The 56,783-nt window shown below is 39.0% G+C and carries 69 protein-coding genes, 1 rRNA gene and 2 other annotated features (1 of these 72 running past the window's edge); of the genes, 7 read left to right on the forward strand and 63 right to left on the reverse strand.

The genetic code is table 11. The features are described 5' to 3' along the window. Positions 1-63: ribosomal RNA gene (locus RCJ93_RS13520) — 16S ribosomal RNA — on the reverse strand; the annotation flags it as partial. Positions 64-421: 358 nt separating this feature from the next. Here RCJ93_RS13520 and RCJ93_RS13525 point away from each other — a divergent pair. Then, on the forward strand, positions 422-1,054 hold the full coding sequence (locus RCJ93_RS13525) for a hypothetical protein (RefSeq protein WP_066790831.1): 633 nt from the start codon (positions 422-424) through the stop codon (positions 1,052-1,054). Positions 1,055-1,095: 41 nt separating this feature from the next. On the opposite strand, the gene RCJ93_RS13530 is transcribed toward RCJ93_RS13525, so the two are convergent. Further along, complete coding sequence (locus RCJ93_RS13530; protein WP_147197369.1) at positions 1,096-1,818, reverse strand: KinB-signaling pathway activation protein; 723 nt, start codon at positions 1,816-1,818, stop codon at positions 1,096-1,098. Positions 1,819-1,966: 148 nt separating this feature from the next. On the opposite strand from RCJ93_RS13530, the gene gerD reads away from it, so the two are divergent. Beyond that, positions 1,967-2,584 carry a spore germination lipoprotein GerD gene (gene gerD, locus RCJ93_RS13535; RefSeq protein ID WP_066790833.1) on the forward strand — a complete coding sequence of 206 codons (618 nt, stop codon included), beginning with the start codon at positions 1,967-1,969 and terminating at the stop codon, positions 2,582-2,584. 48 nt (positions 2,585-2,632) lie between these two features. On the opposite strand, the gene RCJ93_RS13540 is transcribed toward gerD, so the two are convergent. From RCJ93_RS13540 to proS, 3 genes are all read right to left on the reverse strand, one after another. Further along, entirely contained in the window at positions 2,633-3,697 is a 1,065-nt protein-coding gene (locus RCJ93_RS13540) for an Mrp/NBP35 family ATP-binding protein (RefSeq protein WP_150285399.1), read from the reverse strand. A gap of 70 nt (positions 3,698-3,767) precedes the next feature. Continuing rightward, a complete protein-coding gene (locus tag RCJ93_RS13545) occupies positions 3,768-4,481 on the reverse strand; it encodes an N-acetylmuramoyl-L-alanine amidase (protein ID WP_150285398.1) in 714 nt (237 codons plus the stop codon). A 117-nt stretch (positions 4,482-4,598) separates the two neighbouring features. Continuing rightward, positions 4,599-6,035, reverse strand: coding sequence for a proline--tRNA ligase (gene proS, locus RCJ93_RS13550; RefSeq protein WP_446739297.1), 1,437 nt, complete (start codon positions 6,033-6,035; stop codon positions 4,599-4,601). Between the two features lie 45 nt (positions 6,036-6,080). Beyond that, positions 6,081-6,295: a binding site (T-box leader), on the reverse strand. A gap of 323 nt (positions 6,296-6,618) precedes the next feature. On the opposite strand from proS, the gene RCJ93_RS13555 reads away from it, so the two are divergent. Then, positions 6,619-7,806 (forward strand): YhgE/Pip domain-containing protein, encoded by a 1,188-nt coding sequence (locus RCJ93_RS13555; protein WP_446739298.1) that lies wholly within the window; start codon positions 6,619-6,621, stop codon positions 7,804-7,806. A 45-nt stretch (positions 7,807-7,851) separates the two neighbouring features. After that, a complete protein-coding gene (locus tag RCJ93_RS13560) occupies positions 7,852-8,391 on the forward strand; it encodes a PadR family transcriptional regulator (protein WP_251648250.1) in 540 nt (179 codons plus the stop codon). A gap of 201 nt (positions 8,392-8,592) precedes the next feature. Here the strand turns inward: RCJ93_RS13560 and RCJ93_RS13565 are convergent, their stop codons facing one another. The 3 genes from RCJ93_RS13565 to RCJ93_RS13575 all read right to left on the reverse strand — a co-directional run bounded on the left by RCJ93_RS13565 (position 8,593) and on the right by RCJ93_RS13575 (position 11,312). Continuing rightward, positions 8,593-8,982, reverse strand: coding sequence for a collagen-like protein (locus RCJ93_RS13565; RefSeq protein ID WP_150285394.1), 390 nt, complete (start codon positions 8,980-8,982; stop codon positions 8,593-8,595). 136 nt (positions 8,983-9,118) lie between these two features. Beyond that, positions 9,119-9,508, reverse strand: a complete 390-nt coding sequence (gene blaI / locus RCJ93_RS13570; protein ID WP_251648246.1) for a penicillinase repressor BlaI — start codon at positions 9,506-9,508, stop codon at positions 9,119-9,121. A gap of 28 nt (positions 9,509-9,536) precedes the next feature. Further along, on the reverse strand, positions 9,537-11,312 hold the full coding sequence (locus RCJ93_RS13575) for a BlaR1 family beta-lactam sensor/signal transducer (RefSeq protein ID WP_446739299.1): 1,776 nt from the start codon (positions 11,310-11,312) through the stop codon (positions 9,537-9,539). A 290-nt stretch (positions 11,313-11,602) separates the two neighbouring features. Between RCJ93_RS13575 and bla the strand changes: the two genes are divergently transcribed. Next, positions 11,603-12,529, forward strand: coding sequence for a class A beta-lactamase (gene bla / locus RCJ93_RS13580; protein WP_446739300.1), 927 nt, complete (start codon positions 11,603-11,605; stop codon positions 12,527-12,529). A 247-nt stretch (positions 12,530-12,776) separates the two neighbouring features. Here the strand turns inward: bla and RCJ93_RS13585 are convergent, their stop codons facing one another. After that, the gene (locus RCJ93_RS13585) at positions 12,777-13,838 is read right to left on the reverse strand and encodes a suppressor of fused domain protein (protein WP_446739301.1); all 1,062 of its coding nucleotides are present in this window, start codon (positions 13,836-13,838) and stop codon (positions 12,777-12,779) included. Positions 13,839-14,321: 483 nt separating this feature from the next. Between RCJ93_RS13585 and RCJ93_RS13590 the strand changes: the two genes are divergently transcribed. Together RCJ93_RS13590 and RCJ93_RS13595 are read left to right on the forward strand one after the other, a co-directional pair. After that, entirely contained in the window at positions 14,322-14,948 is a 627-nt protein-coding gene (locus RCJ93_RS13590) for a VanZ family protein (protein ID WP_446739302.1), read from the forward strand. Between the two features lie 159 nt (positions 14,949-15,107). Beyond that, positions 15,108-16,490 carry an SMI1/KNR4 family protein gene (locus RCJ93_RS13595; RefSeq protein ID WP_446739303.1) on the forward strand — a complete coding sequence of 461 codons (1,383 nt, stop codon included), beginning with the start codon at positions 15,108-15,110 and terminating at the stop codon, positions 16,488-16,490. A 297-nt stretch (positions 16,491-16,787) separates the two neighbouring features. On the opposite strand, the gene rpsI is transcribed toward RCJ93_RS13595, so the two are convergent. The 54 genes from rpsI to cysS all read right to left on the reverse strand — a co-directional run. After that, entirely contained in the window at positions 16,788-17,180 is a 393-nt protein-coding gene (gene rpsI / locus RCJ93_RS13600; RefSeq protein ID WP_066790857.1) for a 30S ribosomal protein S9, read from the reverse strand. A gap of 21 nt (positions 17,181-17,201) precedes the next feature. Then, positions 17,202-17,639, reverse strand: a complete 438-nt coding sequence (gene rplM, locus RCJ93_RS13605; protein ID WP_066790859.1) for a 50S ribosomal protein L13 — start codon at positions 17,637-17,639, stop codon at positions 17,202-17,204. Between the two features lie 184 nt (positions 17,640-17,823). After that, on the reverse strand, positions 17,824-18,567 hold the full coding sequence (gene truA / locus RCJ93_RS13610) for a tRNA pseudouridine(38-40) synthase TruA (RefSeq protein WP_446739304.1): 744 nt from the start codon (positions 18,565-18,567) through the stop codon (positions 17,824-17,826). 20 nt (positions 18,568-18,587) lie between these two features. After that, positions 18,588-19,391 carry an energy-coupling factor transporter transmembrane component T family protein gene (locus RCJ93_RS13615; protein WP_066790861.1) on the reverse strand — a complete coding sequence of 268 codons (804 nt, stop codon included), beginning with the start codon at positions 19,389-19,391 and terminating at the stop codon, positions 18,588-18,590. After that, positions 19,388-20,260, reverse strand: coding sequence for an energy-coupling factor ABC transporter ATP-binding protein (locus RCJ93_RS13620; protein WP_446739305.1), 873 nt, complete (start codon positions 20,258-20,260; stop codon positions 19,388-19,390). The genes RCJ93_RS13615 and RCJ93_RS13620 overlap by 4 nt, the downstream gene beginning before the upstream one ends. Beyond that, the gene (locus tag RCJ93_RS13625; protein WP_446739306.1) at positions 20,236-21,081 is read right to left on the reverse strand and encodes an energy-coupling factor ABC transporter ATP-binding protein; all 846 of its coding nucleotides are present in this window, start codon (positions 21,079-21,081) and stop codon (positions 20,236-20,238) included. The genes RCJ93_RS13620 and RCJ93_RS13625 overlap by 25 nt, the downstream gene beginning before the upstream one ends. A gap of 392 nt (positions 21,082-21,473) precedes the next feature. After that, on the reverse strand, positions 21,474-21,854 hold the full coding sequence (rplQ, locus tag RCJ93_RS13630; protein ID WP_066790864.1) for a 50S ribosomal protein L17: 381 nt from the start codon (positions 21,852-21,854) through the stop codon (positions 21,474-21,476). Between the two features lie 51 nt (positions 21,855-21,905). Further along, the gene (locus RCJ93_RS13635) at positions 21,906-22,850 is read right to left on the reverse strand and encodes a DNA-directed RNA polymerase subunit alpha (RefSeq protein WP_066790865.1); all 945 of its coding nucleotides are present in this window, start codon (positions 22,848-22,850) and stop codon (positions 21,906-21,908) included. A 133-nt stretch (positions 22,851-22,983) separates the two neighbouring features. Then, positions 22,984-23,373, reverse strand: coding sequence for a 30S ribosomal protein S11 (gene rpsK / locus RCJ93_RS13640; protein ID WP_066790867.1), 390 nt, complete (start codon positions 23,371-23,373; stop codon positions 22,984-22,986). 25 nt (positions 23,374-23,398) lie between these two features. Continuing rightward, positions 23,399-23,764 (reverse strand): 30S ribosomal protein S13, encoded by a 366-nt coding sequence (gene rpsM / locus RCJ93_RS13645; RefSeq protein ID WP_066790872.1) that lies wholly within the window; start codon positions 23,762-23,764, stop codon positions 23,399-23,401. Between the two features lie 24 nt (positions 23,765-23,788). Further along, a complete protein-coding gene (rpmJ, locus tag RCJ93_RS13650) occupies positions 23,789-23,902 on the reverse strand; it encodes a 50S ribosomal protein L36 (RefSeq protein ID WP_000868344.1) in 114 nt (37 codons plus the stop codon). Positions 23,903-23,939: 37 nt separating this feature from the next. Next, entirely contained in the window at positions 23,940-24,158 is a 219-nt protein-coding gene (gene infA, locus RCJ93_RS13655; protein WP_038179110.1) for a translation initiation factor IF-1, read from the reverse strand. A gap of 410 nt (positions 24,159-24,568) precedes the next feature. After that, the gene (locus RCJ93_RS13660; RefSeq protein WP_066790873.1) at positions 24,569-25,222 is read right to left on the reverse strand and encodes an adenylate kinase; all 654 of its coding nucleotides are present in this window, start codon (positions 25,220-25,222) and stop codon (positions 24,569-24,571) included. A gap of 64 nt (positions 25,223-25,286) precedes the next feature. Further along, complete coding sequence (secY, locus tag RCJ93_RS13665) at positions 25,287-26,573, reverse strand: preprotein translocase subunit SecY (protein ID WP_066790875.1); 1,287 nt, start codon at positions 26,571-26,573, stop codon at positions 25,287-25,289. Further along, the gene (gene rplO, locus RCJ93_RS13670; RefSeq protein WP_066790877.1) at positions 26,573-27,013 is read right to left on the reverse strand and encodes a 50S ribosomal protein L15; all 441 of its coding nucleotides are present in this window, start codon (positions 27,011-27,013) and stop codon (positions 26,573-26,575) included. Before rplO ends, secY begins: the two co-directional genes overlap by 1 nt. A gap of 32 nt (positions 27,014-27,045) precedes the next feature. Next, a complete protein-coding gene (gene rpmD / locus RCJ93_RS13675) occupies positions 27,046-27,228 on the reverse strand; it encodes a 50S ribosomal protein L30 (RefSeq protein ID WP_066790880.1) in 183 nt (60 codons plus the stop codon). 14 nt (positions 27,229-27,242) lie between these two features. Next, complete coding sequence (rpsE, locus tag RCJ93_RS13680) at positions 27,243-27,746, reverse strand: 30S ribosomal protein S5 (protein WP_066790882.1); 504 nt, start codon at positions 27,744-27,746, stop codon at positions 27,243-27,245. A gap of 21 nt (positions 27,747-27,767) precedes the next feature. Further along, positions 27,768-28,127 (reverse strand): 50S ribosomal protein L18, encoded by a 360-nt coding sequence (rplR, locus tag RCJ93_RS13685; RefSeq protein WP_150285385.1) that lies wholly within the window; start codon positions 28,125-28,127, stop codon positions 27,768-27,770. A 33-nt stretch (positions 28,128-28,160) separates the two neighbouring features. Then, positions 28,161-28,700 carry a 50S ribosomal protein L6 gene (gene rplF, locus RCJ93_RS13690; protein ID WP_066790886.1) on the reverse strand — a complete coding sequence of 180 codons (540 nt, stop codon included), beginning with the start codon at positions 28,698-28,700 and terminating at the stop codon, positions 28,161-28,163. A 32-nt stretch (positions 28,701-28,732) separates the two neighbouring features. After that, complete coding sequence (gene rpsH, locus RCJ93_RS13695) at positions 28,733-29,131, reverse strand: 30S ribosomal protein S8 (RefSeq protein ID WP_066790894.1); 399 nt, start codon at positions 29,129-29,131, stop codon at positions 28,733-28,735. A 30-nt stretch (positions 29,132-29,161) separates the two neighbouring features. Then, positions 29,162-29,347: a type Z 30S ribosomal protein S14 gene (locus RCJ93_RS13700; protein ID WP_066790898.1), complete on the reverse strand. Its 186-nt coding sequence runs from the start codon at positions 29,345-29,347 to the stop codon at positions 29,162-29,164. Positions 29,348-29,364: 17 nt separating this feature from the next. Beyond that, complete coding sequence (gene rplE, locus RCJ93_RS13705; RefSeq protein ID WP_066790900.1) at positions 29,365-29,904, reverse strand: 50S ribosomal protein L5; 540 nt, start codon at positions 29,902-29,904, stop codon at positions 29,365-29,367. 27 nt (positions 29,905-29,931) lie between these two features. After that, entirely contained in the window at positions 29,932-30,243 is a 312-nt protein-coding gene (gene rplX, locus RCJ93_RS13710; protein WP_066790902.1) for a 50S ribosomal protein L24, read from the reverse strand. A 35-nt stretch (positions 30,244-30,278) separates the two neighbouring features. Further along, on the reverse strand, positions 30,279-30,647 hold the full coding sequence (rplN, locus tag RCJ93_RS13715; protein ID WP_066790904.1) for a 50S ribosomal protein L14: 369 nt from the start codon (positions 30,645-30,647) through the stop codon (positions 30,279-30,281). A gap of 41 nt (positions 30,648-30,688) precedes the next feature. Then, the gene (gene rpsQ / locus RCJ93_RS13720; RefSeq protein WP_066790906.1) at positions 30,689-30,952 is read right to left on the reverse strand and encodes a 30S ribosomal protein S17; all 264 of its coding nucleotides are present in this window, start codon (positions 30,950-30,952) and stop codon (positions 30,689-30,691) included. Between the two features lie 20 nt (positions 30,953-30,972). Continuing rightward, positions 30,973-31,173, reverse strand: a complete 201-nt coding sequence (rpmC, locus tag RCJ93_RS13725; protein WP_066790908.1) for a 50S ribosomal protein L29 — start codon at positions 31,171-31,173, stop codon at positions 30,973-30,975. Beyond that, complete coding sequence (rplP, locus tag RCJ93_RS13730) at positions 31,163-31,597, reverse strand: 50S ribosomal protein L16 (RefSeq protein ID WP_066790910.1); 435 nt, start codon at positions 31,595-31,597, stop codon at positions 31,163-31,165. The genes rpmC and rplP overlap by 11 nt, the downstream gene beginning before the upstream one ends. 1 nt (position 31,598) lies before the next feature. Continuing rightward, on the reverse strand, positions 31,599-32,255 hold the full coding sequence (gene rpsC, locus RCJ93_RS13735) for a 30S ribosomal protein S3 (protein WP_066790916.1): 657 nt from the start codon (positions 32,253-32,255) through the stop codon (positions 31,599-31,601). A 3-nt stretch (positions 32,256-32,258) separates the two neighbouring features. Then, entirely contained in the window at positions 32,259-32,603 is a 345-nt protein-coding gene (rplV, locus tag RCJ93_RS13740; RefSeq protein WP_066790918.1) for a 50S ribosomal protein L22, read from the reverse strand. Positions 32,604-32,624: 21 nt separating this feature from the next. Beyond that, positions 32,625-32,906 (reverse strand): 30S ribosomal protein S19, encoded by a 282-nt coding sequence (gene rpsS, locus RCJ93_RS13745; protein WP_066790923.1) that lies wholly within the window; start codon positions 32,904-32,906, stop codon positions 32,625-32,627. A gap of 60 nt (positions 32,907-32,966) precedes the next feature. After that, the gene (gene rplB / locus RCJ93_RS13750; RefSeq protein WP_066790925.1) at positions 32,967-33,797 is read right to left on the reverse strand and encodes a 50S ribosomal protein L2; all 831 of its coding nucleotides are present in this window, start codon (positions 33,795-33,797) and stop codon (positions 32,967-32,969) included. Positions 33,798-33,837: 40 nt separating this feature from the next. Then, a complete protein-coding gene (gene rplW, locus RCJ93_RS13755; RefSeq protein WP_066790927.1) occupies positions 33,838-34,116 on the reverse strand; it encodes a 50S ribosomal protein L23 in 279 nt (92 codons plus the stop codon). Then, positions 34,116-34,739 carry a 50S ribosomal protein L4 gene (gene rplD, locus RCJ93_RS13760; protein ID WP_066790929.1) on the reverse strand — a complete coding sequence of 208 codons (624 nt, stop codon included), beginning with the start codon at positions 34,737-34,739 and terminating at the stop codon, positions 34,116-34,118. Before rplD ends, rplW begins: the two co-directional genes overlap by 1 nt. A 26-nt stretch (positions 34,740-34,765) precedes the next feature. Beyond that, entirely contained in the window at positions 34,766-35,395 is a 630-nt protein-coding gene (rplC, locus tag RCJ93_RS13765) for a 50S ribosomal protein L3 (protein ID WP_066790931.1), read from the reverse strand. Between the two features lie 45 nt (positions 35,396-35,440). Further along, on the reverse strand, positions 35,441-35,749 hold the full coding sequence (gene rpsJ, locus RCJ93_RS13770; protein WP_066790933.1) for a 30S ribosomal protein S10: 309 nt from the start codon (positions 35,747-35,749) through the stop codon (positions 35,441-35,443). Positions 35,750-36,113: 364 nt separating this feature from the next. Next, positions 36,114-37,301, reverse strand: coding sequence for an elongation factor Tu (gene tuf / locus RCJ93_RS13775; protein ID WP_066790935.1), 1,188 nt, complete (start codon positions 37,299-37,301; stop codon positions 36,114-36,116). A 145-nt stretch (positions 37,302-37,446) separates the two neighbouring features. Further along, a complete protein-coding gene (gene fusA / locus RCJ93_RS13780) occupies positions 37,447-39,528 on the reverse strand; it encodes an elongation factor G (protein ID WP_150285383.1) in 2,082 nt (693 codons plus the stop codon). 42 nt (positions 39,529-39,570) lie between these two features. Then, complete coding sequence (rpsG, locus tag RCJ93_RS13785) at positions 39,571-40,041, reverse strand: 30S ribosomal protein S7 (protein WP_066790941.1); 471 nt, start codon at positions 40,039-40,041, stop codon at positions 39,571-39,573. Between the two features lie 35 nt (positions 40,042-40,076). After that, positions 40,077-40,496, reverse strand: coding sequence for a 30S ribosomal protein S12 (gene rpsL / locus RCJ93_RS13790; protein WP_066790943.1), 420 nt, complete (start codon positions 40,494-40,496; stop codon positions 40,077-40,079). A 460-nt stretch (positions 40,497-40,956) separates the two neighbouring features. After that, positions 40,957-44,559, reverse strand: a complete 3,603-nt coding sequence (gene rpoC / locus RCJ93_RS13795; protein WP_446739307.1) for a DNA-directed RNA polymerase subunit beta' — start codon at positions 44,557-44,559, stop codon at positions 40,957-40,959. A gap of 126 nt (positions 44,560-44,685) precedes the next feature. After that, positions 44,686-48,240: a DNA-directed RNA polymerase subunit beta gene (gene rpoB, locus RCJ93_RS13800; RefSeq protein WP_066790946.1), complete on the reverse strand. Its 3,555-nt coding sequence runs from the start codon at positions 48,238-48,240 to the stop codon at positions 44,686-44,688. A gap of 237 nt (positions 48,241-48,477) precedes the next feature. Continuing rightward, positions 48,478-49,077, reverse strand: coding sequence for a class I SAM-dependent methyltransferase (locus tag RCJ93_RS13805; RefSeq protein ID WP_066790947.1), 600 nt, complete (start codon positions 49,075-49,077; stop codon positions 48,478-48,480). Positions 49,078-49,291: 214 nt separating this feature from the next. Next, positions 49,292-49,651: a 50S ribosomal protein L7/L12 gene (rplL, locus tag RCJ93_RS13810; protein ID WP_066790948.1), complete on the reverse strand. Its 360-nt coding sequence runs from the start codon at positions 49,649-49,651 to the stop codon at positions 49,292-49,294. 71 nt (positions 49,652-49,722) lie between these two features. Continuing rightward, a complete protein-coding gene (gene rplJ / locus RCJ93_RS13815) occupies positions 49,723-50,223 on the reverse strand; it encodes a 50S ribosomal protein L10 (RefSeq protein ID WP_066790951.1) in 501 nt (166 codons plus the stop codon). Positions 50,224-50,255: 32 nt separating this feature from the next. Continuing rightward, positions 50,256-50,399, reverse strand: a sequence feature (ribosomal protein L10 leader region). 49 nt (positions 50,400-50,448) lie between these two features. Next, positions 50,449-51,150, reverse strand: a complete 702-nt coding sequence (gene rplA / locus RCJ93_RS13820) for a 50S ribosomal protein L1 (RefSeq protein WP_066790953.1) — start codon at positions 51,148-51,150, stop codon at positions 50,449-50,451. 127 nt (positions 51,151-51,277) lie between these two features. Next, positions 51,278-51,703 (reverse strand): 50S ribosomal protein L11, encoded by a 426-nt coding sequence (gene rplK, locus RCJ93_RS13825; protein WP_066790954.1) that lies wholly within the window; start codon positions 51,701-51,703, stop codon positions 51,278-51,280. Between the two features lie 179 nt (positions 51,704-51,882). Then, positions 51,883-52,416: a transcription termination/antitermination protein NusG gene (nusG, locus tag RCJ93_RS13830; protein WP_066790956.1), complete on the reverse strand. Its 534-nt coding sequence runs from the start codon at positions 52,414-52,416 to the stop codon at positions 51,883-51,885. Between the two features lie 100 nt (positions 52,417-52,516). Further along, positions 52,517-52,702: a preprotein translocase subunit SecE gene (secE, locus tag RCJ93_RS13835; protein WP_066790958.1), complete on the reverse strand. Its 186-nt coding sequence runs from the start codon at positions 52,700-52,702 to the stop codon at positions 52,517-52,519. Positions 52,703-52,744: 42 nt separating this feature from the next. Next, a complete protein-coding gene (gene rpmG / locus RCJ93_RS13840; RefSeq protein ID WP_084246973.1) occupies positions 52,745-52,891 on the reverse strand; it encodes a 50S ribosomal protein L33 in 147 nt (48 codons plus the stop codon). 87 nt (positions 52,892-52,978) lie between these two features. Then, the gene (gene sigH / locus RCJ93_RS13845; protein ID WP_066790960.1) at positions 52,979-53,626 is read right to left on the reverse strand and encodes an RNA polymerase sporulation sigma factor SigH; all 648 of its coding nucleotides are present in this window, start codon (positions 53,624-53,626) and stop codon (positions 52,979-52,981) included. 58 nt (positions 53,627-53,684) lie between these two features. Next, positions 53,685-54,203 carry an NYN domain-containing protein gene (locus RCJ93_RS13850; RefSeq protein ID WP_066790963.1) on the reverse strand — a complete coding sequence of 173 codons (519 nt, stop codon included), beginning with the start codon at positions 54,201-54,203 and terminating at the stop codon, positions 53,685-53,687. A 9-nt stretch (positions 54,204-54,212) separates the two neighbouring features. Further along, positions 54,213-54,959: a 23S rRNA (guanosine(2251)-2'-O)-methyltransferase RlmB gene (gene rlmB / locus RCJ93_RS13855; RefSeq protein WP_066790964.1), complete on the reverse strand. Its 747-nt coding sequence runs from the start codon at positions 54,957-54,959 to the stop codon at positions 54,213-54,215. Next, positions 54,956-55,381: a Mini-ribonuclease 3 gene (locus tag RCJ93_RS13860; RefSeq protein ID WP_269465571.1), complete on the reverse strand. Its 426-nt coding sequence runs from the start codon at positions 55,379-55,381 to the stop codon at positions 54,956-54,958. Before RCJ93_RS13860 ends, rlmB begins: the two co-directional genes overlap by 4 nt. A gap of 5 nt (positions 55,382-55,386) precedes the next feature. Next, positions 55,387-56,783, reverse strand: partial view of a cysteine--tRNA ligase gene (gene cysS, locus RCJ93_RS13865; RefSeq protein ID WP_251648222.1) — the 3' portion only. It continues 4 nt past the right edge of the window; 1,397 of the gene's 1,401 nt are visible here — the last part of the coding sequence; the start codon falls outside the window, past its right edge — the gene reads right to left on this strand; it ends in the stop codon at positions 55,387-55,389.

Raw genomic sequence — 56,783 nt, forward strand, 5'->3', positions numbered from 1 at the left:
GACTTGCATGTATTAGGCACGCCGCCAGCGTTCGTCCTGAGCCAGGATCAAACTCTCCATAAAAGTGTTTGATTGCTCAAAATTTCACTAGCGCATCATCTTTACGATGATGACTTTAAAACTAACAGTTGTTAGTAGTTTAAATGATTAACATCTTGCTTGTTCAGTTTTCAAGGTTCATTTCGTTGTCGCCTTAACGACTTAACTATCTTACCATGGTTAAAATCATTAGTCAACAACTTTTTTAAAATAATTTAAGTCGTCTACTATCAGTCTTGCTCATTCTGACGAGTCAACGTTAACAACTATACTCTCTTACTATAAATGAGTCAACTATTTTTTTATAAAGTTTTAAAATACAAGCCTCTAACATATATATACTTTGGAGGTGAGCATACTGATTAAAAGAATACTGCTACTGATGATAGTAATGTTAGCTATTCTACTCGTCTTTATTCCGACTAAAAACAATTTACTTAGTGTATTTCGGTTAACAGATGAGCCAAACGTTATTTTAAAGGGAACATACGGAAAGGCATTAACAATTGATCTTTCATATGCCGATGAGGAATTTATCAAATGGCTAAACGAAACAAAATCTCCTTACCCATTATTAATGGTAGACCCAGCATTATTAGAACGTTCTAAAACTCTCGTAAAAGTCATTAAGTCTAAAAACATTCCTGTTGGTTTATTAGGCAAAAGCAGTGAAATATATGAGGAAAACCCTTCTCAACTGGAACAAGATATAGAATTGTTCAACACCATTATGAAACAACCTCCACTTTGGTTCAGAACGAAAGATTACATCTTCCTGCCAAACGTTTCAAATGCTTTATGGAAACAAAAGATCAATATGTTAGCAGCATCTAAAATGGGCACAAATTCAAAAGAAATAAAGGTTTCAAACGGAGACATTATTGCCATCCCTTATCATCAAGAAGAAAGAATCACCATAAAAAACTTAGAGCGACTAATTGAGAGTAACCAATTTGGACAAATTGAAGAAGTTATTTTTGGTTATTCCGCAACCACTAAAAAGTATCCTAAATAGAAAGAAGGCTATTTCACCATAACCAGGGAAATAGCCTTTCTTTACTTTTGTTTCGCTTTTTTTCGGTTTGTTTGTTGATTATTCGCTTGTTGTTTTGTAGCGTTGGCATTATGTTCTTTACGGCGCTCTTCCCTTTTCTTCAAATCAGCTGCTGATTGTGCATTATATTTAGGTAATTCCAGTAGTTGGAATGCATTAACAGCCAAAATTGGGAATAATAAAATCGTGATATATTGATTGCCTCCTTCAGTACGAACCCAAAGCGCAATCAGCCATTCGATAATACTTACAAAAACCATGAAAAATAAAGCGGAGATAAGGATATGCTTTTTATTCGTCATTTTGACTTTTTTGATAGCCGTCAAAAAAGCAGCTACTAATAATACCGCTAATAAACCTATGTATAGGAACCAATCATTTGCAGTATCGGCATATGGCCTAAAACGGAAATAAACCACATCTGCAATCGCTATAATCATCAACAATAGTTGTACCCAATTCCACAAAGTTAATGAGCGGAAAATATTTACCCCGATTTGATGCACCGTCAGATAGGCAAAATACCCCATTTGGCAAACCATGCTAATTGTAAATCCAAGAAATACAAACCACAATAAGCCACTGATTGCTTCTGTTAGTTCACCATTAGAAAAATGCGGTCCATAAAAATTTCCCCACCGAACGATTAAACTCATAACCCCAGTGACCAAGCCGCCTATAATCAACGCTCTTAAAGCAAACTTCAACCAATTACGTATCGTCACAACGAGTGTCCTCCATTTTTTTAGAAGTTCTTGTTTCATTCTAACATGAATATTTAAAAAATCTATTTCTTCTCGTTCCCCATACATATTACACGGGCTTTTGTGAACAATAAATGAAACGACTGATACACAAAAGTGAGGGAAGGTTATGTATAAAAAAGCCATTATCTTTACATTTCTTCTTGCTCTTTTAACAGGTTGTTCCGCTGCTGCTCCTCCTCAAAGCCAATCGTATGAAGATATAAAAAAATCCACTCTAGATGCATTGCAAACAGAGGAAGGAAAAAAGGTCATACGAAAACTTCTAGAAGATCCGGCCATGAAGGATATGCTTGTGCTCGAGCATGATGATGTCAATTCTGCTATAGAGGACACATTGCTTTCTAAAAAGGCCGAAGAATATTGGAAAACCCAATTTGAAGATCCTAAATTCCGCGAAACATTTGCGAAAAGCTTGAAAAAGGAACAAAAGGATCTACTGAAAGATTTAATGAAGGATGCCTCTTTCCAAAAAGACTTGGAACAATTTTTCTCTCAACCCGACATGCAAAAACAATTAGAAAAAATCATGAAATCAGCAAGCTCTAAAGAAGATTTAGAAAAAGTGATTGCTGAAGTCATAAAAAGCCCAATGCTACAAGAAAAGTGGGCAAAGCTAATTGAATCGTCAGGAGAAAAGTCTAAGTCTTCAGATGGCGGTGGCGGCAGTGATGGTGGCCAAGGTGGCGGTGGCGGCGGCTCCGGTAAAGGAGTTGGCGGTAAGTAAGCATGAAAAAGGGATGAAGCATTTAGCTTCATCCCTACTTTTTTTACCTTAATCTTCTTGCTCTAATTTATCACTTACACGCTGTGCAATTTCTAAATAAATTTGACCTGTTGAATGATTTTTGGCATAAACAGATGGCGCAAAATCAACTTCATTCCAATCTGGTTGTCCTAAAGGTATTTGGCCAAGTAAATCAGTTCGCAATTCATCGGCTAGCTTTGGACCGCCGCCTTTTCCAAATACATATTCTTTTTCACCTGATACATCAGATTGGAACCAAGACATATTTTCAATCACACCAAGGATTGTATGCTCTGTTTTGATAGCCATAGCACCAGCACGAGCTGCTACGAATGCTGCAGTTGGGTGTGGCGTTGTTACAACGATTTCATTTGATTCTGGCAACATTTGGTGAATATCAAGCGCAACATCCCCAGTGCCCGGAGGAAGGTCTAATAATAAGTAATCTAACTCTCCCCATTCAACATCACGGAAGAATTGATCCAATACTTTGCCAAGCATAGGTCCGCGCCATACAACTGGTGCATTATTTTCGACAAAGAAGCCCATTGAAATCATTTTTACTCCAAATCGTTCCACAGGGATTATACGATTCTCTTCTACAATTGGCATAGTTTGTACACCCATCATATCCGGTACACTAAAGCCATAGATATCTGCGTCAATTAAGCCTACTTTTTTCCCTAAACGTGATAAAGCAACCGCTAAATTGACAGCGACAGTAGATTTCCCCACTCCGCCTTTACCTGACGCAATGGAGATGAATTTCACTTTATTTAAAGGCGATAACAAATCCTGTGCTTCTGCACGAGTGGCAGTTCCACGGAATTGCTCGATATTTTCTTGAGGAAGTTCTTGGAATCTGATGCCGACTGTTTTAAATCCTGCTTCCTTTAATGTATTGACGATTTCCATTTGAAGAGAAAGCTGTTCAGGTGTATTTGTTTTCGCAATTGCAATTTTTACACTGACATGTTCTTTCTCTTCTTTAATTGAAACCTCTAAAACCCCACCAGTTTCCTTTAAGGATTTATGTAGAAAAGGATCTTTTAATGCTCCCACTAATTCCAGAACTTGTTGTTCATTAATCACTGTAGACACTCCTCTATTGCGTTTGCCTTTAGTATATCATAACGCTTACAAATAAGTATTATGGCATATCTTATTCAATAGAGGATTCAGAATAGCGTTCAATACCATCCACAATTGCTTCCGCCATTTTTCGTTGATAATCAGGAGAAGACAATAGCTCTGCTTCTTCAGGATTACTTAAAAAGCCGGTTTCAACTAATACAGCTGGCATTTTCACTTTTTTCAGCAAATATACTTGCTTAATAGCTAGCGCTTCACGCTCTGTATTTTTTAGGTTCTCCTTGATGGAGTCTTGGATAGAATTAGCTAACAATTCTCCTGCTGGATGCCCATTCGCATGGTAAAATACTTGAGCTCCACGCCACTTTGTTTCAGGAATAGCATTTGCATGTATGCTTAGGAATAAATCCGGTTTTTCCTTGTTTACTAATTTTTCTCTTAAAAATATGTCTTGCTTTTTGCGTTCTCTCAATGTGTTAAATTCAGCTTTAGGTGTATGCTCGGCGATCACATCATCATTCTTTGATCTTGTCATATATACCGTTGCGCCTTTTTTCTTTAAAAGCTTTTCCACTTCTTTCGTAATAGCCAACGTTACATTTTTTTCAATCAACTTATCTGTAGACGCCCCTCCATCAATCCCCCCATGTCCCGCATCCAATGCTATCTTGACGCCACCCAAGGTCTCGGAAATAAAGAATCCGCGATTAGATGCTTTGGTTTCATACACAACTATGAAAATACAAGCTACTAAAACAACACTCCATATCATCCAACGTTTCAATCACAGACACCACCTTTTTACCATACCATATGCGGAAGACTGTCCCGATATGTCGGTGCATAAGCAAAACAAAAACCCCTTCTCTGTTGTATGAGAAAGGGGCTTTGTTTATTTGGATTAATAAGCGCGGGCAAACCACACTGTATGTTTTGCTTCTTTTCCACAATTCAAGCATGTATGCTTTGTTGTTGGCGGATTGAATGGTATGTTTCGCGTAGTGAATTTTGTTTTTTCTTTTATCGTTTCTTCACACGCGTCATCTCCACACCAGCCAGCTAAAACCCAACCAGGAATGGTTTCTTGTTCTTTAGACTTCTCTAAATGGGTTGTTAACTCATCCAATGTTTCAATATGCGTGTGTGAATTCTCTGTTCGGAAAGCTTTTGCTTTTTCCAAAAGGCGTGTTTGCATCATTTCAAGTTCTTTTTCTACATGTTCAATGACTGCATCTAAAGATACCGAAACTTTTTCATCCTCATCGCGTGCTTTCATTAAAGCTTGCTGATTTTCTAAATCACGAGGACCAAGTTCAATACGGACAGGAACACCTTTCAGCTCCCATTCATTAAATTTATAGCCGGGCGATTGATCTGAATCATCCAGACGAACACGAATACCTTTCGCTTTCAATGCCGCGAAAATTTCATCGAGTTTCTCAACAATGGCAGGATTCTTTTTCCATGGACCGACCGGAATAAGCACCACTTGTGTAGGTGCTATCTTTGGTGGCAAGACAAGGCCTTTTTCGTCACCGTGAACCATAATAACAGAGCCAATCAAACGTGTAGATGTTCCCCAAGAAGTTGTATGCACGTAAGTATGCTTGTTTTCTTTATTCAAGTATTTGATATCAAATGCTTCCGCAAATTTTGTACCTAAATAGTGAGAAGTCCCCGCTTGTACAGCTTTTCCATCCTTCATCATCGCTTCAATAGAGAAAGTATCAATCGCACCGGCAAAACGTTCTGATGGTGTCTTTTGCCCATCATAAACAGGGATAGCAAGAAGTCCTTCAACTACCTCTTTATATATAGATAGCATTTGCATCGTTTCTTTGCGTGCTTCTTCTTCATCTACATGTGCAGTATGACCTTCTTGCCACAGGAACTCGGATGTACGAATGAATGGAAGAGTTTTCTTTTCCCAACGGAATACATTTGCCCATTGGTTAATTAAAACTGGAAGGTCTCTGTAGCTTTTAATCCAGTTTGAATATAGATGGCCAATCATCGTTTCAGAAGTTGGACGTAACGCCAAACGCTCTTCTAATTCTTCTCCTGCTGCTTCTGTCACCCAAGGAAGCTCTGGTGAAAATCCCTCAATATGATCCTTTTCTTTTTGGAAAAAAGATTCAGGAATTAACATTGGGAAGTATGCATTGCGGTGCCCCGTTTCTTTAAATCGTTTATCCATCTCCGCTTGGATATGTTCCCATATCTCATAGCTGTCAGGTTTGAATGCAATACATCCACGTACTGGAGTGTAATCAATCAAATCTGCTTTTTGAATTGTATCAATATACCATTTTGAAAAATTGTTTGTCATTTGAGACATTTTCTTTTCCTCCTTAGAAAAAATAAAAAAAGCATAAAGCGTCCAAATAAGGACGTCTTTATGCTAGTAGACGTGGTACCACCTTAGTTCGGCGTAAATAAACTTTATGCCCTCTAAACGTTTATAACGAAACGACTCGGTTAGCTTTTCACTAACATCTCCGTGGCAGGGTTCAATAAGAAGAGGTGATATAGCTTCCAGCCTAGGCTATACTTTCTGGTTCACAATTCTTATTTACTTGATCACTTCACTGATTATATATATAAACAAATATATCAACTTGTTTCAGATACTTCAATCATTAGTATCAACACAAATGCTAATTTGTATACCATATTAACATATTCTTTTTCTAATATGGATAGAAGATTTATAAGTCTGCTCCCCCTACCGTTACTTTCGACGATGGATAGGGGGTTTTATAATTGGTTCTTCTATCAAATGGTTCACGATAATAACACGTTTTTCAATTGACTTTCTGATTAAATTAAAATAAACTACTAACATACTTTTTAAAAAGTACTTTGATTAAAGTATTTTAAATAAAGCATAAATGAATTTAGCAAAAGGAAGGATTCAACAAATGAAGTTTACTCAATTCTTAAAAACAAAAGGGGCAATCGGAGCCATATTCATGGGCATTTTTTATGCGGTTGCCATGTTAGGGATCTTCTTGCCTGGCTATTCGGCAATCCCAGGAAATATAGATAAATTACCAATTGCCATAGTTAATGATGATTCTGGTGAATACGGTGCAAAGATTGCCGATCAGTTACAAGAGAAGTTACCGTTTAAAAAAATTGAAATGGATTTAACAAATAAAAAAGCCTTAAAGGACTTAGAGCATAATGATTTAGCGTTAGTTGTACACATTCCAAAAACATTCTCTAAGAATATGCAAAAAGGTGAAACATCTTCAAGCATCGACTTTACAATCAATGAAGCCGGAGCTACAACCGTTTCCTCTTCTATCAATTCTGTCATTACGGCAATCAATAACCAATTTAGCACTCAATTTTCTCAACAGACAGCAGAAGGCATTCTAATGAACGTGAATGTACCAAAAGAGCAAGCGGCTGAATTAGCCAAAAAGATTGAAACGTCGTATGTAGGAAACGTCGTAAAAATTAACGAGATGCCAGATGGTATGAATAATAACATGTTGCCAATGTTCTTAACGATGGCTGGTTATACAGGTGCGATGATTGGTGCCATGCAATTAGTAGGCGTATTCAAGAGCAGTCGTGGAAAAGCAAGTAAAACTCGCTTATTCTGCTATGTACAATTAACAGCATTGTTAGTGGCAGTAATATCATCACTAGCCGGTACAGGGATTGCATATTTAATTAATAAACCAAGCGGCAGTCTATTCTTCAGCGTATTAGGACACCAAATTCTTAATTATATGGTCTGCTTCAACTTCACAGCCATTTTAATCTTTTTAGTTGGTGAAGTAGGGATGATTTTCAACTTACCAATTTTACTCATTCAAACACTAGCAAACGGCGCGACTATTTCCCGGGATATGATGTACTTGCCGTATAAATGGATGAGCTATATTTCACCAATGTATTACTCTGTACAAGGATACTTTGCTGACTTATACGGAAGCATCAGTGCAAGTCCATATATTTGGTCAATGGTTGCAGTAGGCGCAGCTGCTATGTTGATTAACATTGGGATTGTGACATTTATTCACAAACCTATCCCAGTAGAGGAATCTTCAACTGAAGAAGACAAATTAAAGAATTCGACTGAAGCAACTATCTAGTTTTTGTTACAATAGAGTTAACATGCTTCTTGAAGGAGTGTTAGTATGTCTATTCAAATCTTTATATTGAGCAAACTGATGGAGGGTGCCAACTACCCTTATAAATTAAAAAAACACCTATCCGATCCGATTCCATTAGATCAAATAGCTGGATTAACAGAAAGTAAGCTATATTATAATTTTGACTCCCTAGCTAAAAAAGGGTTGATTGAAATTATTGAAATTAAAAAAGAAGAAAATCGACCAGATAAGCAAGTATTTGCGATTACCGAAAAAGGTCGCGAAGAGCTGCCTAAACTCATATACAAGTTATTTGAGAATGCCAAAGAAATTACAGATATGGTCGTGGGCATAGCAAATATCAAATATGTGAACCGAGAAAAAGTGATAGAGATATTAGAAAAGAAAGCTCGAACTATTGAAAGCCAATGGGCGCACGTAATTGGGTTCAAAGACCAGATTGAGCTAGATGAAGATAGTGAGAAGTTTGTAAACTACATGACAGGTTATGTATCGACCAAAACCGAACACACGATTTTCTGGCTTGAGGAACTAATTAATCGAATTCAACAAGGACAGCTATAACAGATGAAAACAGTCAGTTTTCCTAATAAAGGAGAGCTGGCTTTTTTTTAATATTAATTGATAACAACTTATATACCAAACCTCTTTCCGATGCTATATCAGAAAGAGGTTTTTATGATAAATATGCATGTTCAATATTGTACATCAAACAAGATAACGATACGATGGCTTATTCATCCAAGGCCCTAGGCAACATTGTTTTTAAAAACATGTAAACGAGCTAATTCTCCTTGTATCAATACCAAAAATCACCCAGGTCCAACCAGTCCATCTGAAACCTGAAACGGATCTTGAACCTACGAAAACAGGATAGTACCAAAATGCTTCACCATTGTTTAGCCATACGTACGTATTACGGAACAGACACATTCTAATTGCTCCTGGATCTACTGCTAATGGCGAAACAGTTGTTGATCGTTGCGGAGTAAATGATGGGGGCGGAGCAGTTGGTGCCTGTGAAGTGCCTGGCGTTCCTGGAAATGATGGTCCTGGAGAGCTTGGTATCCCAGGTATTCCTGGAAATGAAGACCCTGGGAAACCTGGCATTCCTGATGACCCTGGGAAACTTGGAAATTGGAATGGATTATTCATTTTAAAAATCACCACCTTAAATAAAACTCTAAAGTAGTGTATGTTGTATTGTCCTTTTGTGTTCAATTACTCTCAGATCAAATAGAGTACCAATTGATACAAAATAAAAAAAGAATACCCTGATATATGGGCATTCTTACTGTTTTTGTTTTTTTTGCTTCGGATCTAGAATGGATCTTAATTCCTGTATATCCTCTTCAGATAAGTTATCCTCCTGGATAAACTGTACTAACATAGACTTCAGTGTGCCGCCATAAATACGTTTAATAAACGATTCCGCCTCAGCACGCTGACATTCATCCTGCTCATACAGCGGAAAAAAGGTATACACCCTTTGTTCTTTATTTACTCCCACGACTTCTTTTTTGACAAGACGATCTAAGAGCGTGCGTATTGTTTTTGATTTCCAATCAGTTCGTTTCTGTAGGGCAGAGATTACATCATTTGCAGTAAGCGGCGCCTCTTTCCAAAGCACCGTCATCACTTCCCATTCAGACTCTGATATATTGGGAATATTTTTAGACATCATACAACCTCCTTCAGTAGATCAATAATTAATATATTCCCATGTCCTTTAAAATGGACAAAGTTATTTCTGCCGCCTTTTTACCCGATGCCTTTTCTTTTCGCTTAATATTGGTTGCAAAGAAATACGTATTCTTCCCCTTCTCAATATATCCAATGAACCAACCATTCACTTCTTTGTTATTGACAACGCCTGTACCCGTTTTCCCAGAAAGCAGTACCCCATTTTTTTGCTCGAGTTTGATTGCCTTTTTAACCGCTTGGACGTTTTTATCCTTAAACCCTAGCCGATTAGTATAGAAATTTCTTAATAACTGTACTTGTTCAACTGGCGATATTTTTAAAGATGATTCTAGCCAATATTGACTGATACCGCCCGACATATCGGAATTTCCATATTTCATTCGTTTTAAATAGGATTCAATGATTGCAGTCTGATTTCGCCTATCTAACTCTTGAAAATACCAGCTCACTGAATTTTTCATCGCAGTCGACAAATTTTGTTTTGAATTCCAAGAATCAAAAGGATACTTGGTCCCATTCCATTTTAGGCTAGAATTTTCACCTGAAATAATACCGGACTCCAATCCGATTAATGCACTATAAATCTTGTAAGTAGAATCTGGAGAAACTCGAAGTGTACTTTTATCTTTATTATATATTTTATATTGATCAGCCTGGTTATCGTATAAGACAAAGCTTCCATCATACCCCTTGAAAAGATTACTCAGATCCAAATAACTAGTCTTTTCACTCGTAAACTCATAACGATTCTGGTTCTGAGCCATAGCTGAAATGAGCGGAACCTGACTCCCCACCAATATGCCTAACATCATAAAAACCACTATACTCTTCAGTTTCAAAAGCTTTGTTTCCTTTGTATAACAAGCAATATGCTCTATACGGCTTTTCATTTGCTCTTTGAAGCCATTAAATTGATTGGCTAAAATTAGGTTTTTCTGCTGCGAGACTTTCTCTATAAAATGGATAATCGTCAGCCCATATTCTTTATGGTAATTCTCATCTAAGGAAGCTAAAACTGCATAATCACAGGTGATTTCCCGATCCAAGCGCATCTTGCGGAAAGCTATCCAAACTAGTGGATTGAACCAGTAAATAATTTGGAAAAAGAGGATAAGGTAATTTACAACTGTATCTTTATATTTATAGTGATTAAGTTCATGTAGAAAAATGTATTTGATTTCATCTTTTGACAGCCATTGATCAAAATTAGAAGGCAATACAACATAATTTCTTAGAAGACCGATTATCATCGGAGAATTGACAAGCTTTGACTCCCCTACTGTTAACTGGCCCGATATACCCAATTGCTTTTTGCACTGTTCAAATAAAAACAGTATATCTTTATTTACTAAGGGGGATGTTGTTCGTTTTATTTTCTTTACATCAAGCCAAGCCATTATTGCTAGACATAACATAACTAGCATTCCTGCGATCCATATATAAGTTAATACCGTACCCAGAAATTCTATATTAATGCGATGAATAGATAAGGAATAATCCTGTATCCAATTCGAATGTTGAACATCTTCTGTACTCGCCAACACTGGATTTCGTTCATTATATTGGTTGACACCCAAATCGATAGAAGGATATTTAATAGGCAGTAACTGAAACGGAATAAATGGCAGAATTAAGGCCACCATCAATAAAAACCACATATGATATTTCCCTTTTACAGATAACTGCTTTCGGAAAATTTTCCTTCCCAGCATAATTCCTATAACCGTTAAAGAAGAAACTATAAAACAAATGATGAAGTATGTAAAAAGCAATGTATTCATCTCCATATCCAATTAAAACAAAATACGTCTATCTTTTGTTCATTCGAAGAAGTTAAATAAAATCTCCTTAAAACTACAACTGTAATATTCAAATATTATCATGACGGTTATGGTTTATCAAACACCCTCTCTATTAATGCATTATGTATGTCCCCTCTTGTTAAAAAAGGTTGACCAATATGGATTACAATTGTAGTATTGTATTACACGTGTAATACATATGATGTGAAAGGTGGAGACGATTTAATCTATTTAAGACAATAATGATGAAATAGAAATGAGGTTATAACTTGAAGAAATTAACAAATACATTATGTAGACTAAATAAAACCCTCCTTTTATCTTTGCTAGGTTTAATCATGCTAGCTGGTTGCACAAATGCAACTAATTCTTCTGCTGCTTCACCCGAGCATAAAACAACTAAGGAAAAAGACACGCATACTGAAGAAGCTTTCAAACAGCTGGAGAGTGAGTTCGATGCCCGTCTTGGTGTTTATGCGATTGATACGAAAACAAAAAAGAGCGTCAGCTATCAATCAGATGAACGATTTGCTTTTGCTTCTACTTACAAAGCACTTGCCGCAGGTGCCATGCTTAAGCAAAAATCCATGAAGGATCTTGATAAGATTATCACTTACACTAAGGATGATTTGGTTACCTATTCACCTATCACTGAGAAATACGTAGATAAAGGAATGACAGTGAAGGATATTGCGACTGCTGCTATTCGGTATAGTGACAATACAGCAGGAAACCTACTTTTCAATGAATTAGGAGGTCCTACTGGATTTGAAAAAGCCTTAAGGAAGATGGGAGATAAGGTAACACAGTCTAATCGTTTGGAACCTGAACTAAACCTTACCACTCCCGGAGACCTTCGTGATACAAGTACACCGAGAGCACTTGCCTCAAATCTTCAAAAATTCGTGATTGGTGACGTACTTCCTACAAAAAAGAAGGCACTCCTAACCGATTTGCTAGTTGGGAACGCTACAGGGGACACATTAATACGTGCAGGTGTACCTAAGGATTGGGTTGTTGCTGATAAAAGTGGAGCAGGGGGCTACGGAACACGTAATGACATTGCAGTTGTTTGGCCACCCGATAGAAAACCAATAGTAATCGCTATCCTTTCTTCTCGCAATACGAAAGACGCAACCTATGATGATGCTCTTATTGCAAAAGCTGCGAAAGTTGTAGTAAACGCTTTAAAATAATATACAAAATAGGACTGAGATATTTCAGTTTATATTGTTATCATGGCTAAACTTAACCATGTTTATTATAGATTTTATTAACCCAGCTACTTTCTTGTGGAAGTTAGTTGGGTTTCTTAATTATTTATCCATATGTTACTCGGCCATTAATTCTTGGTTCATTCAAATTTACTCATAAAAAATCAAAAAACCCTTTCTCGGTATTTCGAGAGAGGGTTTGAACACATTGACTCACACAAAGATCCTGTTATCCGATGGTAGAAATAACATTCCCATCTTGATCTTTAATGTACGTTTTAACGACTTGGATCACGAAGCCTTTATTAGATAACAAACGAATTTCTCCTTCTTCTGGTTGAAGTTTACTCATGAGCTCGTTGACGACAGATTCATCAAGTTTTAAATGGACCAAATGCTCATCTACTTCAATTTCAGTCATTGAAGCGGGTTCTAATATTACGCTAATCTCATTATTTGTTAAAGTTAAATTTTTCCCCTTAAGCAGTCGGCCTCGTAGTAGTTTCCCAACTGTTTCTGCTTGTTTTGCTCCTAGTGTGAACACAGATGGCATCTTTTTGAACAAACCATTCTTACCAGATTTCCAGTCCAATTGATCCACAAATAATAAACCAGTACTCGAGCCGTCACGTTCGATACCTTTTTGAACACTTTCCTGAACAGCAGGGATTCGCAGCATAGAATTTCGGGATAAGTCTGTAATATAACCCGGAATCTCTGCTTCTCCAGCTTCAAGTAAACCTCTTGTGTTCCATATTTTCATGGCCTCCAGCTCATCCTCAGTAATCCCAACCATTTGAAGAAACTCAACGCGTCCGTTAGACGTATGCAATGTACCCAATTCTGGATCAGATATAAAAGCAAGAGCAGTTAGCTCTGTATCTGCTCCCAAGCAGATTGGGCCATTCGCATCTAAATAATCCCCTGCGACAAAAATATTGTTACTGTTAAATACATATCGCCCCATGTTTTGAAGCAGATTTAATGCCCACGCGGGAGGCTCCTCCTCATCCTTACTGCGGGCAACCCGGAAAGAAAGCTCAAACCCGTAGCCGCTAGAATCAGTATTCTTTGATTCCTTCTCATAAAGCTCAGAGAAACCAAAAGTTACAATATGCCAATGAGGAGAAGGTATTTCTGCTTTGTAAGCACTAAGCCCATCTAATGGGTCTTGTCCGCCAAGCATATAAGGAAGCACCGTACCATAATGCTTTGGTTCCTGTTCCCCATATAACTTCGTTACTGCTTCATCAATTGCATCCCATCCAGTGGTGTTAGCTTCTTTCGTCATTATTTTCCCTCCATTTTATTATTATCTTTTTCTCGATTGGAAAAGCAAATATCCCTTTACATAAGTTTCTATAATATGTATAAATTATAATGGTAAATCAGCATTATTGTAAAATATGGTTAAATTGTTCAAACATTATAGCCGTCTTTATAGAAATAGTGATGCAATATTTCTATATGATATATAGTGTCTGGATTACTAAGTAAAAAGAATGCAAAAGCAAAATTTTCTGCCCTCCGTTCTGACATTAATTCCCCTGTAATTAATTGCGTAAGCTTCTTTGCAACCTCTTTATTTAAAACGAATGCTCCTTTCACATAATTGACGATTCAGAGGAGGTTACAAATGTAAAACTAAATATACTTTTGATAAATATTTTGAAAACTTTTTTTATTCATGATAGGGTGGAGTTGTTGTCCTAAAAAAGGCATTTAAAGAGGTTGAGTCTTCTTAGTTAAAAAATTTAAAAGAAAGAGAGCGATTGTGATTGAGTCATTAACATCAAAAAAGATAATGAAGGTTTTGTTATTTTCAATTAGCGTTATAGCAGGTATCTTGCTATATATAGGATTCTTCATGAATATCTTGCCTATGTTTTTTGCTAACATGGAGAATACTGAAAAGAACATCTTAGCAATTTTTATAATAACTTTCACTGTCTATGTATTATTGAGCATCATATTTAACCTGGACACTAAAACTGATAGATACACACTCCTGGCACTCTATTTACTGGTTTTAGTATTGGGCTTACTTCGCCCTGATCAGCAATATTCCGCGAAAATTGGATTATATGCCTGGAATCCATTTGGATTTATTTCTGACATTCAAAGTGATAATTTTTCACTGATTGTAATGGTTATTAATCTCTTGATTTTTTTACCAATGTACTTTTTATTAGCATACACAAACATATTAAAAACGTTTATGAAGAGATTAATTGCTTTTGAAGTGTTTGCAATTTTAATCGAATATTTACAAGCTCAATTAAAAGTCGGTATTTTCGACTTAGCAGATATATTTTTATATAATGTGAGTTTTCTTATCGGACATATACTTTGTTTGCCAGTTTTAAAAATTTTAAGGAAGCGCTTTAGGAACAAATATTGAATGAGATATGTAATCGTGTAACCATTCTTTTTTGTACTTTTAATTTTGTGCTTGGTTTAAGTATAAGTGGAAATGTTCAGCTGCAGCATTTTCTATCATTTACGATGTTATATAACCAGATACATATGAAATTATTTTATAAATTATTGGGAGGTAGAAATGAAACAAAATTTAATTGATCAATTAAACGAATGGCATGAATCAGATGAACATCAACGAATTATCGATTCCCTTTTAACAATTTCTGATGAAGAACAGGACTATGACTCAATCAGCCTTTTGGCCAGAGCCTATACCAATATGGGGCTTTACGAAGAAGCGCTCTATCACTTTGATAAAATTTCTGAGGCTGGCAAACAGGATTCTCTCTGGCATTATCGGGTAGGGTTTGCTTTATATTATTTAAAGCGATATGAGGAATCGGCTCAAGCCTTCAGCAGAGCTGATCAACTAGACCCTGGAGATCAATATACAGAGTATTTTTTAACACGGAGCAGCCAAAAAGCGGAGAAGCAGAAAAGAGAAAAACTTCGCCTTTCCAAAAAGAAAGCTTCCATGGCACGTGGCGAATCGGTCAATGGGAAAGTTCTTTTTTCGGATATGTTTTTAGCTGATTTCTGGGAGGACAGCGAGTATGCGAGAGAGTCTTATCAATCTGAGCTACCGACAGATGAACTAATTGATTCGATAGAGAAAGAGCTTGGATACAAGCTTCCTTCTTCTTATATTGATTTGATGAAGCAACGTAATGGCGGTGTGCCGAACAACACCAACTTCCCAACAAAGGATCCCACTTCCTGGGCAGAGGATCATATTGCTATTTCAGGAATCATGGGAATTGGCCGTAAGAAAAGCTATTCTTTGTGTGGAGACTTAGGTAGCCAATTTATGATTGATGAATGGGGATACCCTGACATTGGTGTTGTAATTTGTGATTGTCCTTCAGCCGGACATGATGTTGTTATGTTAGACTATCGAGCTTGCGGTATAGATGGTGAACCAGAAGTTGTTCATGTCGATCAAGAAGACGATTATGAAATTACCTTCCTTGCCGATAATTTTGAAGAATTTATCAAAGGCCTAGTGAACGATGAAGAATATGATGCTTCTGAGGAAGACAAAGAAGAAGCTCTAGATAAAGTAGCCCACGGCAAATTTTCTCCTCTGCTTGAGGAACTGTGCTCAAGGGTAACCGAAGTGGACCAAGTTGAACAGAAAATCCGGACTATCTGTACACAGATTTGTGAAGAGAAAGGCAATTTTTCTTTTCAAGCTGATAAATTATCGTATCTCATGTATGATGTCCAATTCTGGTTGTATACGAAGTCCTATCCAGACACCAGTCGTGATCAATATGTGGCGGCCTACCCCAAAATAATTGCATTTGGCGGAGAATTCGGTCAAGGCGGATATGCTCCCTCTTTCATTACAGATTGGCTAGATGTCCGCAAAAAAGAAGGACGGATTATACAGGACCACGGGATTATTCGGTTTACTGATTCATATTCAGAAGAAGTTATTAATAAGTTAGAAATAGCCTAAGTTGTGTATACCCCTATAATGAACAGAGCTCTCTTTAAAAGCGGGCTCTTCTCCTTGTAATCTCCTATCTAAAATTATATATCTATATGTTCCCTTTCAAGCAGCCTCGTTATAGATTTTTTTCTGAGACGAGTTTAGATATATACTCGTTAGCCATTACATAGAAACTGCCTTCTGCTCCTACAAGTATAATTCATTATATCGGAAGTCCATTACATAGTTTGTTAGTACTGGTGAAAAGTTTCAACAATAAAAAAGACCCCCAGCCAAATGACTGAGAGTCTTGAAACGCCAAAATTAACGTTTTGAGAATTGAGGTGCGCGACGAGCGCCTTTAAGACCGTATTTTTTACGTTCTTTCATACGTGGGTCACGAGTTAGTAAACCTGCTGATTTAAGTGCTGGACGGAAATCAGGGTCAACTGTTAGCAACGCACGAGCAATACCGTGGCGGATTGCGCCAGCTTGGCCAGTGAAACCACCGCCGTTTACGTTTACGTGAATATCATAGCTACCTAGTGTTTCAGTTGCTACTAATGGTTGTTTAATTACTTCGCGTAGTGATGCGAATGGGACGTAGTTTTCAACGTCACGGTTGTTAATAACGATTTTGCCTTCGCCTGGTACTAAACGTACGCGGGCAATTGAGCTTTTACGACGGCCTGTGCCGATATATTGAACTTGTGCCAAGGTTGTATCCTCCTCTAATTATTATCCGCGAAGCTCGTAAGCTTCTGGTTTTTGTGCAGCGTGTGGGTGTTCAGAACCTGTGTATACGTGCAATTTGCCGAACATTTGACGACCTAAAGTGTTTTTAGGAAGCATGCCTTTAATTGCTAACTCAAGCATTTGAGTTGGGTATTTTTCTTTCATTTCACCAGCAGTACGTTGTTTCAAACCACCAGCAAATTGAGTGTGACGGTAGTAAATTTTGTCTCTTAATTTGTTACCAGTTAATTCGATTTTGTCTGCATTGATGATGATCACGTGATCACCTGTATCAACGTTTGGTGTATAGATTGCTTTATGTTTACCACGTAAAATAGCAGCTACTTCAGAAGCTAAACGACCAAGAGTTTGGCCTTCAGCGTCTACTACTAACCATTTACGTTCTACTTCGTGACCTTTAGCCATGAATGTTGTACGCATTTTAGTATCCTCCTACAATTCAAATGATTGTTCTATTGTCTGTTCCAATTGTTTTCTTTATCCTCAAAAGCTAAGATTCGGGGCTTATCTTGTGGGGTAATGAAAATACCATATGTCATCTTAACCCAAATAGAATTATAAGTCAAGCATTTCAAGAAAAACACCTGGTCATGTTGCTTTCGCTTTAATAGCTCACTTTTTCAAGGTACAAACCTTGTGCTGGCGCTGTTTTGCCGGCATTCCCTCTATTCATGGAAGCGATGATCTCAGTCAATTGTTCTGGATTTCTTTTTCCGGTCCCAACTTCCCATAAAGTACCTGCTATAATTCGTACCATATTGTACAAAAAGCCATTCCCTTCAATTACCATGTGCAACTCATCCTGATGCCATTCAAATTCTAATAGAGTAACTGTACGCACTTTATCTTTTACACTCGTATTTGCTGCACAAAAGCAAGAAAAGTCATAAGTGCCAATAATGTGCTGAGCTGCTTCTATCATCTTTTTAATATCAGGCCTTATTCCATTAGTAGGCGTGACGTAAAATCGCCTAAAAGGGCTTTGTATGGCTTCACAGGACCATATGTAGCGATATCTCTTACTCACTACCTTATAGCGTGCATGAAAATCCTCAGGTACTTCTTCCATCACTTTTATACGAACATCTGTCGGCAATTGGACATTTAGTGCTTTTCTATAACTTTCAAGTGGAATATCCAATGATGTATCGAAGTGAATCACTTGCCCTGTCGCATGTACCTTGGCATCTGTTCTGCCGCTTGCCGTAACATTTACTTTGGTTCCTTTATGCATCTTTGTTAAGACTTTTTCTAGCTCTTCTTGTACTGTGCGCTGATTGGGCTGCACTTGATAACCAGAAAAGTTTGTACCGTCATAGGCAATGGTCGCTTTCAACCGTTTTTCCATTTGTCCATTCTCCTATATCTTTAACTGTATTTTCTCAAATAAATCAACACAGCACCCATTACAACAATTGATAGCACGGCAATTGTATCTCTAACATGCCATTTCAATTGGCGGTAACGCGTTCTTCCCTCTCCGCCGCGATAACCGCGTACTTCCATAGCCGTAGCAAGGTCCTCAGCACGTTTAAAGGCGCTGACGAACAATGGGACTAATAATGGGACAACAGCCTTTATACGCTCTTTAATTGGTCCTGACGTAAGGTCTGAACCTCTTGCTGTTTGTGCTTTCATAATCTTATCTGTCTCGTCCATTAAAGTAGGTATGAAGCGTAGAGAAATGGACATCATCAATGCCAATTCATGAATCGGCAGCTTTAATTTTTTCAATGGATTTAATAACACTTCCATACCATCCGTAATGGATATAGGTGAAGTCGTCAGTGTTAAAACCGTCGTAACAAAAACAAGTACTAAAAAACGGACGGATATGAAGATCCCTTGGCGAAGGCCTTCTTCATAAATCGTAATAAACTTCCAATGATAAAGTATATCCCCTTCTTTGGTGAAGAAAATATGCAAGAAGAAAGTGAACGCCATTAAAATCAAAATGGGCTTCAAACCATTAATCAAAAAATAAAGCTTAATTCTAGACAACAGAATAATAAGTATTGTAAAGATGAGCAACGCAGCATACGTAGCTGTGTTATTCGCGATAAAAACAATAAAGATAAAGGCAAATACAAAAATAAGCTTTGCACGCGGATCCAACCTATGGACAAAAGAGTCACCCGGGATGAAACGGCCAAATATAAGCTTATCCATCATAATTGATTCCGCCTTTCTTGAAGCCATTCAGAAATCATTGATGCAAACTCTTCTTCTGTAAGGCATAGTTTTGGAAACGAGAAGCCAGCTTTTTGTTCTAGCTGCTTCTGAAAGTGAATAACCTGCGGAACTTCGAGACGGTAATTTGACAGTGTTTCGATATCACTAAAGATTTCTCTAGGCGTCCCTGTTAAAACGCATCGCCCTTCATGCATAATAGCAATTTGGTCCGCATAGCGAGCGGCATCTTCCATACTGTGTGTTACAAGAATGGTGGTTAAATTGCGTTTTTGGTGTAGTTGATAAAGTAAGTCCATAATTTCTTTACGCCCTCTAGGATCAAGCCCAGCCGTCGGTTCGTCCAAGACAATGACATCAGGCTCCATTGCTAACACGCCCGCAATTGCCACACGGCGCATTTGTCCGCCAGATAAATCAAATGGCGACTTTTCTAGCACTGCTTCTGGCAAACCAACCAACTTGACCAAGTCACGAGCCTTTTCCATAGCTACTTCTTCTAGAACACCAAAATTCATCGGCCCAAAGATAATATCCTTTAGCACCGTCTCCTCAAATAATTGATGTTCTGGAAACTGAAAAACAATCCCTACCTTTTGGCGAATCGGCCGCAAATCTTTTTCTTTTTTGCCTGCCGTAATTACTTTATCACCAATCTGTATAGAACCCTCCGTAGGTTTTAATAAAGCGTTGAGATGTTGAAGAATTGTCGATTTACCAGAACCAGTATGTCCAATAATCGCTTGATAGCTACCAGAAGCTATGGCTAAATCCACATCAAATAAAGCCCTTTTTTCAAACGGTGTGCCAGGGGCATAGGCAAAGCTTAATTTTTGAAGTTTGATATCCATAAATCATTCACCAACTCTTCTTCTGTCATAGGCTCGCCGCTAAGGTTAACACCATTTTTTTGCAAAAGCTTACCCAGCTTTAAAGCAAAAGGCAAATCAAGCCCCAATTCCACTAATTGATCACCCATTGCAAAAATCTCAGACGGCGTACCTTCTGCAAATTTCTTTCCGCCATTCATAAATAATAAACGGTCTGCAATCATGGCTTCTTCTAAATCGTGCGTAATAGACAAAACTGTTAAACCTGTTTTTTCGCGTAGTTCTCGTACAATGGATAGCACCTCTTGTCTACCTTGAGGATCAAGCATAGACGTAGCTTCATCCAAAATAAGCATTCTTGGTTGCAATGCAAGAGCGCCCGCAATAGCTACACGCTGTTTTTGGCCTCCAGATAGATGACTTGGTTCATGATTCAAAAAGTCATCCATATTCACCTGCTTTAAGGCTTCCCTAACACGCTTCACCATTTCTTCATGTGGCACACCATTATTCTCTAATGCAAACGCTACATCATCTTGAACTGTTGCACCGACAAATTGGTTATCTGGATTTTGAAATACCATTCCAATTTGAGAGCGGCTATTCCACAAGTTATCCTCGTTTAGTGGTTCTCCAATTACTTCTACCGTTCCATTTTGAGGAAAAATTAATCCATTAATAAGACGGGCAATCGTAGACTTACCTGATCCATTGTGCCCTACAATGGCAATCCACTCACCCTCTTGAACACTAAATGAGACATCTTCAATCGCATTCTTAATTGAACTGTCTTCAGGGGCATATGTAAACGTAACGTTGTTCAATGTTAGTATTTCTCGCATGTGCTTATACTCCTCTCGCTAAACTGTTCTTGGCTCTGCTCAACTCATTCTTAACTTACATTGTTTTATGTATGAATGCTAGTCAAACATTTTAAAGTGTAAAAAAATACGACTTTGTCCATTAAGGCAAAAGTCGATTCAGATATCCAGCTATTATAAATAAAAAAGCGCGCACCCCATTCAGAGAAATGCGCTTTGAGATCTCGCGTAAAAAGGTTGCTCAGGCCTTTAACGGGAACGGGGTACGTAGAGCTAAACGAGACAGCATAAGGTGCCGCTCATCATAACACTCAGCTTTTAAATTTGTCGTATAAATCTTCTATTTGGAAAAAAGAGGGTGTAAGTCAGTTCAAAATATGATGAACAATTACACCCTCAATTAATCGTTATACTTAAACTAATTCAATTACAACGACTGGTGCACCATCACCGCGGCGTGGTCCAACTTTCATAATACGAGTATAACCGCCTTGACGGTCAGCGTAGCGAGGTGCTACATCATCAAACAATTTTTGAAGTGCAAAAACTGTTGATTCATTACCTTCAGCATCTGTTGAAGTAGCTACTTCACGACGGATAAATGCTGCAGCTTGACGGCGTGCATGCAAATCACCGCGTTTACCTAAAGTAATCATTTTTTCAACTACTGATCGTAATTCTTTCGCACGAGTTTCTGTAGTTTCAATGCGTTCATTGATGATTAAGTCAGTTGCTAAATCACGCAGCATCGCTTTACGTTGAGAACTTGTACGTCCAAGTTTTCTGTAACCCATGGATATTTCCCTCCTTTATACACTTACTGATCTAAGTTATTTTATATACGCTTAGTCTTCTTCTCGTAATCCTAAACCAAGCTCTTCTAACTTGTATTTAACTTCTTCTAATGATTTACGTCCTAAGTTACGAACTTTCATCATATCGTCTTCAGACTTGTTAGCAAGTTCTAAGACAGTATTAATGCCAGCACGTTTTAGGCAGTTGTAAGAACGGACAGAAAGATCAAGTTCTTCAATCGTCATCTCTAAAACTTTTTCTTTTTGGTCTTCTTCTTTTTCAACCATGATTTCAGCAGTTTTTGCTTCATCCGTTAAACCAACGAAGATGTTTAAATGCTCGGTTAAAATTTTAGCTCCGAGCGAAATCGCCTCTTTTGGACCGATGCTGCCATCTGTCCACACATCAAGTGAAAGTTTGTCGTAATCAGATGATTGTCCAACACGAGTATTTTCAACTGTATAGTTGACGCGTGAAACTGGAGTGTAAATAGAGTCGATCGGGATCACGCCGATAGGAAGATCCTCACGTTTGTTTTGATCAGCTGAAGTATATCCACGTCCGCGTTGCGCATACATACGCATACGAAGATGGCCGTTAGTAGCAACCGTTGCAATGTATAGATCTGGGTTCAATACTTCTACATCACTGTCATGAGTAATATCAGCAGCAGTTACTGCTCCGTTACCTTTAAAATCGATTTCGATAACTTTTTCTTCATCGGAATAGATTTTCAAAGCTAGCTTTTTAATGTTCAAAATAATTGATGCAACATCTTCTACAACACCCTCAATAGTAGAGAATTCGTGAAGTACGCCGTCAATTTGGATTGAAGTTACAGCAGCTCCTGGTAAAGAAGACAGAAGGATACGACGTAGTGAATTACCCAAAGTAGTTCCATACCCACGTTCAAGTGGTTCTACAACAAATTTGCCGTATTTTAAATCATTGCTGATCTCAACGGTTTCAATCTTTGGTTTTTCAATTTCGATCATTCAATTTACCCTCCTTCAAAACATCGAATATATGGTATTATTTCCATCATAAAATCGAATGCTAACCAATCAAAATGATTATATTCTAATTGCGTATAAAAAGTGTACTCAATACGTTAGTGAGTTGCAACTATTATACACGACGACGTTTTGGTGGGCGGCAACCATTATGAGGAACTGGAGTTACGTCTTTAATTGCAGTCACATCTAAGCCAGCAGCTTGTAGTGCACGGATAGCAGCTTCACGACCAGCACCAGGACCTTTAACAGTTACTTCTAAAGTTTTTAAACCATGTTCGATAGATGTTTTAGCAGCAGTTTCAGCAGCCATTTGTGCAGCGAATGGTGTAGATTTACGTGAACCTCTAAATCCTAGTGCACCAGCTGAAGACCAAGAAACAGCATTACCTTGCATGTCAGTGATGGTTACAATTGTATTATTAAATGTAGAACGGATGTGTGCGATACCGGATTCGATATTCTTTTTCACACGACGTTTACGAGTTTGTTGTTTACGTGCCATGTTAAGAAGAAACCTCCTTTACCTATTATTTTTTCTTGTTAGCTACAGTTTTACGTGGACCTTTACGAGTACGAGCATTGTTTTTAGTATGTTGTCCTCGAACAGGCAAGCCACGACGATGACGGATACCTCGGTAAGAACCGATTTCCATTAATCGTTTAATGTTAAGAGAAGTTTCGCGACGTAAGTCACCTTCTACTTTGTATTTATCAATTTGTTCACGGATTTTGTTTAATTCGTCTTCAGTTAAATCGCGAACACGAGCATCTTCTGAAACACCAGCATCTGCAAGAACTTTCTTAGCAGTAGTGTTTCCGATACCAAAAATGTATGTTAATGAAATTACAACGCGTTTTTCGCGTGGAATATCAACACCAGCAATACGTGCCATGTATGATGTACACCTCCTTGGGAATTATCCTTGTTTTTGTTTATGCTTAGGATTTTCGCAAATTACCATTACTTTACCGCGTCGGCGAATAACTTTACATTTTTCGCAGATCGGTTTCACAGATGGTCTCACTTTCATCTAACCTAACCTCCTTAGTGGTCCGGAGTGCAAAAGATTATTTAAAACGGTATGTGATACGACCGCGAGTTAAGTCATACGGAGATAGTTCAATTGTTACTTTATCTCCAGGCAGGATTCGAATAAAGTGCATACGAATTTTACCCGATACATGGGCAAGCACTGTATGACCATTTTCTAATTCTACCTTAAACATCGCGTTTGGCAAAGTTTCAACAACTGTGCCTTCGATTTCAATTACATCGTCTTTCGCCATCGACCCTGTCTCCCTTCTATATATATATGCAATTCAGATCTATGATCAAATTCTGCAGAATTTGTTGCAACAGTAGCCTGCTTGCTCAACATATGTTTAGACTATATGAGAGATGTTCGAAAGACGCTCATCAGGCTTCGCTTCTCGAACCAAGACTATGTGCCACAGGATGGCCCTGATACCCACACGTTCCCCGGCTACTTTAGATGAGATCCTGCATACCCGTTTACACAGATACTTTTCCACGAAACCCATTATACCACCCTAAATAAAGAATCCCAACTTATCTATTCTATTATTCATTGGCGTATAGACCGGGTACAATATGCTTTTGCAGCTCTCGAAAATATCATTCCGTCATGCTACCGCATACTCCCGCGGTTGCAGATATCTGCGCCCTCTGGCGGGTATTAGTTGCGGTTACCTTTTAAAAGAGCATCAACCTCAGCAAATACATCATTGATATCTTGCTGACCATTAATGTTAGTTAAAATATGTTTTTCTCGGTAAAAGTCAAGCAACGGTTGAGATTGCTTAATATTCACTTCGAGGCGGTTGTTAACCGTTTCCGGATTATCATCTGCCCGTTGGTAAAGCTCTCCACCGTCTTTATCACATATTCCCGCCTCTTTTGGAGGGTTGAAAATAAGATGATAAGAGGATCCACATACTTTACAGATACGGCGGCCAGTCAATCGTTTGACTAAATCATCTCGTTCAACTTCGATGTTAATCACGTGTTCAACCTTTTTGCCTAGGTCAGCTAATATTTGATCTAAAGCTTCAGCTTGTGCTGTTGTACGCGGGAATCCATCAAGTAGAAATCCTTTGTCACAATCAGCTTCGCTTAGGCGTTCTCGAACAATGCCAATTGTCACTTCATCAGGAACTAATGCTCCTTGATCCATGAATGACTTTGCTTGCAACCCTAATTCTGTACCGTTTTGAATAGCGGCACGGAACATATCACCTGTAGAAATATGAGGGATACCGTATTTCTCAACAATTTTATCTGCTTGCGTACCTTTTCCGGCACCTGGCAAACCCATTAAAACAATATTCATACGGAGTCACCTCCATTATTAGTATGAAGGTTTTTAGGAACGTGGCCGTTCCAAAAAACCAACCTTATTTCATAAAACCTTTGTAGTGGCGTTTAACAAGTTGTGATTCTAATTGTTTCATCGTTTCAAGAGCAACACTTACTATGATTAGTAAACTAGTGCCACCAATTTGAGCAGATGAAGGTAGATTCGCAATATTGATAAACAAGATTGGTAGAACAGAAATCACAGATAAGAAAATCGCACCTACAAATGTTAAACGGTATAGAACAGCTGTTAGATAATCCTGCGTGCTTTTTCCTGGGCGAATGCCAGGGATATAGGCACCTTGTTTCTTAAGATTATCAGCAACCTTTTCAGGATTTACTTGAACAAACGCATAGAAATATGTGAAAGCGACAATTAGCGCTACATATATGATCATCCCAATAGGTTGAGAGTAATCAAACGTTTTTTCAATAAATCTTGTTACACTTGTATCTCCAAAGAAAGTAGCAATTGTTCTAGGCGTTACAAGGAATGCAACTGCAAAGATAATTGGAATAACTCCGGCAGAGTTAACTTTCAGTGGTAAGTGTGATTGTTGAGCTCCACGTTGCGCCCCAGTACCTTTAGCATATTGAATAGGGATTTTACGATTCGCTTGTTGAACGTAAGTAACCCCGACAACAATTGCCAATGCAGCAAGAGCAATCAACACCAGCGTAATAATGTTGATGAACAATTGATCACCAGCATTTTCAAACTGTTGAGCATAAATTTGGTTCACTGTATTTGGTAATGCAGCAACGATCCCAGCGAAGATGATAATGGAAATACCATTTCCAACACCTTTTTCTGTAATCTGTTCGCCTAGCCATAATAAGAATGCAGTTCCAGCAGTTAACACGATTGCAATTGTAATGTAAGTCATTACTCCTTCTTCTCTAATCAATGAACCGCCGTACATACGGTTAAAACCGTAAGACATAGCGATTGATTGAATGAAAGCAAGGACAATTGCGAAATATCGTGTGAATTGAGAAATCTTCTTACGTCCCACTTCACCTTGTTTTGACCACTCGGTAAACTTTTTCACTACATCCATTTGCAACAGTTGAACAATAATTGATGCTGTAATGTAAGGCATTATCCCCATAGCGAATATAGAGAAGTTCTTAAGAGCTCCACCGCCAAAAGTATTTAGGAAACCGACTAGGTTATACTGGTCAGTTTGCTGTAATACTGCAGCGTCGACATTCGGAACAGGAATAAATGAACCTATGCGGAATACTATCAACATCAAAAGGGTGAAAATGATTTTATTTCTAATATCTCTGACGCGCATAAAGTTAGAGATTGTTCGAAACATTAGATCACCTCAATGTTTCCGCCGACATTTTCAATTGCTTGTTGTGCAGATGCAGAGAATTTATGAGCTTTTACAGTAAGCTTTTTGTTAAGAGTTCCATTACCTAGAACTTTAATGCCAGCTTTCTCTTTGCTCACAACGCCAGTTTCAACAAGTAAAGCTGGTGTAACTTCTGTGCCTTCTTCAAAACGGTTTAACGCATCAAGATTTACGATTGCGTATTCTTTGCGGTTAATGTTAGTGAAACCACGTTTTGGCAAACGACGGAAGATCGGGTTTTGACCACCTTCAAATCCAGGGCGTACACCGCCGCCTGAACGTGAATTTTGACCTTTTTGACCTCTACCAGAAGTTTTACCGTTACCAGTCGCGATACCACGACCAACACGATTGCGTTCTTTACGTGATCCAATAGATGGTTCTAACTCATGAAGTTTCATTAGATGGCACCTCCTTGTTATAGAATTTAAAATTATTTTTCAGTAACTGTTACTAAGTGAGCGACTTTAGTGATCGCACCACGGATAGCAACGTTATCGTTATGTTCAACAGTTTGGTTCATTTTACGTAAACCAAGTGCTTCAATTGTTTTGCGTTGTGCAGGTTTAGTACCGATTAAACTTTTAGTGAGGGTAATTTCTAGTTTATTTGACATGTCATTTCCCTCCCTTAACCTAATAATTCTTCTACTGATTTACCGCGAAGTTTTGCAACTTCTTCAGCTTGTTTTAATTCAGATAATCCTTTAATAGTCGCACGCACCATATTGATTGGTGTGTTTGAACCTAAAGATTTTGAAAGAATATCAGTAATACCAGCAAGTTCAAGTACGGCACGTACCGGACCACCAGCGATAACTCCTGTACCAGGAGCAGCAGGTTTAATCATGATGTTACCTGCACCGAATTTACCCATCACTAAGTGAGGAGTAGTACCACCAACACGTGGAACTTCGATTAGGTTTTTCTTCGCATCTTCAACAGCTTTGCGAATAGCATCAGGTACTTCTTGAGCTTTACCTGTACCAAAACCAACATGGCCATTACGATCTCCAACAACAACTAATGCAGTGAAGCGGAAACGACGTCCACCTTTTACAACTTTAGCAACGCGGTTAATCGTAACTACGCGTTCTTCAAGTTCTAGATTGTTTGCGTCAAAATTAAGACCCATGAAAAGTGTACCTCCTTCTTATTAAAATTCTAACCCGTTTTCGCGTGCAGCTTCAGCTAAAGCTTTAACACGTCCATGATATAAGTAACCGCCACGGTCAAATACAACAGCTTTGACATCTTTCGCAGCAGCACGTTTAGCGATTGTTTCACCAATTTTCGCAGCAGCATCCACGTTGCTTGCAGTGCCTTCGAACTCTTTATCCATAGTTGAAGCTGAAGCAAGTGTTACGCCTTGAGTATCGTCAATGATTTGTGCGTAAATGTGTTTATTAGAACGGTACACGTTTAAACGAGGACGTTGTGCTGTACCAGTAATTTTTGAACGTACACGAGCATGACGTTTTTTACGAACTTGATTTTTATCTTGTTTCGTAATCACAAAGGGTCACTCCTTTCTAATGCTTAGGCAGCATTATTTACCTGTTTTACCTTCTTTACGACGAACATGTTCGCCTTCATAACGGATCCCTTTACCTTTATAAGGTTCTGGTGGGCGTACGTCACGGATGTTTGAAGCAAGAGCTCCAACTTGTTCTTTTGAAATACCTTTAACGATTACTTTCGTATTAGAAGGCACTTCAACTTCAACACCATTTTCAGGTGTGAATTCAACTGGATGAGAGTAACCTACGTTTAATACAAGTTTTTTACCTTGTAATTGCGCACGGTAACCAACACCGACTAATTCTAGAGTTTTAGAGAAACCTTCAGAAACACCTGTAACCATGTTTGCAAGCAAAGCACGAGTTGTACCGTGGTTTGTACGGTGTTCTTTAGATTCAGAAGGACGTGTTAATGTAATAACGTTGCCTTCTTGTTCGATTTTAATATCTTTGTTAAAAGAACGAACTAATTCGCCTTTAGGGCCTTTTACAGTTGCTACGTTATCAGCATCAACTGATACAGTAACACCTGCAGGCACCTCGATTGGCTTTTTACCTATACGAGACATTTATTGTTGCACCTCCATTCATTTGTTGCTAATTACCAAACGTATGCTAGAACTTCGCCGCCAACTTTTTTAGCGCGAGCTTCTTTGTCTGTTAACAAACCTTGTGAAGTTGATACTAAAGCGATACCTAGACCGTTCAACACTTTAGGTACTTCATCAGTTTTCGCATAAACACGTAATCCTGGTTTTGAAATACGTTTTAAACCAGTAATAACGCGTTCGTTATTTTGGCCGTATTTCAAGAAGATACGGATAATACCTTGTTTATCATCTTCAACATATTCAACGTCACGAACGAAACCTTCACGCTTAAGAATTTCAGCGATTTCTTTTTTGATATTAGAAGCTGGAAGCTCTAATTTTTCGTGACGGACCATGTTAGCATTACGGATGCGTGTAAGCATATCTGCAATCGGATCTGTCATAGTCATTACAATTTACCTCCTTCCCAAATTAGGGGATTACCAGCTGGCTTTTTTGACGCCAGGAATTTGTCCCTTGTATGCAAGTTCACGGAAACAAATACGGCAAAGTTTGAATTTGCGGTATACAGAGTGTGGACGGCCACAGCGTTCACAACGAGTGTATTCTTGAACTTTATGCTTCGCACCACGTTGTTGTTTAACGATCATTGATTTTTTAGCCACGTTCTCGCCTCCCTATATTATTTTTGGAATGGCATACCGAATTGAGTTAACAACTCGCGAGCTTCTTCATCAGAGTTCGCAGTAGTAACAATCACGATATCCATACCGCGTACTTTTGATACTTTATCATAGTCGATCTCAGGGAAGATTAATTGTTCTTTCACACCAAGAGTATAGTTACCGCGACCATCGAATGCTTTTTTAGAAACACCGCGGAAGTCACGTACACGTGGAAGAGAAATTGAAATTAATTTATCCAAGAAGTCATACATACGTTCACCACGTAGTGTAACTTTTGCACCGATTGGCATTCCTTCACGAAGACGGAAACCAGCGATAGATTTTTTAGCTTTAGTCACAACTGGTTTTTGACCAGTGATTAATGTTAATTCTTCAACAGCAGAATCAAGCACTTTAGAGTTTTGAACAGCGTCACCAACACCCATGTTGATTACGATTTTTTCAACTTTCGGTACTTGCATTGTTGAAGTGTATTCGAATTTGCTCATTAGAGCTGGAGAAACTTCTTTTACAAATTTTTCTTTTAGGCGGTTCATGTTTGTACCTCCCTTCTCTGTTTAAACTTATTTATCGATTACTGCACCTGATTTTTTTGCTATACGAACTTTTTTGCCATCTTCAACTTTATAACCTACGCGAGTCGGCTCGCCAGATTTAGGATCGATTAGCATTACGTTCGAAACGTGAATTGCTGCCTCTTGGCTGACAATTCCACCTTGTGGATTAAGTTGGTTAGGTTTCACGTGTTTTTTAACGATGTTAACACCCTCAACTAACACGCGATCTTTTTTAGGGAAAGCAGCAAGAATAACACCTGTTTTGCCTTTATCTTTACCTGTAATAACCATTACTTTGTCGCCTTTTTTAACATGCATTCTGTCGCACCTCCTTGATTGGCACTTTCATGTAATTAAAGAACTTCCGGAGCTAATGAAACAATTTTCATGAAGCTATTGTCACGTAATTCACGTGCAACAGGTCCGAAAATACGTGTACCGCGTGGTGATTTATCATCACGAATGATTACACATGCGTTTTCATCGAATTTGATGTAAGTGCCGTCTTTACGACGAACGCCGCTTTTCGTACGAACGATTACAGCTTTAACAACTTCACCTTTCTTGACAACGCCACCTGGTGTTGCTTTCTTCACCGTACAAACGATAACATCTCCGATGTTAGCAGTTTTACGACCAGAACCACCAAGTACTTTAATAGTTAAAACTTCTTTTGCACCTGAGTTGTCGGCAACTTTCAAACGACTTTCTTGTTGGATCACTTAGGTTACCTCCCTTCGGACTTGTCTTATTCCGAAATTTATTAGATAATAACCGCTTTTTCTACAACTTCAACTAAACGGAAACGTTTAGTAGCTGATAGCGGACGAGTTTCCATAATGCGTACGATATCTCCAACTTTAGCTGTGTTGTTTTCATCATGCGCTTTGAACTTTTTAGAGTATTTTACACGTTTGCCATAAAGCGTATGCTTTTTGTATGTTTCAACTAAAACAGTAATAGTTTTATCCATTTTATCAGAAACGACGCGGCCTGTGTAAACTTTGCGTTGGTTACGCTCAGTCATGCTTGCAAACCTCCTCATTATCAGTTATTTGCACTGATTTCTCTTTCACGAATCACAGTTTTCATACGCGCAATCGCTTTACGTACCTCACGAATGCGAGCTGTGTTTTCTAATTGACCAGTCGCCAATTGGAAGCGAAGGTTGAAAAGCTCTTCTTTCAGTGATTTTACTTTTACTTCGATTTCTGCAGTTGTAAGTTCACGGATTTCATTAGCTTTCATTAGATTCACCACCAATTTCTTCACGTTTAACAATCTTACATTTAACAGGTAATTTATGACTTGCTAAACGAAGTGCTTCACGAGCGATTTCTTCAGAAACCCCACCGATTTCAAACATAATTCTGCCGGGTTTTACTACAGCTACCCAACCTTCAGGAGCACCTTTCCCTGAACCCATACGTACTTCAAGAGGCTTTTTAGTGTATGGTTTGTGAGGGAATATTTTAATCCAAACTTTACCGCCACGTTTTGTATAACGAGTCATAGCAATACGAGCAGCTTCGATTTGACGGTTTGTAATCCAGCTAGCTTCTAGTGATTGTAAACCATATTCTCCGAAAACAACTTCTGTACCACCTTTCGCTTGACCGCGCATTTTGCCACGGTGTACACGACGGTATTTAACGCGTTTTGGCAATAACATATTATTTGCCTCCTTCCTCAGAGTTCTTCTTAACTGGAAGGACTTCACCACGGTAAATCCATACTTTAACACCTAGTTTACCATAAGTAGTGTCAGCTTCTGCATGAGCATAATCAATGTCAGCGCGAAGTGTATGAAGTGGAACAGTTCCTTCACTATAATGTTCTGCACGAGCGATATCAGCGCCACCTAGACGACCAGATACTTGAGTTTTGATACCTTGAGCACCTGAACGGATTGTACGTTGAATTGCTTGTTTTTGTGCACGACGGAATGATACACGGTTTTCTAATTGGCGAGCGATATTTTCAGCTACAAGTTTAGCATCAAGATCAGCGCGTTTAATTTCAACGATGTTGATGTGTACGCGTTTGCCAGTCATCTCGTTAAGGTGTTTACGAAGTGCTTCCACTTCAGAACCGCCCTTACCGATAACCATACCTGGTTTCGCAGTGCTAATTGTAATGTTAATTTTGTTAGCAGCACGTTCGATTTCAACTTTAGAAACCGATGCTTCTTTTAAAGTTTTTTCGATATATTTACGAACGTTGATGTCTTCGTGTAGTAATGTAGCATAGTCTTTTTCAGCGTACCATCTAGATTCCCAATCACGAATGACACCAACACGTAATCCTATTGGATGTACTTTTTGACCCACGTATTATCCCTCCTTCTTCTCAGATACCACGATTGTGATGTGGCTTGTACGTTTGTTAATTGCACTTGCACGACCTTGTGCACGTGGACGGAAACGTTTCAATGTAGGACCTTCATCTACAAATACTTTAGAGATCACTAAATTGTTAACGTCTAAGTCATAATTATGTTCAGCGTTTGCAACTGCAGATTTTAACACTTTTTCTACTACCGGAGATGCTGCTTTTGGAGTATGGCGTAAAATTGCAACTGCTTCGCCAACTTGCTTGCCTCGGATTAAATCAACTACTAAGCGGACTTTACGAGGAGCAATTCGAACTGTGCGAGCAATAGCTTTAGCTTCTTGCATCAGGATTTACCTCCCCTCAAATTAGCGTACTGAAGTTTTCTTATCATCTGCACCGTGTCCTTTATAAGTACGAGTTGGTGCGAATTCGCCTAGTTTATGACCTACCATATCTTCAGTCACGTATACTGGCACATGTTTACGACCATCATATACAGCGATTGTAGAACCGATGAAGTTCGGGAAGATTGTAGAACGGCGAGACCAAGTTTTGATCACTTGTTTTTTTTCTGAATCTTGTTGAGCTTCCACTTTTTTCATTAAGTGTTCGTCAACAAAAGGTCCTTTTTTCAAGCTACGACCCATTTTGGAACCTCCCTCCGTGATTCCACCACGGCTCTATCAGTGAACCGTAGTCTAATCACATTATTTTTTACGACGACGAATGATAAGTTTGTCGGAGTTGTTTTTCTTTTTACGAGTTTTGTAACCAAGTGCAGGTTTACCCCATGGAGTCATTGGAGATTTACGACCGATTGGAGATTTACCTTCACCACCACCGTGTGGGTGATCGTTAGGGTTCATTACAGAACCGCGGACAGTAGGACGTTTACCCATCCAACGAGTACGGCCTGCTTTACCAATGTTGATAAGCTCGTGTTGTTCATTACCAACTTCACCGATTGTAGCACGGCAAGTTGCTAGGATCATACGAACTTCGCCAGATTGAAGACGAACGATTACGTATTTACCTTCTTTACCAAGGATTTGAGCAGATGTACCAGCAGAACGTACTAGTTGTCCACCTTTACCTGGTTTCATTTCGATGTTGTGAATTGTTGTACCCATTGGGATATTTGATAATGGTAGGGCGTTACCTACTTTAATATCAACATCTGGACCAGATACAATTGTCATTCCAACTACTAGACCCTTAGGTGCTAGGATATAACGTTTTTCACCATCAGCATAGTTAATTAATGCGATGTTTGCAGATCGGTTTGGATCATACTCGATAGTAGCAACGCGTCCTGGAATGCCATCTTTTGTACGTTTGAAATCAATGACACGGTATTGACGTTTGTGACCACCACCATTATGACGAACAGTGATTTTACCTTGGTTATTACGACCAGCTTTGCGTTTAGTAGATTCTAACAATGATTTTTCTGGTTTGTTAGTTGTAATCTCAGCAAAGTCAGATGATGTCATGTTACGACGACCATTTGAGGTAGGCTTATACTTTTTAATCGCCATTTGTGTTCCCTCCTTCTTTAATGTTCATATTGAACGAATATTACATTTCGAATAATTCGATTTCGCCTTCAGACAATTTTACAATTGCTTTGCGGCGTTTGTTTGTGTATCCACCGTGACGGCCAACACGTTTGAATTTACCTTTGTAATTCATAATGTTAACTTTTTCAACTTTAACGCCAAAGATTTCTTCTACAGCATCTTTGACTTCAGTTTTATTGGCACGAGTGTCAACTTCAAAAGTATATTTGTTTTCTGCCATTTGTTCTGAAGAACGCTCAGTAATGACAGGACGTTTTAAAACTTCACGTGCTTCCATTAACCAAGCACCTCCTCAACTTTTTTTACAGCAGCTTGAGTGAATACAACTTTATCATGACCTACAAGATCAAGAACGTTGATTCCAGCTGCAGTTAGAACTGTTACACCTTGGATGTTACGAGCAGATAGTGCTACGTTTTCATCTAAGTCAGCAGTAACAAATAATGCTTTAGAGTTAATTGAAAGATCAGCTAAAACTTTAGCGAAATCTTTTGTTTTTGGTGCATCTAATTTCAATGCTTCTAGTACCACAAAGTTTGTTTCAGCAACTTTAGAAGATAGAGCTGATTTAAGAGCTAAACGACGAACTTTTTTAGGAAGTTTGTAGCTGTAGCTGCGAGGTGTTGGACCGAATACAGTACCACCGCCACGCCATTGTGGAGAACGGATAGAACCTTGACGAGCACGCCCAGTTCCTTTTTGGCGCCATGGTTTACGACCACCGCCAGCAACTTCAGAGCGATTTTTTACTTTATGTGTACCTTGACGTAATGAAGCGCGTTGAGCGATAATCGCGTCAAATAATACTGATTGATTAGGTTCAATTCCGAAGATCGCATCGTTTAATTCGATTTCGCCTACAGAAGAACCTGTTTGACTAAGTAAGTTAACTTTTGTCATTCCTGTTTCCTCCTTTCTTCGGAAAATTAGTTAGCTTTAATAGCAGACTTAACTGTTACTAATGCTTTACGAGAACCAGGAACATTACCTTTGATTAGTAGCAAGTTGCGTTCCGCATCAACTTTAACAATTGTTAAGTTTTGAATTGTAACTGTGTTGCCACCCATTTGACCAGGTAATTTTTTTTGTTTAAATACGCGGTTCGGAGCTACAGGGCCCATTGAACCAGGACGACGGTGGTAACGAGAACCGTGGGCCATTGGTCCACGAGATTGTCCGTGGCGTTTAATTACACCTTGGAAACCTTTACCTTTAGTAACACCTGTTACATCTACTACATCGCCTTCTGCGAAAATTTCAACTTTGACTTCTTGACCAACCTCGTACTCAGCTAAGTTTACATCGCGGATTTCGCGAATGAAGCGCTTAGGAGTAGTGTTCGCTTTTGCTACGTGTCCTTTTTCAGGTTTGTTTGAAAGCTTTTCGCGTTTATCATCGAAACCGATTTGGATTGCTTCGTAGCCATCTGTATCAACTGATTTCTTTTGAAGAACTACGTTTGGAGCAGCTTCAACAACAGTTACAGGGATTAAATCACCATTCTCAGCAAAAACTTGCGTCATACCGATTTTTCTACCTAAGATTCCTTTGGTCATTAGTCACACCTCCTGAGATAATTTAATTTAATATATTTTTTACCATTAAAGTTTGATTTCAATATCAACGCCTGATGGTAAATCTAATTTCATTAACGCATCCACAGTTTGTGGTGTTGGGTTAACGATATCGATTAGACGTTTATGAGTGCGCATTTCAAATTGCTCACGAGAATCTTTATACTTGTGAACAGCACGAAGAATTGTGTAAATGGATTTTTCAGTTGGAAGAGGTATCGGACCTGATACACTTGCACCTGAGCGTTTCGCAGTTTCAACAATTTTCTCAGCAGATTGATCAAGAATTCTGTGATCATATGCTTTCAAACGGATTCGAATCTTTTGTTTTGCCATTATTTTCCCTCCTTTTCGCCTATTTCCTAGACATTCTCCACGGAAATTTCCCACACACGCGCCATGGCAATGCGGCCGGGTGTGTCGGCAACCTCCCGCTTCATCGCAGTCAAAGACCAACATTAAATATTATACATAGATTTTCGCGAATAAGCAAGTGATTTCACGAATTTCTTTATATATTGTTTTAGAAAGTCTTCATATCTACTAAATCTTGTTTTGCACGTATTCCAGTATATAAAATTTCTCTTTGTTTGGCAATCGTTTTGTCCATAAGAATTCTTGCCAAATCATTGAAATATAAAAAAAGCTATCCCGTGTGCACTCGGGATAGCTTAATAAATAAATTGTTTTCAAGAAACAATTATTTTTCGATAGATGAAACAACGCCTGAACCAACTGTACGGCCACCTTCGCGGATTGAGAAACGAGTACCGTCTTCGATAGCGATTGGGTGAATTAGTTCGATGTTCATTTTTGTGTTATCGCCAGGCATAACCATTTCAGTACCTTCTGGCAAAGTGATAACACCAGTTACGTCAGTTGTACGGAAATAGAATTGTGGGCGGTAGTTAGAGAAGAATGGAGTGTGACGTCCACCTTCTTCTTTTGATAAAACGTAAACTTCAGCTGAGAATTTAGTGTGTGGAGTGATTGTGCCTGGTTTAGCCAATACTTGTCCACGTTGGATTTCTTCACGAGCAACACCACGTAGTAATGCACCGATGTTATCGCCAGCTTCAGCATAGTCTAATAATTTACGGAACATTTCAACACCAGTTACAGTTGTTTGTTTAGTTTCTTCTGCGATACCTACGATATCAACAACGTCACCAACTTTTACTTGACCGCGTTCTACACGACCAGTAGCAACTGTACCACGACCTGTGATAGAGAATACATCTTCGACAGGCATCATGAATGGTTTGTCAGTTTGACGTTCTGGAGTTGGGATGTATTCATCAACAGCGTTCATTAATTCAACAACGCGTTCTTCCCAATCTGCTTCGCCTTCAAGAGCTTTAAGAGCAGAACCTTTGATAACAGGAACATCATCGCCAGGGAAGTCATATTCAGATAATAGATCACGAACTTCCATTTCTACTAATTCAAGTAATTCTTCGTCGTCTACCATATCGCATTTGTTTAAGAATACTACGATGTAAGGTACGCCTACGTTACGAGATAATAGGATGTGTTCACGAGTTTGTGGCATTGGACCATCAGCAGCAGATACTACAAGGATAGCGCCGTCCATTTGAGCAGCACCAGTGATCATGTTTTTAACATAGTCAGCGTGTCCTGGGCAGTCAACGTGAGCATAGTGACGTTTTTCAGTTTCGTATTCGATGTGAGAAGTATTGATTGTGATACCGCGTTCTTTTTCTTCTGGAGCGTTATCGATTTGATCGTATGATTTAGCTTCTCCACCCATTTTTTTAGAAAGAACTGTAGCGATAGCAGCAGTTAAAGTTGTTTTACCATGGTCAACGTGTCCGATTGTACCAATGTTAGCATGTGTTTTAGAACGGTCGAATTTTTCTTTAGCCATTTTAAAATTGCCTCCTCAAGGTTATAAGTTTAGTTTATAGTTACGTATCTTCGGAGGCAGGGCCCTTGCTTCCTGAAGATGACATAGCTTACATGTTATTTATACTTTATATAAAGGTAAAATTCAATCAAAAATTACTTTGAAATTATGCACCTTTGTTTTGTTTGATAATTTCATCGCTAATTGATTTAGGAACTTCTTCATAATGGTCAAATACCATTGAGAATGTACCACGTCCTTGTGTAGCAGAACGTAGAGTTGTTGCGTAACCGAACATTTCAGCAAGTGGAACCATAGCGCGAACAACTTGAGCGTTACCGCGAGCTTCCATACCTTCAACGCGACCACGGCGAGAAGTGATGTTGCCCATGATATCACCTAGGTATTCTTCAGGCATTACAACTTCCACTTTCATAACTGGTTCTAAAAGAACTGGGTTACATTTTGAAACTGCATTTTTAAGTGCCATTGAAGCAGCTACTTTAAATGCCATTTCGTTTGAATCGACATCGTGGTAAGAACCATCAAATAGTTTTGCTTTGATATCGATCAATGGGAATCCAGCAAGGACACCATTATCTAAAGAGTCGCGAAGACCTGCTTCAACTGCTGGAATGTATTCACGAGGAACTACACCACCAACGATTGCATTTTCGAATTCGAAACCTTTACCTTCTTCGTTAGGTTGGAATTCGATCCAAACGTGACCGAATTGACCACGACCACCTGATTGACGTACAAATTTACCTTCAACTTGTGCGCCAGAACGGAATGTTTCACGATAAGATACTTGTGGTGCACCAACGTTTGCTTCCACATGGAATTCACGTTTCATACGGTCCACAAGAATGTCTAAGTGAAGTTCACCCATACCTGAGATGATTGTTTGGCCAGTTTCTGTGTCAGTGTGAGCACGGAAAGTTGGATCTTCTTCTTGTAGTTTTTGTAAAGCTTGTCCCATTTTATCTTGGTCAGCTTTAGATTTTGGTTCTACAGAAAGTGAGATAACTGGTTCTGGGAATTCCATTGACTCTAAAATCACTAGTGATTTTTCGTCACATAGAGTATCACCAGTAGTGGTTGCTTTAAGACCTACAGCAGCTGCAATGTCTCCAGCGTATACTTTTGAGATTTCCTCACGAGAGTTAGCGTGCATTTGTAGGATACGACCTACGCGTTCACGTTTACCTTTTGTAGAGTTTTGTACATATGATCCAGATTCTAAGATACCAGAGTATACGCGGAAGAAAGTTAATTTACCAACATAAGGGTCAGTCATTACTTTAAATGCTAATGCAGAGAATGGTTCTTCATCAGATGAATGACGAACAATTTCTTCATCTCCATCGACTGATGTACCTTTAATTGCAGCAACGTCTGTTGGAGCAGGAAGGTAGTCGATTACAGCATCAAGCATTAATTGAACACCTTTGTTTTTGAATGCTGTACCACATGTTACTGGGTAGAACTCAACATTTAATGTAGCTTTACGGATAGCAGCTTTTAATTCTTCATTAGTGATTTCTTCACCAGCGAAGTATTTTTCCATTAAATCTTCATCAAGTTCAGCAACAGCTTCAATTAATTTTTCGCGGTATTCTTCAGCTTGAGCTTTGTGCTCTTCTGGAATTTCGCGAACTTCAGCGTTAGAACCGTCATCGCCTTCTTTGTAGAATGTAGCATTCATTTCAATTAGGTCGATGATAGCATTGAACTCATCTTCTGCACCGATTGGAAGCTGAATTGGATGAGCATTTGCTTGTAAACGTTCATGCAAAGTGTTTACTGAGTACAAGAAGTCAGCACCGATTTTATCCATTTTGTTGATAAATACGATACGTGGTACTCCGTAAGTTGTTGCTTGACGCCATACTGTTTCAGTTTGTGGTTCTACACCTGATTGAGCATCAAGTACAGTCACTGCACCGTCAAGTACACGTAAAGAACGTTCAACTTCTACAGTGAAGTCTACGTGTCCCGGAGTATCGATGATGTTTACGCGGTTGCCTTTCCATTGAGCTGTTGTAGCAGCAGAAGTGATAGTGATACCACGTTCTTGCTCTTGCTCCATCCAGTCCATTTGAGAAGCACCTTCATGAGTTTCACCGATTTTGTGAATCTTACCAGTGTAATAAAGGATACGCTCAGTTGTTGTTGTTTTACCAGCATCAATGTGAGCCATGATTCCGATATTACGAGTATTCTCAAGGGAGAACTCTCTAGTCATGCTGTCTTTCTCCTTCCATAATGGATTAAGGTTAGTTTGTGATTACCAACGATAGTGAGCGAATGCTTTGTTCGCTTCTGCCATTTTGTGCATATCTTCACGTTTTTTAACTGACGCACCAGTGTTGTTAGAAGCATCTAGAATTTCATTTGCTAAACGTTCTTCCATTGTTTTTTCGCCACGAAGACGAGAGTAGTTCACTAGGTAACGAAGACCTAAAGTTGTACGACGTTCTGGACGAACTTCAACTGGTACTTGATAGTTAGCACCACCGACACGGCGAGCACGAACTTCAAGAACTGGCATTACATTATTTAGAGCAGCATCAAATACTTCTAGTGGATCTTGACCAGAGCGTTCTTTTACTAATTCGAAAGCTCCGTATAAGATTTTTTGAGAAGTACCTCTTTTACCATCTACCATCATTTTATTGATTAAACGAGTTACTAGTTTTGAGTTATAAATTGGATCTGGTAACACGTCACGTTTGGAAACAGGACCTTTACGAGGCATTTGTTTTCCTCCTTTCATTAAAAAGCATAATTAGATTATTTTTTTTCTTTTGGTTTTTTAGCACCATATAGAGAACGAGATTGCATACGGCCGTTTACTGCAGCAGTATCCAATGCACCACGTACGATGTGGTAACGTACCCCTGGTAAGTCTTTTACACGGCCGCCGCGGATTAGAACAACACTGTGTTCTTGCAAGTTGTGGCCTTCACCAGGAATGTAAGCATTAACTTCGATTTGGTTAGTTAAGCGAACACGAGCATATTTACGTAAAGCTGAGTTCGGTTTTTTCGGAGTCATTGTACCAACACGTGTACAAACACCGCGTTTTTGTGGTGAGTTTACATCAGTCAATGATTTTACAAAGCTGTTATAACCTTTGTTTAGAGCTGGTGATTTAGATTTTTTACTTTTGGATTGACGAGGCTTACGTACTAATTGGTTAATTGTAGGCATCGATTTTTCCTCCCTTCATACTGTTTCTTAATCCACACATCCAGGTGGTTCATTTTAAGGTAAAAAACAAAGCTTTTGCGTGATCATCGCAAAAACCAATATTCAGTGGTCGCACTATTGTTGCTCTATTATATTGCGTAGGCTCTACCAAGTCTTCTTTTCGAGTCTACCTATACAACGGGAATGCCAATTCTTTGTGCTATAAGCACCGCATGCGTGGCCATTCGATCGTCTGCATATGAGCAACGAAAACTTCGGTAATATACCCTTGCAATGCTGTACTGTTTTGTTTTCTTACCAATGATTGTTTGTTATCCTATGCATTTGTTCAATACAAGATCGATGAGTGCAACAGACAACCAACTATCAACCTAAAATATATTATCATCCATTGATCATATTGTCAACGAATTTATTAAAAAGATGAGGAGGAGGACTGCCCCTCCTCTCATACTTTTAACTAATCTACTGCAAGTGTTTCTTCTTGTTCTTCTGTTTCGTTATCGGCCATTTTAATTTGACGGTAACGTTGCATACCTGTACCAGCAGGAACAAGTTTACCTAAGATAACATTTTCTTTCAGTCCAAGTAGTTCATCGCGTTTACCTTTGATTGCTGCATCTGTTAATACGCGAGTTGTTTCTTGGAATGAAGCTGCAGATAAGAATGATTCTGTTTCAAGAGAAGCTTTTGTAATACCCAAGATGACAGGTCGGCATGTAGCTGGAATCTTACCTTCAACAATAGCTTCAACATTTGCTTCTGCAAATTGGTGCACATCTAGCAATGTACCAGGAAGTAAGTCTGTTTCTCCCGCTTCAATAACACGTACTTTACGAAGCATTTGGCGAACCATTACCTCTACGTGTTTATCACCAATTTCTACCCCTTGCATACGGTATACTTTTTGGACTTCTTTTAATAGGTATTCTTCTACTGAAGAAACATCTGTAACTTTAAGTAATTCTTTCGGATCAATTGAACCCTCTGTTAATATTTGACCATGATACACATTTTCGTTCAATTGAACTTTTAGACGTGCATTATATGGTGCTAAATATTTACGTGTTTCAACTTTTCCTTGGACCGTAATTTCTTTTTGGCCTTCGCGAATTTCTTCGATCTCTGTTACAACACCAGCGATTTCAGTAATGACCGCTTGACCTTTTGGATTACGTGCTTCGAATATCTCTTGGATACGTGGAAGACCTTGTGTAATATCGGCACCGGCTACCCCACCTTGGTGGAATGTACGCATTGTTAACTGTGTACCAGGTTCACCGATTGATTGTGCAGCGATGATACCAACTGCCTCACCAACTTCAACTTTATCGCCTGTCGCTAAGTTCATGCCGTAACATTTTTTACATACACCATGTTTGGTATTACATGTGAAGGCAGAACGGATTGTTACCTCTTCAATGCCCACTTCTTCAATTAGACGAGCAAGCTCAGCTGTAATCAATTCGTCGCGTGCTACAAGGACTTCGTTTGTTTCTGGGTGGCGAATTGTTTTCTTCGCATAACGTCCGATCATACGCTCTTCTAGAGTTTCAATAATCTCTGTGCCTTCTTTCAAAGCAGAGATTGCTAAACCTCTATCTGTACCGCAATCATCTTCACGAACAATAACATCTTGTGCAACGTCAACTAGACGGCGAGTAAGGTAACCTGAATCGGCTGTTTTCAGCGCTGTATCAGCAAGACCTTTACGTGCACCATGCGTAGAGATGAAGTACTCGAGTACTGTTAAACCTTCACGGAATGATGATTTAATCGGAAGTTCGATAATACGTCCGGCCGGGTTGGCCATCAAACCACGCATACCAGCAAGCTGAGTAAAGTTAGATGCGTTACCACGGGCACCAGAGTCACTCATCATAAAGATTGGGTTCTCTGCTGGAAGGGAATCCATCAGTTTTGATTGAATTTCGTCTTTAGCCGCACTCCAGAAAGAAATAACGCGATCGTAGCGTTCTTCTTCTGTAATTAAACCGCGACGGAATTGTTTCATCACTTTATCCACTTGCTCTTGCGCTTTATGCAAGATCTCGTGTTTCCCTGGTAATACGATGATATCGGAAATACCAATTGAAATACCGGCTTTAGTAGAATACTTGAAGCCAAGATCTTTCATACGGTCAAGCATGACGGATGTTTCAGTAATATGGTATCTAGCAAATACTTCTGCAATAACATTACCTAAATACTTCTTCGTAAACGGCTTAACGAGTTCTTGTGAAGCGATATGTTCCTTCACATCTGTTGACGTAGGAATAAAGTATTTGTCTGGTGTTGCATCATGCAAGTTTGTATTTGTTGGTTCATTGATATATGGGAATGAATTATCCAAGATTTCATTGAAGAAAACTTTCCCAGCAGTTGTAAGCAACAACATATTGTTTTGTTCTTCTGTAAATGTCTTATTGTTTAAAGAAGATGCTTTAATTGCAATACGTGAGTGCAAGTGCACTTCGTTATTTTGATAAGCAATATTTAATTCTTCTGGTCCATAGAAGACAGAACCTTCACCAATAGCGCCTTTTCTCTCAAGTGTTAAGTAATAGTTCCCTAATACCATATCTTGAGATGGCGTAACAACTGGTTTACCGTCTTTTGGATTTAGAATGTTTTGAGCTGCAAGCATTAGTAAACGAGCTTCCGCTTGTGCTTCTGCAGAAAGTGGAACGTGAACCGCCATTTGGTCACCATCGAAGTCAGCGTTGTAAGCTGTACATACTAATGGATGAAGACGGATAGCCTTCCCTTCGATAAGAGTTGGTTCAAATGCTTGAATACCAAGTCTGTGAAGAGTAGGAGCACGGTTTAGAAGTACTGGATGCTCTTTCATGATTTCTTCTAGAACATCCCAGATTTCTGGGTGCATACGTTCAATTTTTCGTTTTGCAGATTTAATATTATGCGCAAGACCGCGTTCTACTAATTCTTTCATTACGAAAGGCTTGAACAATTCGATTGCCATACCTTTTGGAAGACCACATTGATACATTTTCAAAGATGGACCTACAACGATTACAGAACGGCCAGAGTAGTCAACACGTTTACCCAATAAGTTTTGACGGAAACGCCCTTGTTTCCCTTTTAACATATGAGATAAAGATTTTAATGGACGGTTACCAGGTCCTGTAACAGGACGGCCACGACGGCCATTGTCTATAAGTGCATCGACAGCCTCTTGTAGCATACGTTTTTCGTTTTGAACAATAATGCCAGGCGCGCCTAGATCAAGAAGGCGTTTCAAACGGTTGTTACGGTTAATTACACGACGATATAAGTCATTTAAATCTGATGTAGCGAACCGTCCACCATCTAGTTGTACCATTGGGCGCAATTCAGGTGGGATTACAGGTAGCACATCTAGAATCATCCATTCAGGACGGTTGCCGGAATGGCGGAATGATTCTACCACTTCAAGACGTTTGATTGCTCTTGTACGGCGTTGGCCTTGTGCTGTTTTAAGTTCTTCTTTTAATGCTTCTGTTTCTTTATCAAGATCAATTTCTGATAATAATTGTTGAATTGCTTCAGCACCCATTGAAGCTACGAAAGTTTTACCGTATTTTTCGCGGTACGCACGGTATTCTTTTTCTGAAAGCAATTGTTTCTTTTCAAGTGGTGTATCTGCCGCTTCAATTACAACATATGACGCAAAATAGATTACTTCTTCAAGTGAGCGTGGTGACATATCTAGGATAAGTCCCATACGGCTCGGGATTCCCTTGAAGTACCAGATGTGTGAGACAGGAGCAGCTAATTCGATATGCCCCATACGTTCGCGACGTACTTTAGCGCGAGTTACTTCTACTCCACAACGGTCACAAACAACACCTTTGTAACGTACACGTTTGTATTTCCCGCAATGACATTCCCAGTCCTTTGTCGGTCCAAAGATACGTTCACAGAACAAACCGTCTTTTTCTGGTTTAAGTGTTCGATAGTTAATAGTTTCTGGTTTTTTGACTTCTCCATAAGACCATGAACGGATTTTATCGGGCGAAGCTAGACCAATCTTCATGTATTCAAAATTATTAACGTCTATCAAGGAGCCTACCTCCCTTTATTCTGAAGTCTTAAGTGACTTTCCATTAGCTCGGCGATATTTATTGGTAAAAGGGGATAAGGACAAGCCCGCAAACGGTCCTGTCCAGTATCCTGTAGTTATAAATATTTATTCTGCTGATCCTACTGATGCTTCTTCTTCTGTAGTCGAAGCAATATTGAATGAATCGTTTGGTTGAAGATCATCATCATCTTCAGTATCACGCAATTCGATTTCTTCATCATCGATAGTCAACATTTTCACGTCTAAACCTAAAGACTGAAGCTCTTTAATTAATACTTTGAAAGATTCCGGAACGCCTGCTTCAGGAACGCTTTCTCCCTTAACGATGGCTTCGTATGTTTTCACACGACCCACAACGTCATCGGATTTAACTGTTAAGATTTCTTGAAGAGTATAAGCAGCGCCATACGCTTCAAGCGCCCATACTTCCATCTCACCGAAACGTTGTCCACCGAACTGTGCTTTACCGCCAAGTGGTTGTTGCGTAACAAGTGAGTAAGGGCCTGTTGAACGAGCGTGCAATTTATCGTCAACCATGTGAGCCAGTTTGATCATGTACATAACCCCAACTGAAACGCGGTTATCGAATGGTTCGCCTGTACGTCCATCATATAAAACAGTTTTACCGTCACGGTTCATGCCGGCTTCTTCCATTGTTCTCCAAACATCTTCGTCTGAAGCACCATCAAATACTGGTGTAGCCATGTACACGCCTAAATAGCGAGCTGCCATGCCTAGGTGAATCTCCAATACCTGTCCAATATTCATACGAGAAGGTACGCCTAGTGGATTTAACATGATATCTACTGGAGTGCCGTCTGGCAAGTATGGCATATCTTCTTCAGGCAAGATGCGAGAGATAACCCCTTTGTTACCATGACGACCGGCCATTTTATCCCCAACGCGAATTTTACGTTTTTGGACAATATAGACACGAACCATTTGGTTAACGCCTGGAGATAGTTCATCGCCATCTTCACGATTGAAGACTTTGACATCTAGTACAATACCGCCTGCTCCGTGTGGCACTTTAAGAGAAGTATCACGTACTTCACGCGCTTTTTCACCGAAGATTGCGTGTAATAGGCGTTCTTCTGCAGTTAGTTCTGTTACACCTTTAGGAGTAACTTTACCTACTAAGATATCGCCATCATTTACTTCCGCACCAATACGGATAATTCCTCGTTCGTCAAGATTGCGCAATGCCTCTTCACCGACATTCGGAATATCGCGAGTGATTTCTTCAGGTCCGAGCTTTGTATCACGAGCTTCTGATTCATACTCTTCAATGTGTACAGATGTATACACATCATTTTTCACTAAACGTTCGTTCATGATAACAGCATCTTCATAGTTGTAACCGTTCCATGTCATGAATGCAACCACAACATTTCGGCCTAGTGCTAGCTCACCGTTTTCCATAGATGGACCATCAGCTAAGATATCACGAGGTTGAACACGGTCACCGACTTTTACCAACGGGCGTTGGTTGATGCTTGTTCCGTGGTTAGAACGAGTGAATTTTTGTAATTTATATTTTGTTAAATCGCCTTTAACTTCTTTACCGTCGATTTCTTCAATGCGACGCACATGAATAGTACGTGCTTCAACATGCTCGACAATACCAGGATATTTCGCAACTACTGCTGCGCCTGAATCTCTAGCATCTACGTGTTCCATACCTGTTCCAACGAATGGAGCTTCAGGATTTAAAAGAGGAACAGCTTGACGTTGCATGTTCGCACCCATTAGGGCACGGTTGGAGTCATCGTTTTCTAAGAATGGGATACAAGCTGTTGCAGCTGATACTACTTGTTTTGGTGAGACGTCCATGTAATCGACTGTATCACGTTTAAACACAGAGTTATCACCGCGGAAACGGCCAACAACTTCTTCCTCAACAAACGAACCATCTGGATTTAATGGAGAGTTTGCTTGCGCTACAACATAGTTATCTTCTTCATCGGCAGTTAAATAGTCGATGTGGCTTGTTAAACGACCTGTTTCAGGGTCTACGCGACGGTAAGGTGTTTCGATAAATCCGAATTTGTTTACTTTCGCATAACTAGATAGTGAGTTAATCAAACCAATGTTTGGACCCTCAGGTGTCTCAATCGGACACATACGGCCATAGTGAGAATAGTGAACGTCACGCACTTCCATGCCAGCACGTTCACGCGTTAAACCACCAGGTCCTAAAGCGGATAGACGGCGTTTATGCGTAAGCTCAGCTAATGGATTTGTTTGGTCCATGAATTGTGACAATTGAGAGCTTCCGAAGAACTCTTTAATCGCCGCAATAACTGGGCGGATATTGATCAATTGTTGCGGTACTAGAGAAGCGGTGTCGTTAATTGACATACGCTCGCGCACCACTCGTTCCATACGAGAAAGACCAATACGGAATTGATTTTGCAACAATTCGCCTACAGAACGTAAACGACGGTTACCCAAATGGTCAATATCATCTGTATCACCTACACCATATAGCAAGTTAAAGAAGTAAGAAACAGATGCTACTACATCAGCAGGAGTAAGATGTTTAACTTCTTCATCGATATATGCGTTGCTAATCACTTTAATTTCTTTTTGTGATTCGTCATTTGGTGCATAGATCTTAATCTCTTGAATTTGGATATCGCCTTCAAGGACACCGCCTACTTTTGATACGGTTTTAAAGCCTACACCATTTTCTAAATAGGGGATAAGGCGATCTAAAACGCGACGGTCGATTAATGTACCTGCTTCAACTAATATCTCGCCTGTTTCAGGATCTGCTAATGTTTGAGCGATCGTTTGGTTGAAAAGACGATTTTTGATATGAAGCTTTTTATTCATTTTATAGCGACCAACATTCGCTAAGTCATAGCGTTTTGGGTCGAAGAAACGAGAATACAACAGATTTTTTGCGCTTTCTACTGTTGGTGGTTCACCAGGACGAAGACGCTCATAGATTTCAAGCAATGCTTTTTCTGTGCTGTCTGTATTGTCCTTTTCCAACGTATTGCGTAAAAACTCATTGTCACCGATCAAATCGATAATCTCTTGATCAGATGCAAACCCTAGCGCGCGAAGCAATACCGTAATCGGTAATTTACGCGTACGGTCAATGCGGACATATACAATATCCTTTGCATCTGTTTCGTATTCAAGCCAAGCACCACGGTTTGGAATAACTGTTGCACCAAAGCCTTTTTTACCGTTTTTATCTGTTTTATCGTGATAGTAAACACTTGGTGATCGTACTAATTGGGAAACAATGACGCGTTCAGCACCATTAATTACAAAAGTACCTGTATCCGTCATAAGCGGGAAGTCACCCATGAATACTTCTTGTTCTTTTACTTCTTCTGTTTCTTTGTTGAGTAGACGCACTTTAACTCGTAATGGAGCTGCATAAGTTACGTCACGTTGTTTACACTCATCGACATCATATTTCGGTTCTCCGAGACTATAGTCGACGAATTCTAGTGATAAATTCCCTGTGAAGTCTTCAATTGGTGAAATATCATGAAACATTTCACGTAATCCTTCTTCAAGGAACCACTCGTTAGATGCAGTTTGAATCTCAATAAGATTCGGAAGTTCTAGCACCTCTTTAATACGCGCGAAGCTTCTACGCTTTCGGTGTTGTCCGTACTGAACTAGTTGACCTGTCAACTCATTCACCCCTCAATAAAGCGATAATAGGTCTTTCAGAAACCATATAAATGTTGTATGATAACGAAAGACAAAAAAGAAAATAAGTTCAAATATGAGCTCATTTCCGATTAACCAAATTCAAATTTGAAAGCTCTTGCTATTCACTTTTCAGCTAAAGGGCAAACGCCTTCAAATTAATATTTTTGCATTTTATTATAATATCATAGCGCATTTGTCAAGTCAATCTATAAGTTTTTATTTCCTCGCTTTGATAATCCAATAACCTTTTTTCTTCTCTACTATCTCCACTTTTGAGAATTTTAATTCCAAATAATCAAAAGTTGATGGAGCTCCTTGCTTTTTTTGTATCACTACCCACAACTCGCCTGAATCCGCTAACTTATCATACGCCTCGTCATAGAATCTAAAAATAGTATCCTTACCAGCTCGTATAGGGGGATTCGTCAAAACTGCAGCGATTTTTCCATTCGGAACAGATGAAAGTGCGTCACTTTCATAAATTTGCACATTTTGAACCCCGTTCAATTCAGCGTTCTTTTTTGCTAAATTAACTGCCCGCTCATTTACATCCATCATTTCAACGATTCGGTCAGGATAACTTTTTGCAATCGACAATCCAATCGGGCCGTAACCACACCCTACATCTAAAACATGCCCATCTACATCCGGCATAACAAAACAATCAATTAATACACGGGAACCAAAATCTACTTCGCTTTTACTAAAAACTCCAGCATCTGTTTCAAAAGTAAATAAAAAACCTCGTAGTGTGTATTGCCATTTAGAAGGCTTGCTTTCTACTTGAGGATTTTTGGAATAATAATGTTCTGACAAGAAAAATACCCCCATCATGTAATGATAACGTAAAACTTCTAACAAACGGAGCTGTTCTTCTATCTGCTGATTGCTGTTCTAATCAGTAATTTCACGGGTAAATGCTCCAAACTTATACTCTATTAAACGTCGGCACAGAAACTTTATGCCCATTAATTTGAGATAAAGAAAAAGCCCGCCAAATTGACGAGCTTTTACAATCAATCAGTAGAAATTATTTTACTTCTACAGATGCGCCAACTTCTTCAAGTTTAGCTTTGATTTCTTCAGCTTCTTCTTTAGAAGCGCCTTCTTTAAGAGCTTTAGGAGCGTTATCAACTACTTCTTTAGCTTCTTTAAGACCTAAACCAGTGATTTCACGAACCACTTTGATTACTTTAATTTTTTGATCGCCAGCAGAAGCTAAAACAACATCAAATTCTGTTTTTTCTTCTGCAGCTGCAGCGCCGCCACCAGCAACTGCTACAGGAGCAGCTGCAGTAACACCGAATTCTTCTTCGATTGCTTTTACTAAGTCATTTAATTCAAGAACTGTCATAGCTTTGATTGCTTCTAAGATTTGCTCTTTATTCATTATATTTTCCTCCTATGTGGAATGTATTAGTTTTTTTGTTTTATGCAAGTGCATTTAAGCTGCGCTTAAAATTAAGCGCCTTGCTCTTCTTTTTGTTCTGCAACAGCTTTTGTTGCAAGAGCGAAGTTGCGTACTGGAGCTTGAAGAACAGAAAGTAGCATAGATAGTAAACCTTCGCGTGATGGAAGTTCTGCCAATGCTTTAACTTCTGCAACGTCAGCGTAAGCACCTTCAATAAGGCCAGCTTTGATTTCTAATTGTTCGTTTTCTTTCGCGAAGTTATTAATGATACGTGCAGGAGCAACAACATCTTCATTAGAGAATGCGATTGCGTTCGGGCCTGTAAGAACTTCATTTAGATCTTCATGGCCAGCTTCTACAGTAGCACGGCGAACTAAAGTATTTTTGTATACTTTAAATTCTACACCAGCTTCACGTAGTTGTTTACGTAGTTCAGTAACTTGAGCTACTGAAAGTCCGCGGTAGTCAACTACTACAACTGATGCTGCATTTTTAAACTTGTCAGCGATTTCTTGAACAACAGCTTGTTTCATTTCAACTGCTTTGTTCATATTGACACCTCCTATAAGAATGAGTCATTTATACCGACAAAAGAAAAGCCTCTTGCCATCAGTAGACAAGAGGCGGAATTTCATCATCTTTAAAACAAGAGTCTGAGTTCCTTTGCCCTCGGTAGGATCATTAAGCACTAGGCCCCTACGGTCTACGGTACAAATGGATAAATCACAACGTTATTCATCATAGCAAACGATCAATAGTTTGTCAATGAAAAAATACTATTTTACTGCAGTTGCTGTTAATGGATCAACTTTGATAGATGGTCCCATTGTAGTAGTTACATGAAGAGACTTGATGTAAGTACCTTTTGCTGCTGCAGGTTTTGCTTTAACGATTACATCAACAAGTGTTGAGAAGTTTTCAGCTAGTTTGTCAGCATCGAATGATACTTTGCCGATTGGCGCATGTACGATACCAGCTTTGTCAGCACGGTATTCTACTTTACCAGCTTTAATTTCGTTAACTGCTTTTGTTACGTCGAATGTAACTGTGCCAGTTTTAGGGTTTGGCATTAAGCCTTTAGGTCCTAATACACGACCAAGTTTACCTACTTCACCCATCATGTCTGGAGTTGCAACGATTACATCGAAGTCGAACCAGCCTTGTTGGATTTTTTGGATATATTCAGCATCGCCAACATAGTCAGCGCCAGCTGCTTCTGCTTCTTTAATTTTTTCGCCTTTAGCGAAAACTAATACACGTTGAGTTTTACCAGTACCGTTTGGAAGCACAACTGCGCCACGGATTTGTTGGTCATTTTTACGAGTATCGATATTTAAGTTAAATGCTACTTCAACTGTTGCGTCAAAGTTAACAGTGCTTGTTTTTTTAGCAAGTTCAGTTGCTTCTGCAATTGTGTAAAGTTGATCACGATTTACAAGTTTAACTGCTTCTTGCATTTTTTTACCTTTTTTAGCCATTTTAAATTTCCTCCTTGATTGTGGTTGTAACGGATTAAACCTCCCACGAATAAAGGCTGCGTGTTTCAAATATGACTATAAGAAACAATCGCAACCTCAAAAAACAATACTTTATCAAGTAATGGGATTAGTCTTCGATTACAATACCCATGCTACGTGCAGTACCTTCAACCATTGACATAGCAGCTTCTACTGATGCTGCGTTTAGGTCAGGCATTTTAGTTTCCGCGATTTCGCGTACTTTATCACGTTTCACAGTAGCAACTTTGTTGCGGTTTGGTTCACCAGAGCCTGATTGAATACCAGCCGCTACTTTAAGTAATACTGCTGCCGGTGGAGTTTTTGTAATGAAAGTGAATGAACGGTCTTCAAATACAGAAATCTCAACTGGGATGATTAATCCTGCTTGATCTGCAGTACGAGCATTGAATTCTTTACAGAATCCCATGATGTTAACACCTGCTTGACCCAATGCAGGACCTACCGGTGGTGCTGGGTTTGCTTTACCAGCTGGGATTTGAAGTTTTACAACTTTAATAACTTTTTTAGCCACGAGACACACCTCCTTAAGTCCGTGATGTGGTAATAGGGTTGCCCCTCCCACTCAATATTTGTCTGTCGGCTTAATCCGATAACATTAAAATTACTGATGCCTACTACGTATGGATAATTCCTATAGTATGACCTTTGAAATGATAACACTTTTTAAAATACAAGGCAAGTCCCTAGAGATTAAACTTTTAGAACTTGGTCAAAATCTAGCTCCATTTTTGTTTCGCGACCAAACATATCGATGGTTACGCTAATTTTTTCTTTGTCGCTAAGGATTTCGCCCACAATACCTTGGAAATGAGCAAATGGTCCTTCTAAAACTTCTACTAAGTCTCCTACGTTGAAGTCTAGATCCACTTTACCTTCAGTTTCACCCATTTGTTTAAGAATAGCTTCAACTTCTTCCGGCAATAGTGGAGTTGGTTTTACACCGCCGCCTGATGAACCGATAAAGCCAGTAACGCCCGGCGTGTTTCGTACAACATACCAAGCATCGTCTGTCATGATCAATTCTACTAATACATAGCCAGGGAAAGTTTTGCGCATATACGTTTTTTTGCGACCATCTTTTACTTCTGTTTCTTGTTCTTCTGGAATCACAACACGGAAGATTTTGTCTTGCATCCCCATTGTTTCAACACGTTTTTCAAGGTTTGCTTTGACTTTATTTTCATAACCTGAGTAAGTATGAACAACATACCAATTTTTCTCCATAATAGATAGGGCGATTGCCGCCCTTCCCTCCTTTTCTAAAAGGCAAATGAAAAAACCCGTTTCATATACGGGCTAATTCGAACATATTAATCTTATTAAATCACAATTCTAAGTACCAGCGCAATAATTTAGAAATACCTAAGTCAACTACCATAAAAAAGGCAGCCATAAATAGCAAAGTTGTCACGATGATAATTGTATACTTTGTTAATTCTTTGCGTTTTGGCCAACTTGTCTTTCGCATTTCCGATAGAACGCCGCTAAAAAATCCACCTATCTTGCCCATTCACCAAACCTCCGAATATAATCGTCTATCTACTAAATCGTATTATTTCGTTTGCTTATGTAATGTATGCTCATTACAATTTGAACAATATTTCTTAAGCTCCATTCGTATAGAATGATTCTTAGTTGCGGGTAAATGATAATTTCTAGAACCGCATTTTTCGCAGCTTAATGCTACTTTCTGCCCCATAGTCCTCACCTTTTTACACTTTAATCCCTTTAGAGAAGCCTATCACCTATCACAAATACTGTCAACTAACCTTTTAATCACTCAAAACTATACTTCTACTTCCAAATGGCGTTCGAGTTTGCGTTTAATTCGCTGCAAAGCATTATCAATTGATTTCACATGCCGGTCTAAACTCGCAGAAATCTCTTGATATGATCTACCTTCTAAATATAGAGTTAATACTTGGCGTTCTAAGTCACTTAATACCTGTCCAATCTTTTCTTCTAAACTATTAAACTCTTCTTGATGGATAATAAGTTTTTCCGGATCATCAATTGTTGCTCCTGAAAGCATATCCATAAGCGTTTTTGCTGATGATTCTTCTTCAAAAACAGGTTTATCCAGCGAAACATAAGAGTTCAGTGGTATATGCTTTTGGCGTGTAGCTGCTTTAATTGCTGTAATGATTTGGCGTCTGACACAGAGTTCCGCAAACGCCTTAAATGATGTGATTCTCTCGCCATTAAAATCTCTTACTGCTTTATAAAGCCCAATCATTCCTTCTTGCACAATATCTTCTTTATCAGCACCAATTAAAAAATAGGACTTTACTTTTAAACGCACTAAAGGTTTATACTTGCTGATTAAAAAATCTAATGCGTTTGAATCGGCATTGCATGCCATCTCGACTAATTGCTCATCCGAACAATCTTCAAGACGTATATGCTTCTCTTGCAAATGATCGCTTGTTACCAAAGTATCACCTCACCAGATGGCTATTTAGAACAAGTATAACGGAGGTGGAAATTATCAGTCAATCACTCAATTTATTTCCTCTTCGCATTTGTTCGAATTTTTCTAATACTTCTGCTGATAAAGGGATTTTAGAACTAGGCTTTTGTGTTTGGATTTTTTTTACTTTATGTGTTATTTGCATTTGGACTTCCTGCAGCTCAATTTCAAACTCACGCGCTGACTTTCGCAATGCGCCATTACCAAATGCGACGCTTTGCTCCGCCATATCAGACGTTGCCACATAAATCTTATTGCGTTTAGAAGTCAGCTCTGCCGTGAGTTTTTCAATGCGATCATCCGCCGTTTCCTTTGCCCTTGTATAGATCACTTCGACATCACTTTGTTTTAACTTTGTGGCAATGCCTGGTACAAGGTATGCATCAAAAACGACGATGACTCGCATCCCAGAATAGGCTTGATAGTCTGCCATTAACTCTATCAGTCGATCTCTTGCGTCTACAAGCTTATGTTCTTTTAAACGTTGAAGCTCCTTCCACGCACCGATAATGTTATAACCATCAACTAAGAGTATATTCATTCATGTCACCTAAATCTCATGGCGCTTGCGGTATACCTCGTACATCAAAAGAGAAGCAGCTACCGAAGCATTCAATGAGGTAACATGACCCACCATCGGCAAGTGGTAAAGGAAATCGCATTTTTCTTTTAAGATACGACTCATTCCTTTTCCTTCACTGCCGATAATGACAGCTAGCGGAAGTGTGGCATCCATTTTGCGATAATCAACAGAACCTTTTGCATCTGTCCCTGCAATCCATACGCCGCGTTCTTTTAACTCTTCTACTGTTTGTGCTAGATTGCTGACGCGAACAGTAGGGATGTATTCAATGGCTCCTGTAGATGCTTTAGCAACTACAGCTGTCAAACTTACCGACCGTCGCTTTGGAATAATGATGCCATGTGCTCCTATTGCATCCGCCGTCCGCATAATAGAGCCCAAATTATGAGGATCCTCAAGTTCGTCTAAAATAATAAAGAACGGATCTTCTTGGCGTTCTTTTGCCAATTGGAATAAATCATCAAGCTCTGCGTAATTGTAGGCTGCAACAGATGCCACAATTCCCTGATGGTTTTCGGAAGATAGTTGATCTATCTTCTTTTTTGGAACAAACTGTACGATAATTCCTCGTTCTTTTGCCATACTTATCAATTCATTGATGCCGCTTTTTTTAACGCCTTCTGCAATCCATATTTTATTGATGTCTCTCGTTGAACGAAGAGCTTCTAAAACCGGATTTTTTCCGGCAATCATTTCTTTTGTTTGTTCAGTCACTTTTTCGCCACCTCTTCTCTCTTATTTTCGACTAATTGTATGGCATATTGAATAACTTGTTCTTGTCTTTCTTGCTGTTTCGTTAAATATAAAAAACCAAGAACCGCTTCAAAAGCGGAACTATAATGATACGTTTGTACATCTGTATTTTTGGGGACGGAGCCAGACTTGGCGTTGCGTCCCCTTTTTAATACAGCCATTTCTTCTTCTGTAAAAAATGCTTCATCCATCATTTGGCGAATGACCATCGCTTGTGCTTTAGCAGAAACATAATGCGTTGCTTCCCTGTGCAAAACATTTGGCTTTACTCGCCCAGTTTGTAGCAAGTGTTCACGGATGGCAATTTCTAAAACGGCGTCTCCCATATAAGCTAAAGCTAGCGCGTTCAGTTGTTTTACATCCGCCGTGCGCAGTTCTTTCACTTTTATTAACCTCGTTTCCATCGAACACCTTGGCGTGTATCTTCTAAAATAATATTCATTTCTTTCAATTGATCTCGTATTTCATCAGCACGTTTAAAATCACGATCTTTACGTGCTTGTTGTCTTTCTTCAATCAGAGCATCAATTTCTTCATCTACTAATTCCTCTTTCACCTCGAGCTCAAGGCCTAATACATGTGAAAGCTCAGATAGCGTATCAATAAAAGCAGTTAATACTTCTTTATTAGTATTTTCTTGATTCAAGTACTTATTCGCTTCAGTTGATAAGCTGAATAAGGCAGCAATAGCATTTGCAGTATTGAAATCATCGTCCATAGCTGTTTCAAAATCCAGGCGTTGCTTTTCGATTTCATCCAAGTCCGATGTATCGGCATCTTCTAGGTTCGCAGATACTTGCAACCGGTGTTTTAAATTCGTATAAGAAGTGCGTATACGTTCTAAGCCTGCAGCTGCTGCTTCCACTAAATCTTGAGCAAAGTTAATTGGATGGCGATAGTGTACCGATAGCATAAAGAATCTTAAAACTTGTGGATCAATTTGCTGAATAATATCATGCACTAAGATAAAATTCCCTAGTGATTTTGACATTTTTTCGTTGTCAATATTGATATAACCATTGTGCATCCAATATCTCGCGAATGTTTTACCAGTGTATGCTTCAGATTGGGCAATTTCATTTTCATGGTGCGGGAAGGTTAAATCCTGTCCGCCTGCATGGATATCGATTGTATCACCAAAATGATTGTGGACCATCACTGAGCATTCAATATGCCATCCTGGACGTCCTTTGCCCCATGGGCTTTCCCATGAGATTTCACCCGGCTTCGCTGCTTTCCATAAAGCAAAATCCAAAGCATCTTCTTTTTTCTCACCCGCTTCAATGCGAGCGCCTACTTTTAAATCATCTACTGACTGGTGAGATAATTTGCCGTACCCTTCGAATTTACGGGTTCTGTAATAAACATCTCCCTGTGATTCATAGGCATAGCCTTTATCAACCAATACCTTAATAAAATCGATAATTTCATCCATATGTTCAGTTACACGTGGATGTGCATCCGCCTTTTGGCAGCCCAATGCAGTGATATCCTCAAAATAAGCGTTTATGAAACGTTCTGTTAGCTCAGGCACTTCTTCCCCTAATTCGTTGGCTGCTTTGATAATTTTATCGTCCACATCAGTAAAGTTAGAAACATATGTCACATCATATCCGCGATATGTTAAATAACGGCGCACTGTATCGTATACGATGACAGGACGTGAATTTCCGATATGAATATAGTTATAAACGGTTGGACCGCATACATACATCTTAACCTTTCCTTCTTCAAGAGGGACAAATAATTCTTTTTCTCTTGTTAACGTGTTGAAAATTTGGATTC

It is taken from the genome of Rummeliibacillus sp. BSL5 (assembly GCF_052928305.1).

Coding starts and splice junctions, on each gene's coding strand:
- RCJ93_RS13525 (WP_066790831.1), top strand. CDS start 422: ATGATAGTAATGTTAGCTATTCTACTCGTCTTTATTCCGACTAAAAAC.
- gerD (WP_066790833.1), top strand. CDS start 1,967: ATGTATAAAAAAGCCATTATCTTTACATTTCTTCTTGCTCTTTTAACA.
- proS (WP_446739297.1), bottom strand. CDS start 6,035: ATGTCTCAAATGACAAACAATTTTTCAAAATGGTATATTGATACAATT.
- RCJ93_RS13555 (WP_446739298.1), top strand. CDS start 6,619: ATGAAGTTTACTCAATTCTTAAAAACAAAAGGGGCAATCGGAGCCATA.
- RCJ93_RS13560 (WP_251648250.1), top strand. CDS start 7,852: ATGTCTATTCAAATCTTTATATTGAGCAAACTGATGGAGGGTGCCAAC.
- RCJ93_RS13565 (WP_150285394.1), bottom strand. CDS start 8,982: ATGAATAATCCATTCCAATTTCCAAGTTTCCCAGGGTCATCAGGAATG.
- blaI (WP_251648246.1), bottom strand. CDS start 9,508: ATGTCTAAAAATATTCCCAATATATCAGAGTCTGAATGGGAAGTGATG.
- RCJ93_RS13575 (WP_446739299.1), bottom strand. CDS start 11,312: ATGAATACATTGCTTTTTACATACTTCATCATTTGTTTTATAGTTTCT.
- RCJ93_RS13585 (WP_446739301.1), bottom strand. CDS start 13,838: ATGACGAAAGAAGCTAACACCACTGGATGGGATGCAATTGATGAAGCA.
- RCJ93_RS13595 (WP_446739303.1), top strand. CDS start 15,108: ATGAAACAAAATTTAATTGATCAATTAAACGAATGGCATGAATCAGAT.
- rplM (WP_066790859.1), bottom strand. CDS start 17,639: ATGCGTACAACATTCATGGCTAAAGGTCACGAAGTAGAACGTAAATGG.
- truA (WP_446739304.1), bottom strand. CDS start 18,567: ATGGAAAAACGGTTGAAAGCGACCATTGCCTATGACGGTACAAACTTT.
- RCJ93_RS13615 (WP_066790861.1), bottom strand. CDS start 19,391: ATGATGGATAAGCTTATATTTGGCCGTTTCATCCCGGGTGACTCTTTT.
- RCJ93_RS13620 (WP_446739305.1), bottom strand. CDS start 20,260: ATGGATATCAAACTTCAAAAATTAAGCTTTGCCTATGCCCCTGGCACA.
- RCJ93_RS13625 (WP_446739306.1), bottom strand. CDS start 21,081: ATGCGAGAAATACTAACATTGAACAACGTTACGTTTACATATGCCCCT.
- rplQ (WP_066790864.1), bottom strand. CDS start 21,854: ATGGGTTACAGAAAACTTGGACGTACAAGTTCTCAACGTAAAGCGATG.
- RCJ93_RS13635 (WP_066790865.1), bottom strand. CDS start 22,850: ATGATCGAAATTGAAAAACCAAAGATTGAAACCGTTGAGATCAGCAAT.
- rpsK (WP_066790867.1), bottom strand. CDS start 23,373: ATGGCACGTAAACAACAAACTCGTAAACGTCGTGTGAAAAAGAATATC.
- rpsM (WP_066790872.1), bottom strand. CDS start 23,764: ATGGCACGTATTGCTGGTGTTGATATTCCACGCGAAAAACGCGTTGTA.
- rpmJ (WP_000868344.1), bottom strand. CDS start 23,902: ATGAAAGTGAGACCATCTGTGAAACCGATCTGCGAAAAATGTAAAGTT.
- infA (WP_038179110.1), bottom strand. CDS start 24,158: ATGGCGAAAGACGATGTAATTGAAATCGAAGGCACAGTTGTTGAAACT.
- RCJ93_RS13660 (WP_066790873.1), bottom strand. CDS start 25,222: ATGAATATTGTTTTAATGGGTTTGCCAGGTGCCGGAAAAGGTACGCAA.
- secY (WP_066790875.1), bottom strand. CDS start 26,573: ATGTTTCGAACAATCTCTAACTTTATGCGCGTCAGAGATATTAGAAAT.
- rplO (WP_066790877.1), bottom strand. CDS start 27,013: ATGAAACTTCATGAGTTAGAACCATCTATTGGATCACGTAAAGAACGC.
- rpmD (WP_066790880.1), bottom strand. CDS start 27,228: ATGTCAAATAAACTAGAAATTACCCTCACTAAAAGTTTAATCGGTACT.
- rpsE (WP_066790882.1), bottom strand. CDS start 27,746: ATGGGTCTTAATTTTGACGCAAACAATCTAGAACTTGAAGAACGCGTA.
- rplF (WP_066790886.1), bottom strand. CDS start 28,700: ATGTCTCGTATAGGTAAAAAGCCAATCGAGGTGCCTGCAGGTGTTACT.
- rpsH (WP_066790894.1), bottom strand. CDS start 29,131: ATGACTATGACAGATCCGATTGCAGATATGCTTACACGCATCCGTAAT.
- rplE (WP_066790900.1), bottom strand. CDS start 29,904: ATGAACCGCCTAAAAGAAAAATTTGTAAAAGAAGTTTCTCCAGCTCTA.
- rplX (WP_066790902.1), bottom strand. CDS start 30,243: ATGCATGTTAAAAAAGGCGACAAAGTAATGGTTATTACAGGTAAAGAT.
- rpsQ (WP_066790906.1), bottom strand. CDS start 30,952: ATGACTGAGCGTAACCAACGCAAAGTTTACACAGGCCGCGTCGTTTCT.
- rpmC (WP_066790908.1), bottom strand. CDS start 31,173: ATGAAAGCTAATGAAATCCGTGAACTTACAACTGCAGAAATCGAAGTA.
- rplP (WP_066790910.1), bottom strand. CDS start 31,597: ATGTTATTGCCAAAACGCGTTAAATACCGTCGTGTACACCGTGGCAAA.
- rplV (WP_066790918.1), bottom strand. CDS start 32,603: ATGCAAGAAGCTAAAGCTATTGCTCGCACAGTTCGAATTGCTCCTCGT.
- rpsS (WP_066790923.1), bottom strand. CDS start 32,906: ATGGGTCGTAGCTTGAAAAAAGGACCTTTTGTTGACGAACACTTAATG.
- rplB (WP_066790925.1), bottom strand. CDS start 33,797: ATGGCGATTAAAAAGTATAAGCCTACCTCAAATGGTCGTCGTAACATG.
- rplW (WP_066790927.1), bottom strand. CDS start 34,116: ATGGAAGCACGTGAAGTTTTAAAACGTCCTGTCATTACTGAGCGTTCT.
- rplD (WP_066790929.1), bottom strand. CDS start 34,739: ATGACAAAAGTTAACTTACTTAGTCAAACAGGTTCTTCTGTAGGCGAA.
- rplC (WP_066790931.1), bottom strand. CDS start 35,395: ATGACCAAAGGAATCTTAGGTAGAAAAATCGGTATGACGCAAGTTTTT.
- rpsJ (WP_066790933.1), bottom strand. CDS start 35,749: ATGGCAAAACAAAAGATTCGAATCCGTTTGAAAGCATATGATCACAGA.
- tuf (WP_066790935.1), bottom strand. CDS start 37,301: ATGGCTAAAGAAAAATTCGACCGTTCTAAAACACATGCTAACATTGGT.
- fusA (WP_150285383.1), bottom strand. CDS start 39,528: ATGACTAGAGAGTTCTCCCTTGAGAATACTCGTAATATCGGAATCATG.
- rpsG (WP_066790941.1), bottom strand. CDS start 40,041: ATGCCTCGTAAAGGTCCTGTTTCCAAACGTGACGTGTTACCAGATCCA.
- rpsL (WP_066790943.1), bottom strand. CDS start 40,496: ATGCCTACAATTAACCAATTAGTACGTAAGCCTCGTCAATCCAAAAGT.
- rplL (WP_066790948.1), bottom strand. CDS start 49,651: ATGAATAAAGAGCAAATCTTAGAAGCAATCAAAGCTATGACAGTTCTT.
- rplJ (WP_066790951.1), bottom strand. CDS start 50,223: ATGAACAAAGCAGTTGAAATGAAACAAGCTGTTGTTCAAGAAATCGCT.
- rplA (WP_066790953.1), bottom strand. CDS start 51,150: ATGGCTAAAAAAGGTAAAAAAATGCAAGAAGCAGTTAAACTTGTAAAT.
- nusG (WP_066790956.1), bottom strand. CDS start 52,416: ATGGAGAAAAATTGGTATGTTGTTCATACTTACTCAGGTTATGAAAAT.
- secE (WP_066790958.1), bottom strand. CDS start 52,702: ATGGGCAAGATAGGTGGATTTTTTAGCGGCGTTCTATCGGAAATGCGA.
- rpmG (WP_084246973.1), bottom strand. CDS start 52,891: ATGGGGCAGAAAGTAGCATTAAGCTGCGAAAAATGCGGTTCTAGAAAT.
- RCJ93_RS13850 (WP_066790963.1), bottom strand. CDS start 54,203: ATGAATATACTCTTAGTTGATGGTTATAACATTATCGGTGCGTGGAAG.